This window comes from Herbaspirillum sp. NPDC087042, from assembly GCF_044745245.1.
Taxonomy (GTDB): Bacteria; Pseudomonadota; Gammaproteobacteria; order Burkholderiales; family Burkholderiaceae_D; genus Herbaspirillum.
The window spans coordinates 1-56913 of sequence record NZ_JBIUZW010000023.1 but is presented as its reverse complement, the minus strand read 5'-3'; the positions used below and the strand labels follow the sequence as shown (position 1 = coordinate 56913).

44 protein-coding genes and 2 pseudogenes are annotated in these 56913 nt (G+C 63.6%); 21 read left to right on the top strand and 25 right to left on the bottom strand.

The window, feature by feature from the left end; all coding sequences use genetic code 11:
• Positions 1-1583 (bottom strand): annotated as a pseudogene (gene aceE, locus ACIPHN_RS23895) (pyruvate dehydrogenase (acetyl-transferring), homodimeric type); the annotation flags it as partial.
• A gap of 522 nt (positions 1584-2105) precedes the next feature.
• The gene (gene gshA / locus ACIPHN_RS23890; protein WP_400441135.1) at positions 2106-3701 is read right to left on the bottom strand and encodes a glutamate--cysteine ligase; all 1596 of its coding nucleotides are present in this window, start codon (positions 3699-3701) and stop codon (positions 2106-2108) included.
• Between the two features lie 267 nt (positions 3702-3968).
• Here gshA and folD point away from each other — a divergent pair, with 267 nt between their 5' ends.
• The 8 genes from folD (at position 3969) to ACIPHN_RS23850 (ending at position 13757) form a co-directional block, all read left to right on the top strand.
• Positions 3969-4814 carry a bifunctional methylenetetrahydrofolate dehydrogenase/methenyltetrahydrofolate cyclohydrolase FolD gene (gene folD / locus ACIPHN_RS23885; protein ID WP_400441132.1) on the top strand — a complete coding sequence of 282 codons (846 nt, stop codon included), beginning with the start codon at positions 3969-3971 and terminating at the stop codon, positions 4812-4814.
• A 58-nt stretch (positions 4815-4872) separates the two neighbouring features.
• Positions 4873-6948 carry a M3 family metallopeptidase gene (locus ACIPHN_RS23880; protein WP_400441129.1) on the top strand — a complete coding sequence of 692 codons (2076 nt, stop codon included), beginning with the start codon at positions 4873-4875 and terminating at the stop codon, positions 6946-6948.
• A gap of 261 nt (positions 6949-7209) precedes the next feature.
• Positions 7210-7629 (top strand): DNA polymerase III subunit chi, encoded by a 420-nt coding sequence (locus ACIPHN_RS23875; RefSeq protein ID WP_400441126.1) that lies wholly within the window; start codon positions 7210-7212, stop codon positions 7627-7629.
• Positions 7630-7642: 13 nt separating this feature from the next.
• On the top strand, positions 7643-8056 hold the full coding sequence (locus ACIPHN_RS23870) for a hypothetical protein (RefSeq protein WP_400441123.1): 414 nt from the start codon (positions 7643-7645) through the stop codon (positions 8054-8056).
• Between the two features lie 193 nt (positions 8057-8249).
• Positions 8250-9560, top strand: coding sequence for a D-amino acid dehydrogenase (locus ACIPHN_RS23865; protein ID WP_400441120.1), 1311 nt, complete (start codon positions 8250-8252; stop codon positions 9558-9560).
• A 346-nt stretch (positions 9561-9906) separates the two neighbouring features.
• The gene (lpxO, locus tag ACIPHN_RS23860; protein ID WP_400441117.1) at positions 9907-10806 is read left to right on the top strand and encodes a lipid A hydroxylase LpxO; all 900 of its coding nucleotides are present in this window, start codon (positions 9907-9909) and stop codon (positions 10804-10806) included.
• A gap of 523 nt (positions 10807-11329) precedes the next feature.
• Positions 11330-12406 carry a GGDEF domain-containing protein gene (locus ACIPHN_RS23855; protein WP_400441114.1) on the top strand — a complete coding sequence of 359 codons (1077 nt, stop codon included), beginning with the start codon at positions 11330-11332 and terminating at the stop codon, positions 12404-12406.
• 280 nt (positions 12407-12686) lie between these two features.
• Positions 12687-13757 carry an asparaginase gene (locus ACIPHN_RS23850; protein WP_400441111.1) on the top strand — a complete coding sequence of 357 codons (1071 nt, stop codon included), beginning with the start codon at positions 12687-12689 and terminating at the stop codon, positions 13755-13757.
• Positions 13758-13923: 166 nt separating this feature from the next.
• On the opposite strand, the gene ACIPHN_RS23845 is transcribed toward ACIPHN_RS23850, so the two are convergent.
• From ACIPHN_RS23845 to ACIPHN_RS23830, 4 genes and pseudogenes are all read right to left on the bottom strand, one after another.
• Positions 13924-14118, bottom strand: coding sequence for a helix-turn-helix domain-containing protein (locus tag ACIPHN_RS23845; protein WP_400441141.1), 195 nt, complete (start codon positions 14116-14118; stop codon positions 13924-13926).
• A pseudogene (locus tag ACIPHN_RS23840) lies at positions 14105-14173 on the bottom strand (hypothetical protein); the annotation flags it as partial. The gene ACIPHN_RS23845 and the pseudogene ACIPHN_RS23840, both read right to left, overlap by 14 nt.
• A gap of 66 nt (positions 14174-14239) precedes the next feature.
• Positions 14240-14494 carry a type II toxin-antitoxin system RelE/ParE family toxin gene (locus ACIPHN_RS23835; protein WP_400441108.1) on the bottom strand — a complete coding sequence of 85 codons (255 nt, stop codon included), beginning with the start codon at positions 14492-14494 and terminating at the stop codon, positions 14240-14242.
• Between the two features lie 192 nt (positions 14495-14686).
• The gene (locus ACIPHN_RS23830) at positions 14687-16063 is read right to left on the bottom strand and encodes a YihY/virulence factor BrkB family protein (RefSeq protein WP_400441105.1); all 1377 of its coding nucleotides are present in this window, start codon (positions 16061-16063) and stop codon (positions 14687-14689) included.
• A gap of 264 nt (positions 16064-16327) precedes the next feature.
• Between ACIPHN_RS23830 and ACIPHN_RS23825 the strand changes: the two genes are divergently transcribed.
• Complete coding sequence (locus tag ACIPHN_RS23825) at positions 16328-17761, top strand: NAD-dependent succinate-semialdehyde dehydrogenase (RefSeq protein WP_400441102.1); 1434 nt, start codon at positions 16328-16330, stop codon at positions 17759-17761.
• A gap of 116 nt (positions 17762-17877) precedes the next feature.
• Here ACIPHN_RS23825 and ACIPHN_RS23820 read toward each other — a convergent pair whose 3' ends face one another.
• From ACIPHN_RS23820 to ACIPHN_RS23810, 3 genes are all read right to left on the bottom strand, one after another.
• A complete protein-coding gene (locus tag ACIPHN_RS23820) occupies positions 17878-20862 on the bottom strand; it encodes a DNA translocase FtsK (RefSeq protein WP_400441099.1) in 2985 nt (994 codons plus the stop codon).
• 121 nt (positions 20863-20983) lie between these two features.
• Positions 20984-21553, bottom strand: a complete 570-nt coding sequence (locus ACIPHN_RS23815) for a DNA-3-methyladenine glycosylase I (protein ID WP_400441096.1) — start codon at positions 21551-21553, stop codon at positions 20984-20986.
• Between the two features lie 35 nt (positions 21554-21588).
• Complete coding sequence (locus ACIPHN_RS23810; RefSeq protein ID WP_400441093.1) at positions 21589-22608, bottom strand: serine/threonine protein kinase; 1020 nt, start codon at positions 22606-22608, stop codon at positions 21589-21591.
• Positions 22609-22733: 125 nt separating this feature from the next.
• On the opposite strand from ACIPHN_RS23810, the gene ACIPHN_RS23805 reads away from it, so the two are divergent.
• Positions 22734-23429: a UPF0149 family protein gene (locus ACIPHN_RS23805; protein WP_400441090.1), complete on the top strand. Its 696-nt coding sequence runs from the start codon at positions 22734-22736 to the stop codon at positions 23427-23429.
• Positions 23430-23507: 78 nt separating this feature from the next.
• Here ACIPHN_RS23805 and orn read toward each other — a convergent pair whose 3' ends face one another.
• Positions 23508-24077: an oligoribonuclease gene (orn, locus tag ACIPHN_RS23800; RefSeq protein ID WP_400441087.1), complete on the bottom strand. Its 570-nt coding sequence runs from the start codon at positions 24075-24077 to the stop codon at positions 23508-23510.
• Positions 24078-24265: 188 nt separating this feature from the next.
• On the opposite strand from orn, the gene ACIPHN_RS23795 reads away from it, so the two are divergent.
• From ACIPHN_RS23795 to rsgA, 3 genes are read left to right on the top strand one after another with little or no spacing between them, the layout of a single operon-like run.
• Complete coding sequence (locus ACIPHN_RS23795) at positions 24266-25549, top strand: M48 family metallopeptidase (RefSeq protein WP_400441084.1); 1284 nt, start codon at positions 24266-24268, stop codon at positions 25547-25549.
• A 55-nt stretch (positions 25550-25604) separates the two neighbouring features.
• Entirely contained in the window at positions 25605-25961 is a 357-nt protein-coding gene (locus ACIPHN_RS23790; protein ID WP_400441081.1) for a 4a-hydroxytetrahydrobiopterin dehydratase, read from the top strand.
• Positions 25961-26905, top strand: a complete 945-nt coding sequence (gene rsgA, locus ACIPHN_RS23785; RefSeq protein ID WP_400441078.1) for a ribosome small subunit-dependent GTPase A — start codon at positions 25961-25963, stop codon at positions 26903-26905. The genes ACIPHN_RS23790 and rsgA overlap by 1 nt, the downstream gene beginning before the upstream one ends.
• A 14-nt stretch (positions 26906-26919) precedes the next feature.
• Here rsgA and ACIPHN_RS23780 read toward each other — a convergent pair whose 3' ends face one another.
• The gene (locus ACIPHN_RS23780; RefSeq protein ID WP_400441075.1) at positions 26920-27864 is read right to left on the bottom strand and encodes a TraB/GumN family protein; all 945 of its coding nucleotides are present in this window, start codon (positions 27862-27864) and stop codon (positions 26920-26922) included.
• A gap of 213 nt (positions 27865-28077) precedes the next feature.
• On the opposite strand from ACIPHN_RS23780, the gene argF reads away from it, so the two are divergent.
• The 3 genes from argF (at position 28078) to ACIPHN_RS23765 (ending at position 30745) form a co-directional block, all read left to right on the top strand.
• The gene (gene argF / locus ACIPHN_RS23775; RefSeq protein ID WP_400441072.1) at positions 28078-28995 is read left to right on the top strand and encodes an ornithine carbamoyltransferase; all 918 of its coding nucleotides are present in this window, start codon (positions 28078-28080) and stop codon (positions 28993-28995) included.
• A 61-nt stretch (positions 28996-29056) separates the two neighbouring features.
• On the top strand, positions 29057-30391 hold the full coding sequence (gene argG / locus ACIPHN_RS23770) for an argininosuccinate synthase (RefSeq protein WP_400441069.1): 1335 nt from the start codon (positions 29057-29059) through the stop codon (positions 30389-30391).
• 39 nt (positions 30392-30430) lie between these two features.
• Positions 30431-30745, top strand: coding sequence for a pyrimidine/purine nucleoside phosphorylase (locus ACIPHN_RS23765; protein ID WP_400441066.1), 315 nt, complete (start codon positions 30431-30433; stop codon positions 30743-30745).
• 98 nt (positions 30746-30843) lie between these two features.
• Here ACIPHN_RS23765 and murB read toward each other — a convergent pair whose 3' ends face one another.
• Positions 30844-31875, bottom strand: coding sequence for a UDP-N-acetylmuramate dehydrogenase (gene murB / locus ACIPHN_RS23760; protein WP_400441063.1), 1032 nt, complete (start codon positions 31873-31875; stop codon positions 30844-30846).
• 136 nt (positions 31876-32011) lie between these two features.
• Between murB and ACIPHN_RS23755 the strand changes: the two genes are divergently transcribed.
• Positions 32012-32497 carry a YajQ family cyclic di-GMP-binding protein gene (locus ACIPHN_RS23755; protein WP_400441061.1) on the top strand — a complete coding sequence of 162 codons (486 nt, stop codon included), beginning with the start codon at positions 32012-32014 and terminating at the stop codon, positions 32495-32497.
• Between the two features lie 90 nt (positions 32498-32587).
• Here the strand turns inward: ACIPHN_RS23755 and ACIPHN_RS23750 are convergent, their stop codons facing one another.
• From ACIPHN_RS23750 to manD, 4 genes are all read right to left on the bottom strand, one after another.
• Complete coding sequence (locus ACIPHN_RS23750) at positions 32588-33616, bottom strand: Zn-dependent oxidoreductase (RefSeq protein ID WP_400441058.1); 1029 nt, start codon at positions 33614-33616, stop codon at positions 32588-32590.
• 45 nt (positions 33617-33661) lie between these two features.
• Positions 33662-35524, bottom strand: coding sequence for a TRAP transporter large permease subunit (locus ACIPHN_RS23745; RefSeq protein WP_400441056.1), 1863 nt, complete (start codon positions 35522-35524; stop codon positions 33662-33664).
• 203 nt (positions 35525-35727) lie between these two features.
• Entirely contained in the window at positions 35728-36756 is a 1029-nt protein-coding gene (locus ACIPHN_RS23740; RefSeq protein ID WP_400441053.1) for a TRAP transporter substrate-binding protein, read from the bottom strand.
• 62 nt (positions 36757-36818) lie between these two features.
• Positions 36819-38048, bottom strand: coding sequence for a D-mannonate dehydratase ManD (manD, locus tag ACIPHN_RS23735; protein ID WP_400441050.1), 1230 nt, complete (start codon positions 38046-38048; stop codon positions 36819-36821).
• A 174-nt stretch (positions 38049-38222) separates the two neighbouring features.
• Here manD and ACIPHN_RS23730 point away from each other — a divergent pair, with 174 nt between their 5' ends.
• From ACIPHN_RS23730 to ACIPHN_RS23720, 3 genes are all read left to right on the top strand, one after another.
• Positions 38223-38999 carry a FadR/GntR family transcriptional regulator gene (locus ACIPHN_RS23730; RefSeq protein ID WP_400441047.1) on the top strand — a complete coding sequence of 259 codons (777 nt, stop codon included), beginning with the start codon at positions 38223-38225 and terminating at the stop codon, positions 38997-38999.
• Positions 39000-39079: 80 nt separating this feature from the next.
• A complete protein-coding gene (locus tag ACIPHN_RS23725) occupies positions 39080-40567 on the top strand; it encodes a mannitol dehydrogenase family protein (protein WP_400441044.1) in 1488 nt (495 codons plus the stop codon).
• Between the two features lie 24 nt (positions 40568-40591).
• Complete coding sequence (locus ACIPHN_RS23720) at positions 40592-41524, top strand: sugar kinase (protein ID WP_400441041.1); 933 nt, start codon at positions 40592-40594, stop codon at positions 41522-41524.
• 72 nt (positions 41525-41596) lie between these two features.
• Here ACIPHN_RS23720 and aroG read toward each other — a convergent pair whose 3' ends face one another.
• From aroG to ACIPHN_RS23700, 4 genes are all read right to left on the bottom strand, one after another.
• The gene (gene aroG, locus ACIPHN_RS23715) at positions 41597-42667 is read right to left on the bottom strand and encodes a 3-deoxy-7-phosphoheptulonate synthase AroG (RefSeq protein WP_400441038.1); all 1071 of its coding nucleotides are present in this window, start codon (positions 42665-42667) and stop codon (positions 41597-41599) included.
• Between the two features lie 544 nt (positions 42668-43211).
• Positions 43212-44672 carry a metalloprotease TldD gene (gene tldD / locus ACIPHN_RS23710; protein WP_198979908.1) on the bottom strand — a complete coding sequence of 487 codons (1461 nt, stop codon included), beginning with the start codon at positions 44670-44672 and terminating at the stop codon, positions 43212-43214.
• A 25-nt stretch (positions 44673-44697) separates the two neighbouring features.
• A complete protein-coding gene (locus tag ACIPHN_RS23705) occupies positions 44698-45504 on the bottom strand; it encodes a carbon-nitrogen hydrolase family protein (protein WP_400441035.1) in 807 nt (268 codons plus the stop codon).
• A gap of 79 nt (positions 45505-45583) precedes the next feature.
• A complete protein-coding gene (locus tag ACIPHN_RS23700) occupies positions 45584-49876 on the bottom strand; it encodes a YhdP family protein (RefSeq protein ID WP_400441032.1) in 4293 nt (1430 codons plus the stop codon).
• A gap of 268 nt (positions 49877-50144) precedes the next feature.
• Here ACIPHN_RS23700 and glnE point away from each other — a divergent pair, with 268 nt between their 5' ends.
• On the top strand, positions 50145-52871 hold the full coding sequence (gene glnE / locus ACIPHN_RS23695) for a bifunctional [glutamate--ammonia ligase]-adenylyl-L-tyrosine phosphorylase/[glutamate--ammonia-ligase] adenylyltransferase (protein ID WP_400441029.1): 2727 nt from the start codon (positions 50145-50147) through the stop codon (positions 52869-52871).
• 22 nt (positions 52872-52893) lie between these two features.
• Here glnE and ACIPHN_RS23690 read toward each other — a convergent pair whose 3' ends face one another.
• From ACIPHN_RS23690 to ACIPHN_RS23670, 5 genes are all read right to left on the bottom strand, one after another.
• Positions 52894-53622, bottom strand: a complete 729-nt coding sequence (locus tag ACIPHN_RS23690; protein ID WP_400441026.1) for a methyltransferase domain-containing protein — start codon at positions 53620-53622, stop codon at positions 52894-52896.
• Between the two features lie 161 nt (positions 53623-53783).
• Positions 53784-54311, bottom strand: a complete 528-nt coding sequence (locus tag ACIPHN_RS23685; RefSeq protein ID WP_400441023.1) for a hypothetical protein — start codon at positions 54309-54311, stop codon at positions 53784-53786.
• 226 nt (positions 54312-54537) lie between these two features.
• On the bottom strand, positions 54538-55551 hold the full coding sequence (gene gap, locus ACIPHN_RS23680) for a type I glyceraldehyde-3-phosphate dehydrogenase (protein ID WP_400441020.1): 1014 nt from the start codon (positions 55549-55551) through the stop codon (positions 54538-54540).
• Between the two features lie 205 nt (positions 55552-55756).
• On the bottom strand, positions 55757-56293 hold the full coding sequence (locus ACIPHN_RS23675; protein WP_400441138.1) for a GNAT family N-acetyltransferase: 537 nt from the start codon (positions 56291-56293) through the stop codon (positions 55757-55759).
• Between the two features lie 14 nt (positions 56294-56307).
• Positions 56308-56913: transketolase-like TK C-terminal-containing protein (locus tag ACIPHN_RS23670; RefSeq protein ID WP_400441018.1), on the bottom strand; the 606-nt coding region annotated here is incomplete at its 5' end.

Here is a 56913-nt window from a genome sequence, read left to right as displayed (position 1 = left end):
ATGATGGGCACCACGCGCTGGCCCAGGTTGGGGTCGCGCAGCAGCGCGGTCAGCACGCGCGAGTAGGCGGCGGTGGTGGAGATCTCGCGACCTTCGGCGGTCGGCTCCAGCATGGCCTGGAAGGCCGACAGCTCGGGCACCGGCAGCTTCTCGTCGGCTTGCGGACGACGTTGCGGCAGGTAACCGCCCAGGGCCTTGCGGCGCTCGTGCAGGTATTGCATTTCCGGCGCATCGGCAGACGGCTTGAAGAACGGGATGTTCGGCAGGTCGGCGTCCGAGATCGGCAGCTGGAAGCGGTCGCGCATGGCGCGGATGGCTTCGTCGTCCAGCTTCTTGGTGTTGTGCGCGGTGTTGCGTGCCTCGCCGGCCTTGCCGAAGCCATAGCCCTTGATGGACTTGGCCAGGATCACGGTCGGCTGGTCCTTGGATTCCTGCGCGACCTTGAAGGCGGCGTAGATCTTGTGCGGGTCGTGGCCGCCACGGGTCAGGCGCCAGATGTCGTCGTCCGACATCTTGGAAACCAGTTCCAGCAGCTTGGGATGCTTGCCGAAGAAGTGCTTGCGCACGTAGGCGCCGTCCTTGGCCTTGTAGTTCTGGTACTCGCCGTCGACGGTTTCCATCATGACCTTCTGCAGGATGCCGTCCTTGTCCTTAGCCAGCAGCTCGTCCCAGCCGCTGCCCCAGATGACCTTGACCACGTTCCAGCCGGCGCCGCGGAAGTCGGATTCCAGTTCCTGGATGATCTTGCCGTTGCCGCGCACCGGACCGTCCAGACGCTGCAGGTTGCAGTTGACCACGATGACCAGGTTGTTCAGTTTTTCACGGCCGGCCATGCCGATGGCGCCCATCGATTCCGGTTCGTCCATTTCACCGTCGCCGCAGAAGGCCCAGACCTTGCGGTTGTCGGTCTTGGCGATGCCACGGGCGTGCAGGTACTTCAGGAAGCGCGCCTGGTAGATCGCCATCAAGGGGCCCAGGCCCATCGAGACGGTCGGGAACTGCCAGAATTCCGGCATCAGCTTGGGGTGGGGGTAGGAAGACAGACCACGGCCGTCGGCTTCGCGACGGAAATGGATCAGCTGGTCTTCCGACAGGCGGCCTTCCAGGAAGGCGCGTGCATAGATACCGGGCGAGGAGTGACCCTGGATGTACAGCAGGTCGCCGCCGTGCTCTTCGGTCGGGGCGTGCCAGAAGTGGTTGAAGCCGATGCCCAGCATGTTGGCCAGCGAGGCGAAGGAAGACAGGTGACCACCCAGGTCGCCATCCACGCGGTTGGCCTTGACCACCATGGCCATGGCGTTCCAGCGCATCCAGGAGCGCAGGCGCTCTTCGTATTCCAGGTTGCCCGGGCAGTGCGCGCCCTGGTCAGCCGGGATGGTGTTGACGTAAGCGGTATTGCTGGAGAAGGGAATATGGGCACCGCGACGGCGGGCCAGGTCGACCATGCGCTCCATCAGGTAGTGTGCGCGATCCGGGCCTTCCTTTTCGATCACTGCTTCGAGGGCGTCGAGCCACTCCTGGGTTTCCATCACATCGGGATCGTTGGCGGCCTGCGCCAGAACTTGATCGATTTGGGCTGACATGTCATGTCTCCTGGTTGTTGAGAGAACCGTCCGGTCGGATGGACCAGGCGGGTCGGGTCATTCAGTACGCGATGCCGCCGGCAGGTGATGCAGGAAAACCTTAGCTATTGCCTGTTGCCAATCTGTCATCCGACCCCGTGGGGGCTGCGGATCGACGGCGCAACAGGCTCCAATGTACGGTCTTCCAGCCGTGTGGACGACGAATTTTATCAGGGAATTTTCAATTTTCAAATTACGATAATCGATTTCATAATACGAAAATATGCTGCAGAGCGGCATGAACAGGCGCTTTCCGGGCCGCGTATTTTTACTATATCACTCGTAAAACTGGGATTTCTTGCTCTGTTTGCAATGCCGCAAAGCATGCTGGAACGGCCCGGAAAGCCAGTTTCCAGGCGGCTGAACTGAAGAGAAAAGATTTCCATCCAGGCAAGAAAAACGCTTCCGCGCCGCGGTTGCGGACGGGGAAGCGCTGTGTTTGCCCTACCCTGCTCTATATAGAGAGGGATATAGAAGATAGCTTCAGATGGCGATATTGCCGAGTGTACTGGCGCGATAAGCCGCGACGAAGGTATCGAAATCGCCTTCCTGGGTCCGCTCGATCTCGCGCTGGGCGTCCAGCGAGGCCTGGGCAATGGCGACGAAGTCAGCCGTCCGGGTCGCCGAGAGCGGATGGGCGATCAGGGCATCGGCCTGCTTGCGGCTGTTGGCCAGGGTGAAGCCGGCAAAGGAATTGCCGGCCGCGCGGATCTCGCGCAGCACGCGAGCCGAGGGGGTGGCATCCGCATCGGCCAGCTTGGCACGCTGGGTAGCCATGCTGTCGCGGTGCTGGGTGCCGCCCAGTTGGCGGTCGAGCAACTCGGCCACCGGTTCCATACGGTCCAGCAATTGCCGGCCCCAGTCCTGCAGGAGCAGCGATTGGCCCTTGAACTGCAGTTGCAGGCCGGGACGACGACCTTCCTTGACGGTGGCCAGGAAGTTGGCGCGGTTCTCGGCGCCCTCTTCGTCGGAGGTCAGGCAGCTAGCCTCCAGCGCCAGGAAGTGCAGGAACACATCCAGGAAGCGCGCCGTCTCCAGGCCGATGCCCAGGGGATTGAAGGGGTCGATATCCATACAGCGCACTTCCACATACTGCACGCCGCGCGCCGACAGGGCTTGCACCGGGCGCTCGCCGCTGTTGATGACGCGCTTGGGGCGGATCGACGAATAGAACTCGTTTTCGATCTGCAGGATATTGGTATTGATCTGCACCCATTCACCGTCGCGCTTGGTGCCGATGGCTTCATAGGGCGGATAGGGTTCGCTGACCGCATGCGCGAGGCTGCGGATATAGGCCGGCAGGTTGTTATAGTGCGGCGTGATGTTGGCCTGGGCGTGGTTCTGGTAACCCAGGTCGCTCATGCGCAGGCTGGTGCCGTAGGGCAGGAAGAGCGTGTCCTCGGAAAGCGTCTCCAGCTGATGCGGACGGCCGCGCAGGAAATTGGTCGCCACTGCCGGCGAGGCGCCGAACAAGTACATCAGCAGCCAGCTGTAGCGGCGGAAGTTGCGGATCAGCGCGATATAGCGCTCGGACTGGTAATCGCGCCGCGACAGCGAGGTATCGACGCTATCGTCGCCATCGCGCAGGACTTCCCACAGGTCTTCGCTCAGCGAGAAGTTGTAATGGATGCCAGCGATGCACTGCATGGTGCGGCCATAGCGCAGCGCCAGACCACGGCGGTAGACATGCTTCAACATGCCGATATGGGAGCTGCCGTACCAGCCGATGGGAATCTCCTCTTCCGGCGGCAGCACACAGGGCATGGAGGCATTCCACAGCAGTTCGCCATCCAGCTTGGCATAGGCGAAGCGATGGATCTCGTCCAGGCGCTGCAGGGCATCGGCGATGTCGGGCATGGCCGGGGTGATGAACTCCAGCAGCGATTCCGAGTAGTCGGTGGTGATCAGGTCATTGGTCAGGGCCGAACCCAACGCCGGCGGATGCGGCTTGTGCGACAGCTGGCCCTGGCGATCGACCCGCAAGGTCTCTCGCTCGACACCACGCAAACCCCGGCCCAGCAGCGCCAGATGTTGCGGCTGGGAAAGCTGTTGCAGGCGTCGTGTGAGCAGATCGGTCATGCGGGAATCCTTCAATCAATCAGGGCGGGGTTGCTTGGTTGCCGGAGCATAACCGAAATTGACAATTCCCGTTGTGAGGCAGGCCAAATGCCGGTGTCGTCCGAAGTTGCCGGTTTTTATTTTCAAATTGACAACAACTCTACGGCTGCCGGCATGTCCTCGCCCCTGCCGGCAGGCTTTATAATGTCGGGCTCTGGCGCTTGCGCGCCCCAGTCGCCCCGGCCCGCCCGGGAGCTTTCCCCCTAGTCTTGCCTTTCTCTATCTGCCATGCCTGCTCAACTGATCGACGGAAACCTGCTCTCCCAACAACTGCGCGCCGATGTCGCCAAGCGTGCCGCCGCCCTCACCGCCCAAGGCAAGCAACCAGGCCTGGCCGTGATCCTGGTGGGCGACAGCCCGGCTTCCCAGGTCTATGTGCGCAACAAGGTCAAGGCCTGCCAGGACAACGGCCTGCACTCGGTGCTGGAAAAATACGAAGCCTCGCTGACCGAAGCCGATCTGCTGGCCCGCATCGACGCCCTCAACCAGGATCCCAAGATCAACGGCATCCTGGTGCAACTGCCGCTGCCGGCCCATATCGACGCCCACAAGGTGATCGAAGCCATCGCCCCCGAGAAGGACGTGGACGGTTTCCACGTCAGCAATGCCGGTCTGCTGATGACGGGCCAGCCGCTGTTCCGCCCCTGCACGCCCTATGGCGTCATGAAGATGCTGGAATCGATCGACTACCCCGTGCGCGGCGCCAATGCCGTGGTGGTGGGCGCCTCCAACATCGTGGGCAAGCCGCAGGCGATGTTGCTCTTGCAAGCCGGCGCTACCGTCACCATCTGCAATTCCAAGACCCGTGACCTCGGCCACCACACCCGCCAGGCCGACATCCTGGTGGTCGCCACCGGCAAGCGCAACATCGTCACCGCCGACATGGTCAAGCCCGGCGCCGTCGTCATCGACGTCGGCATGAACCGCGATGACAACGGCAAGCTGTGCGGCGACGTCGATTTCGCCAATGCCCGCGAAGTCGCCGGCTGGATCACCCCGGTGCCGGGTGGCGTGGGTCCGATGACCATCACCATGCTGCTGGTCAACACCATCGAAGCCGCAGAACGTACCTAAGACCGCATCACCTCCCGCTGGCGCCACGTCAGCGGGGGCATCAGAGAAACGAGAGCCCATGACCACCACCGACATCGCCGCCAATCCCCTGCTCGACTTCTCGGGCTACGCCCAGTTCGACGCCATCGCCGCCGAGCACGTCACGCCGGCCCTGGACAAGCTGCTGGCCGACGCCAGCCGCCTGGTCACCGAACTGGAAGCGCCGATGGCGGAGGTCACCTGGGACAACTTCGTCGAGCCGCTGGAGTCGGCCACCGAGAAGCTGGGCCGCGCCTGGAGCGTGGTCGGCCACCTGAACTCGGTCATGGACACCCCGGCCCTGCGTGCCACCTATAACGAGAACCAGCCGCGCCTGGTGGAATTCTGGACCGGGCTGGGTCAGAACCTGGCGCTGTTCGACAAATACAAGACCCTGCAGGCCAGCCCGGCCTTCGCCCAGCTGTCGGCGGCACGCCGCAAGGTGGTCGACAACGCCGTACGCGACTTCCGCCTGTCCGGCGCCGAGCTGCCCGAGGACAAGAAGGAACGCTTCGCCGAGATCCAGGAAAAGCAGGCCATGCTGACCACGCGTTTCTCGGAAAACGTGCTGGACGCCACCAATGACTTCGCCCTCTTCGTCGAGGACGAGGCCGAACTGGCTGGTCTGCCGGCCGATGTGAAGCAGGCCGCCCGTGCCGCCGCCGAGAAGGATGGCAAGCCCGGCTACAAGTTCACGCTGCACTTCCCGTCCTACTTCCCGGTGCTGCAGTACGCCGACAACCGCGCCCTGCGCGAAAAGATCTACCGCGCCAACGCCACCAAGGCCTCCGAGCTGGGCGTCAAGCCGGAGTGGGACAACGGCGGCAACATCGACCAGATCTTGCAGCTGCGCAAGGAAGAAGCGCAACTGCTGGGCTATGCCAACTTCGCCGAGGTCTCGCTGGTGCCCAAGATGGCACAGTCGCCCAGCGAAGTGATCGCCTTCCTGGAAGACCTGGGCCAGCGTGCCCGCCCCTTCGGCCAGAAGGACTATGAAGAACTGAAGCAATTCGCCCGCGAGACCCTGGGCCTGGACGAGCTCAACGCCTGGGACAGCACCTACGCCTCGGAAAAGCTGCGCGAGCAGCGCTACGCCTTCTCGGAACAGGAAGTGAAGCAATACTTCCCCGAGCCCAAGGTGGTCGGCGGCCTGTTCCAGGTGGCCCAGCAACTGTTCGGCGTGCAGATCAAGCCCGATACCGCACCGGTCTGGCACAAGGATGTGAAGTTCTTCCGCATCGAACGCGACGGCCAGCTGGTCGGCCAGTTCTACCTCGACCTGTATGCCCGCGCCGGCAAGCGTGGCGGCGCCTGGATGGACGACGCCCGCGCCCGCCGCCTGACCGCACAGGGCGTGCAAACGCCCATCGCCTACCTGGTCTGCAACTTCACCGAACCGGCCGTGGTCGACGGCGTGGCCAAGCCGGCCCTGTTCACCCATGACGAAGTGATCACGCTGTTCCACGAATTCGGCCACGGCCTGCATCACATGCTCACGCAAGTCGATGAAGTGGGCGTGTCGGGCATCTCCGGCGTGGAATGGGATGCCGTGGAACTGCCCTCGCAGTTCATGGAAAACTTCTGCTGGGAATGGGATGTGCTGCAGCACCTCACCGCCCATGCCGACTCGGGCGAGCCGCTGCCGCGTGCGCTCTACGACAAGATGATCGCCGCCAAGAACTTCCAGTCCGGCCTGCAGATGCTGCGCCAGGTGGAGTTCTCGCTGTTCGACATGCTGATCCACCATGAATATGAAGTGGGTGGCCAGCAGACCGTGCAGCAACTGCTCGACAGCGTGCGCGACCGTATCGCCGTGATCCGCCCGCCCGCCTTCAACCGCTTCCAGCACTCGTTCTCGCACATCTTCGCGGGCGGCTATGCAGCCGGCTACTACAGCTACAAGTGGGCCGAGGTGCTGTCGGCCGACGCCTACAGCGCCTTCGAGGAAGCCGCCGCCACCAGCGGCAACGTGATCTCGCTGGAAACCGGCCGTCGCTTCCAGCAGGAGATCCTCGCCGTCGGTGGTTCGCGTCCGGCCATCGAGTCCTTCAAGGCCTTCCGTGGCCGCGAACCCAGCATCGATGCACTGCTGCGCCATAGCGGCATGGCAGCCTGAGCGACGCATCGGCTCGCCACGCAATGCCGTTCAGCACCTTGCTGAACGGCATTTTTATTTCCCCACCCTACACCGTTCGGACTGAGTAGCGGCCATGCCGCGTATCGAAGGCGCTCCTGAGCGAATCGAAGGAGAGCGCTGCCTTCGATACGTCCCTACGGGCCTACTCAGGCCGAACGGTGCAGGAGATATGCACTGGCAGGTGAAGTTGTTTGCCGCCTCCGAATGGCATGCTGCAGCGCCAACCACTATACTTGCGCCATGACCCGAATCGATTTCCATAGCAACGTCCCGCAAAAGATCGCCTACGTCTGCCGCCTGGTGCGCAAGGCGCACGCCACTGGCGCCACCATGGTGCTGCGCGTGCCCGACCGCGCCCAGCTGCAGCAACTGGACCAGGCGCTCTGGGGCTTTTCCGAGCAGGATTTCCTGCCGCATGTCCACGCCCGCGACCCGCTGGCCGCGCAGACGCCCATCATCCTGGCCGATGACGACACGCTGGAACTGCCCCACCACCAGATCCTCATCAACCTCGGCGCGGATACGCCGGCCCATTTCGCCCGTTTCGAGCGCCTGCTGGAAATCATTTCCGCCGACGACGCCGACAAGGCCGCCGGCCGTGACCGCTATCGCTTCTACAAGGAACGCGGCTATCCGCTGACCCACCACGTGGCCGCCTGAGGCCGGCACGCTCATGAACCACGACGACAACAGCATCCCCCTGCTCACCGAGGTGATCCCGGCAGCCCCCGCACCGGCCTCGCCGGCGGCCGCCGACTACACCGCCGCCGCTTTCCCGGGCGCCTTCCATACCCCGCCATCGGCGACCAGCTACCAGCCTCCCGTGTCCGCAGTACCGGTCACGCCAGCGGCCGAGCAATACCGCCAGTGGGAACAGGAAATCCGCGAAAACGTCCTGCAGAGCCTGCTGGAACAAGCCGATACCGTGCTGCAACAACACCTGCAGGACCAGATGGCGCTGGCGCTGGACAATCTCGCCACGATCCTGACGCAGCGCATCAAGGAAAACCTGCATGAAGCCTTGGCAGAAACGGTCACGCGGGCAGTAGCGGAAGAGATGGCGCGATTCGCATCTTCAAAAAAATAAATACGAAGCCGCTTTTCTTTTGTTTTTGAAAGAAAAATTCACTATCGCCTTTTTATTTATAAAAATATAGCCCGGTATTGAGTACATCGGCAATCCCGCTTTTCTTACAATGCATGCATCGTTCGCATTCGTTCACGCGAAGCGAATCCATCAAGAATCCAGCAGCAAGTTCACGCAAAACCGGGAGAGTGAGATGAAAGTGATCGTATTGGGCGCAGGCATTATCGGGACCGCCTCGGCCTGGTTCCTGAAGAAGCAGGGCTACGACGTCACCGTCATCGAGCGCCAGCCCGGCGCCGCGCAGGAAACCAGCTTCGCCAATGGCTGCCAGATCTCGGTATCGCACGCCGAACCCTGGGCCAACCCGGCCGCGCCGATGAAGGTGCTCAAGTGGCTGGGCAAGGAAGATGCCCCCCTGCTCTATCGCTTCCGCCCCGAGTGGCTGCAATGGAAGTGGGCCGTGGCCTTCCTGCGCGAATGCACCGCCGCCCGCACCGACGAAAACATCCGCAACATCGTCGCGCTGTGCGAATACAGCCGCCAGACCCTGCAGTCCGTGCGCGCCGAGACCGGCATCCAGTACGACCACCTGACCCGCGGCATCCTGCACTTCTATACCGAAGAAAAGGAATTCCAGGACTCCCTGCCCGCCGCCAAGCTCATGCGCGACCTGGGTTGCCCGCGCGAATCGATCGGCGCCGACGAGGTGATCCGCATCGAGCCGGCACTGGAATCGATGCGCGGCAAGATCGTCGGCGGCGACTTCACCGCCACCGATGAATCGGGCGACGTCTTCAAGCTCACCACGGGCCTGGCCAAGAAGAGCGAGGAAGCCGGCGTCGAGTTCCGTTACTCCACCAGCATCACCCGCCTGATCACCGAAGGCGCCGGCGCCTCGGCCCGCGTGACCGGCGTGGAAGTCATCAATCCGGACGGCCGCCATGAAGTGCTCACCGCCGACACCTTCGTGGTCGCCATGGGCAGCTTCTCGCAGCAACTGGTCAAGCCGCTGGGCATCGACCTGCTGCTCTACCCAGGCAAGGGCTATTCGGCCACCTACAAGGTCACCAACCCGGATGCCGCGCCGTCCGTCTCGCTGACCGATGACGGCTACAAGCTGGTGGTCTCGCGCCTGGGCGACCGCCTGCGCGTGGCGGGTACCTGCGAACTGAACGGCTATACCCGCGAACTCAACACCACCCGCTGCGAAGCCATCACCCGCCGCACCCGCGAGCTGTTCCCGGACGGCTGCGATTACGAGAACCCGACCTACTGGACCGGCCTGCGTCCGCTGACCCCGTCCAACGTGCCGTACGTGGGCAAGACCAGGTTCGCCAACCTGTACCTCAACACCGGCCACGGCACCCTGGGCTGGACCATGGGTTGCGGCTCCGGTCGTGCCATCGCCGAGATCGTCGCCGGCCGCGTGCCGGAAATCGACTTCGCCTTCACCGGCCTGCCACGCTGGAACCGTGCCGCCAAGGTGGTCACCCAGGCAGCCTGATGACGGCCTGAGGGCCTCATGCTGAACGGACCGGACTTTCCGGTCCGTTTTTTCTTGTGCGCTTGACTTGCATCAGCGCCCGGGAAGATGAATGGCACTTCACTCCGGCGCCCGCCGACCTGCTTACAATTGCTGACAGGCCCTTGGTGTAGAATCCCCGCTTGCTCTGCGTAAACGACGCCCCCTGGCGTGCACGCAGCCCGGGGAAATCAGCTCATCACCATGCATCTCGCGCCTTACGGCTGCCTTTGCCGTTGATCTCCCCGACTTTGACCCCATATGGGCTTTATCCGCCCGCGCCTTTTCCTTCACCTGGAAAGGCCAGTACCATCAAGAGGACCATGCAATGAAGTGGGCTATCGTCTTTATCTACCTGTTTTCCATCCTGTTCATCCATTTCCGTGGACGCGTGCGGCTGCCCTTCCTGCGCCAGTTTTTCGACCATTCGTCGATCATGTCGCCGATCAACCTGTTCATGTACGCGTTCTCGCGCGTGCCGGCCACCCCCTATCCGGCCGTCAGAGAGTTCAAGGACCTGGACCTGATCGACCAGAACTGGGAAGTCATCCGCGACGAAGCCGTGGCGCTGCGCGAGATGGCCAAGATCAAGGCCGCCGAGAAGAATGACGATGCCGGTTTCAACTCCTTCTTCAAGGCCGGCTGGAAACGCTTCTACCTGAAGTGGTACAACGCCAGCCACCCCTCGGCCGAAAAGTTCTGCCCCAAGACCGTGGAAATCCTGCAGCGCATCCCCAGCGTGAAGGCCGCCATGTTTGCCGAGCTGGCCCCGGGCGGCACCCTGAACCCGCACCGCGACCCCTTCGCCGGTTCGCTGCGCTACCACCTGGGCCTGGTCACCCCCAACGATGACCGCTGCTTCATCGAAGTCGACGGCCAGCGCTACAGCTGGCGCGATGGCCAGAGCGTGGTATTCGACGAGACCTTCATCCACTGGGCCCAGAACGGCACCGAGACGAACCGTATCATCCTCTTCTGCGACGTCGAGCGTCCGCTGCGCTATCGCTGGGCGGAAGCCATCAATGGCTTCCTCGGCCGCACCATGATGACCGCCGCCGCCTCCCCCAATGAGACCGGCGACCAGACCGGACGGGTAAACAAGCTGTTCCGCTTCGTCTGGCTGGCCGGCCAGTACCGCCGCCGCTTCAAGAACTGGAACCGGACGGTCTACAAGATCACCAAGTTCGGCCTCATCATCGCCGTGGCGCTGCTGATCATCTACGCATGATCGTGGCCACCGGCAGCCACCGACAGCCTGCAACGACGGAAACGATATAAAACGATATGTTCCGATACACAACGTTACAGTGACTGCGGACCCGCCCTACCCCCTCCATCGCCGGCCGTTGCCGGCGATTTTTTTTGCAGCCTGGAACAGTGCGGACACACGCCGGGCACAAGGATAGAGACGATACGAGCCACGCCGGTCAATGTGCGTCAAATGCTCTGCAGGTGCGACATCCAGGGCATCTCTTATAACTCCGATGCATGAAAGAAGTTAAAAAACTCGCAAATGCGCACGTAATCAAAAATCAAATTCACATAAAATTTCCATGCGGAAATCAATCAACATAATCGCAGGGGATTTGCTAAAAACTGCTTCATGCTTGTGCATGCCAGCGTGTAGAATCCTTGTGCTTCCTTGCAAGATTCATGGCGTGATTCTTGCATTGGTTCTGACATTGCTTGAATGGCGAAGTACATGCCGTGAAGCACAAGCCGAGTACCGACCAAACTAAAACAATGGGCTCATGCAGGACATCGACGACGAGATGAAGAAACCGCTGCTCAAGCATCTGGTAGAGATCACGGCCCATCGGGAGCATTCCCGGCTGGCCATCTCCGTCATCTCCGCGTTGTACCAGCTGACCAATGTCCAGGTCATCCGCATGCTCGACATCTTCTCGATGCGCGACGAGCACTACGTCCAGGAAAAGATGGTCATCCGCGACGGCACCGTCCATACCATCGCCGAACATACCGAAGACGATCCCAAGGAACCGCTGTCGAGCTATCCGTCGATGATGGTCTGCATCCGCAACCATCTCAATGAATACCTCGAAACCACGCCCGATGGCATGCACGTGCTGTGGCTGCCGGTGTGGCTGCATGGCAAGATGAACTCCTGCCTGGAGATCCGCAGCGAACAGCCTTTCGATACGCAGATGATGGAGGTGATCAATGGCATCTTCCACGTCTACTGCAATTACCAGAGCCTGCTCGACTACAGCGAACGCGATGCGCTGACGGGCTTGTTCAACCGCAAGACCTTCGACGAGCAGTTCACCCGCTACGCCTTTGCCATCGCTCCGCACGAAGCGCATTCGATGGACCGCGACGAGCGCCGCCACGACATGGCGGAGGATTCCGACGACGCCAAGGGACACTGGCTGGCGGTGGTGGACATCGATCACTTCAAGCAGGTCAATGACCGCTATGGCCACCTGTATGGTGACGAGGTGCTGATCCTGGTGGCCAACATCCTGCGTGCCTCCTTCCGTGGCCATGACCGCATCTTCCGTTTCGGCGGCGAGGAATTCGTGATCCTGCTGCGCTCGACCTCGCTTGCCGATGCGCGCAAGATCTTCGACCGCTTCCGCCAGAACGTCCAGGAATATGACTTCCCGCAAGTGGGCAAGGTCACCGTCAGTCTGGGCTTCGTGGGCATCGCCCGCGAGACGCCGGTGGTGATCCTGGGTCACGCCGACCAGGCCCTGTATCACGCCAAGAAGAGCGGTCGCAACCGCATCTGTTACTACCAGGAACTGGTCAACTCGGGCGTGCTGCGCTCGGGCATCACGACCAACGATACGGTGGAATTCTTCTAGACGATCGTCCCGCCCCGCTCTTGTCACCAGGCCGCACATGCGGCTTTTTCTTTTTCGTGCGTCCGCCATGCACACCGCACCGGTGCTGGGCCGGGCTCATGCATGCGCTGCATCCGTCCATGTTTTAAAAGCATGAGACAGCGCCTCGTCGCTTTCGTATGATCGCCAACGTTCGATGCCATCAGCGAGAACCCCTCCGCAGGGTCCGCTCGACGCACCTATCAGGACAACGAGCGTGCCCCACCCTGCGGCCCACCTAGAAAACTGGAGACTAATAAAAATGCAGCAGGCACACTTCAAGAAAATCGGCGCCGTGATGATCCTTTCCCTGGCCTGCGCCTTTGTGGCGCAAGCACAGGAGACCAAACCCAACGTCGTCGTCATCGGCACCGGCGGCACCATCGCGGGCGCCGGCGCATCCAGCGTCAACACCGCCGCCTATCAATCGGCCGTGGTGCCGGTGGACAAGATCATCGCCGCCGTCCCCGAGATCTCCAAGATCGCCAACGTGCGCGGCGAGCAGATCTTCCAGATCGGCAGCGAGAGCTTCAACGACGAACGCCTGCTGAAACTGGGCAAGCGCGTCTCCGAACTGTTGAAGCAGAATGACGTGGATGGCGTGGTCATCACCCACGGCACCGACACCATCGAAGAGACTGCCTACTTCCTGAACCTGGTGCTCAAGAGCAGCAAGCCGGTCGTGGTGGTCGGCTCGATGCGTCCGGGTACGGCACTGGGCGCCGATGGCGCGCTGAACCTGTATGACGCGGTGCTGGTGGCCGGCAGCAAGGAAGCCGCCGGCAAGGGTACGCTGGTGGTGATGAACGACGAGATCCACTCGGGCCGCGACGTCACCAAGAGCAATTCCTTCAAGGTCGAGACCTTCCGTTCGCCCTACGGCCCGCTGGGCTACGTGGTGGAAAACAAGCTGATGTTCTATCGTCTGCCAGCCCGTCCGCACACCACCCAGACCGAGTTCGACATCGACCAGATCAACAGCCTGCCGCGCGTGGACATCGCCTACAACTATGGCAACGTCAGCCGCGCCGCCTATGACGCCTTCGTGGCAGCCGGCGCCAAGGCCATCATCCATGACGGCACCGGCAACGGCAGCGTAGCCGAGCAGATCGTGCCGGTGCTGCAGGAAGTGCGCAGCAAGGGCGTGCAAGTCATCCGCGCGACCCGCACCGGCAGCGGTGTGGTGATCCGCAATGGCGAGCAGCCTGACGACAAGTACGACTGGGTCGTCACCGACGACCAGAACGCCCAGAAGGCCCGCATCCTGGCCGAGCTGGCACTGACCAAGACCAATGATCCCAAGGAACTGCAGAAGATCATGTGGAAGTATTGATTCGCCGCCGGGCGCCATGCACATCGCGTGTGCGGCATGACGCCCGCTGCAACAGGTGTTTTGCGTTGTTGCACCGACTGAGGTTTCCTCAGTTCCCTCTTGGCCCCGCTTCGGCGGGGCTTTTTTCATGCATGCGAAACAGCATGATGGATCTGGCGAGGCAGGCTCAAAGATCCAACTGCTCCACCTCCAGCCCCAGGGCGGCGGCGATTCTTTCCAGCGTGCCTGGGCGCAGCCGGCGACTGCTCTCCTGCTGCGCATAGGCGGATTGCGAAATACCCAGTCGCTGCGCCACCTCTTGCTGGGTCAGATTCAGATACTCGCGCCAGCAGCGCACGGCAGTCCACTCATGATCCACCATCAGCGCCACGACTTCGTGCGGAACATATCGCGCATCGTCCTGAGGATGCTCCTTGAGGTAATCGTCGTAGGGGATCACGACAAAGGCCGGCTTCCCGTCCGGTCCGTGGATGATCTGGATGTTAGTAGGTGCGTTCATCGCGCTTGCTCACTTCCTCGATGGAGACGATGCGGATACTCCCGTCAAAGTTGAAGAACACCCGATAGTGACCAACCCGCAGACGGTATTGGCAAGGATGATTGAGCAGCGACTTCACATGCTGGCAGTGCGGCATCTGCGCCAGTTTGGCCGCTGCATCCTTGATCCTGACCTGATCGAGGCGGTTGATCTTGAGAAGCTGCTTGACCGCCCTTGGATGCCACCTGATCGAATTCATGCGCTTAGATTATAAGTCCATCTATAAAATTATGCCTAATTATTAGACTTGGACTTATTTTATCCGCGTCACGTCAGAAGCCTGCCTGCAGCCGCCACACAGCGCAAGCAAGCCACCCGATCGCGCAGCACTCTCTCGACAATTCTTGCAACGCACTTCACGACAGTATTGCATCGCTCCCGAGAGCCCATCTCAACGGACGTTCTCGCTGGCACGCACAACCTGTTGCGCCTGTTCGATACTCACGTGATGATCTTCCATCGTATTGACCAGCTTTTGCCGCTGCGCACGCGAACCGAAATTGTTGGCATAGATCCAGGTGAATTCCGCCCCCAGCAGGAAGATCTGGGCCGAGTAGTAGATCCACAGCAGCAGCAGCGCAAACGAACCCGCCGCGCCGAAGCCGGACGTCATGCCGGTACTGCCGAGATACAAGCCGACCAGGTATTTGCCGATGATGAAGAGCACCGTGGTGGCGACCGCGCCGATCCAGACGTCGCGCCAGGAAAGCGTCACGCGCGGCATGAACTTGTAGATCATCGAGAAGAGCGTGGAGAACACCACGAAGGACAACACGAAGTTCAGCACCTGCAACACCAGCCGCCAGCCCTCGAACCAGCCACCCCACCAGCGTCCCAACGCCGCCAGCGCGGCACTGACCACCAGCGAGATGATCAGCAGGAATCCCAGGCCGATGATCAGGCCGAAGGACAGCAAGCGGGTGCGCGCCAGTTGCCACACGCCGCTCTTGCGCGTGACCGCGGGAATGCGCCAGATGCGGTCCAGCGCGCTCTGCAATTCGGAAAACACGGCCGTGGCGCCGATGACCAGCGTCACCACCGAAATACCCGCCGCAATCATGCCCTCGCGCGGCTGGCTGACGGACTTCAGCAAGCCCTGGATGGCGAAGGCACCTTCGGTACCAACGATGTCGCGGATCTGGTTGACGATCTCTCCCTGCGCGGCATCGTGGCCGAACAGCATGCCGGCCACGGCGATGGCAATCACCAGCATCGGGGCAATCGAAAAGATCGTGTAGTAGGCAATGGCCGCGCCCATGCTGGGGGCGAAGTCGTTGAGCCAGGCATTGATGGCCGCCACCGTCAGCTGCCAGGCCTGCTGCGCGCGCGAGCCACCCTGGATCATCTTGACCTCGGCGGCGGGGTCGAGATAGTCGGACGGCGCCGGCTCCAGCCTGGCCTTGACGATATCGATGCGCGCCGGTGCATCCGCTGCCGGTGGCGGCGCGCTCCGGGCAGCGACCTTGGCGCGCGCCGAACCCCGCCGCCACGCCGCCACCAGCGGCAGGACCAGCGTTACCAGGCGCAGGGCGCGCTCCAGACCCGAGGTGGCCGAATTGACAGCAGAGGTAGGCACCACGGCCTTTTCACCCGGTATCGCAGCAGGTGTTGCCGTCACCCCGGCCAGCCGTCGCTGGCGCCGCTTGCGGCCCAGCCAGATGCCCAGGCCGGCACTGACCAGGGCGCCGGCGACGATGCCACCGGCGGGCAGCGCATCGCTGGTTGAGGGGGTGTCGAGGTCGTCGGATGGGCGCAATGGATTGCTCATGGGGGCCTTCTCCTGGTGCATTGTTATGGCGGTGTGACCCGCTGCCGACAATGATTGTTCCTGCTTGCGGGCTGGCCGTCCAGCCCCGCGGATGGGGCAGCGCCAACGCGAAAATCGTCCGCATGGTATAAAGGAAATCTTGGCCAGCCACAGGCTGGCGCCTGAACCAGGCCTGTTCTTTCCGGTCTGTCTGCCTATTCCCCTTGCCGCCGCGCTCCGTGCGCCTGGCGGCGTCTCCCCCAACCTGATCAACGAGGTTCGCACATGTATAAGGACGTACAGCTTTTCATCAACGGCGAATGGACCGCCAGCGCCTCCGGCCGCACCATCGATGTGATCAACCCGGCCACCGAAGAAGTCATCGGCAAGATCGCCCATGCCGGTCGTGAAGACCTGGATCGCGCACTGGACGCGGCCAAGAAAGGCTTCGAGACCTGGCGCAAGATGTCGGCCTTCGAGCGCTCCAAGATCATGCGCCGCGCCGCCGACCTGCTGCGTCAGCGCGCCGACGAGATCGCTCCCCTGATGACCCAGGAGCAGGGCAAGCCGGTGGCCGAAGCGAAGATGGAAACCCTGGCCTCGGCCGATATCATCGACTGGTTTGCCGAAGAGGCCCGCCGTACCTATGGCCGTCTGGTGCCGGCCCGCACCCCGGGCGCCTACCAGATGGTGATCAAGGAGCCGGTCGGCCCGGTGGCGGCTTTCACGCCCTGGAACTTCCCCATCAACCAGGTGGTGCGCAAGCTCTCGGCGGCGCTGGCAGCGGGCTGTTCCATCATCGTCAAGGCCCCGGAAGAAACCCCGGCCTCGCCGGCTGAACTGATCCGCGCCTACGCCGATGCCGGCGTGCCGGCCGGTGTCATCAACCTGGTCTATGGCGTACCGGCCGAGGTCTCCGAATACCTGATCCCGCATCCGGTGATCAAGAAGATCTCCTTCACCGGCTCCACGCCGGTGGGCAAGCAGCTGGCCGCACTGGCCGGCCTGCACATGAAGCGCGCCACCATGGAACTGGGCGGCCACGCGCCGGCCATGGTGTTCGACGATGCCGATATCGATGTGGCGGCCAAGACCCTGGCCACCTCGAAATTCCGCAATGCCGGCCAGGTGTGTGTCTCGCCGACCCGCTTCCTGGTGCAGAAGGGTGTCTTCAATGCCTTCGTCGACAAGTTCGTCACCTATGCCGAACAGCTGAAGGTGGGCAATGGCCTAGAGGCTGGCGTGAGCATGGGCCCGGTGGCCAACAAGCGTCGCATCCCGGCACTGGAAGCGCTGATCGATGATGCCGTCGCCAACGGCGCGCAACTGCGCACTGGTGGCAAGCGCATCGGCGACAAGGGTTACTTCTTCCAGCCCACCGTGCTGACCAATGTGCCGCTGAACGCTCGCGTGATGAACGAAGAGCCCTTCGGTCCGCTGGCGCTGATCAATTCCTTCGAGACCCTCGATGAAGTGATCGCCGAAGCCAACCGCCTGCCCTTCGGCCTGGCCGCATATGCCTTCGCCAAGTCGGCGCAGACCAAGCATGCGCTGGCCGACCGCGTGGAGAGCGGCATGCTGACCATCAACCACCTGGGCCTGGCACTGCCGGAACTGCCCTTCGGCGGCATCAAGGACAGCGGCTACGGTTCCGAAGGCGGCACCGAGGCCATCGAGGCCTACATCAACACCAAGCTGGTGACCCAGCTGGATGTCTGATGGCATGCATGAGTGCATGAATGCATGAGCTGCACTGATCGCCCTCTGGGGCGGTCAAAGCAAAACGGCGAACCCTTGCAGGTTCGCCGTTTTGCTTTGGAGATGCGCTGTACGCCCTATTCCTCGCCACCCGAAGGCGGCACCAGGATATCGCGGCTGCCATTGCGCGACATGGCCGAGAGCACGCCGGCCGTCTCCATCTGTTCCACCAGGCGCGCGGCCCGGTTGTAGCCGATGCGCAGTTGCCGCTGCACCGACGAGATCGACGCCCGCCGCGTCTTGAGCACGAAGGCCACGGCTTCGTCGTAGAGCGGATCGGCTTCCGGATCGCCGCCCTCGCCGTTGGTAAACATGTCAGCCTGGGCCGTGTCCTCGGAAATCGGCGGGGCCAGGATTTCCTCGATGTAGCGCGGTTCGCCAAAGGACTTCAGGTATTCCACCACGCGATGCACTTCCTCGTCGGAGACGAAGGCGCCATGCACGCGCTGCGGATAGCCCGAACCCGGCGGCAGGAACAGCATGTCGCCATGGCCCAGCAGCGATTCGGCGCCCATCTGGTCCAGCACCGTTCGCGAATCGATCTTGGAGGACACCTGGAAGGCCACCCGGGTCGGGATATTGGCCTTGATCAGGCCGGTAATCACATCCACCGAGGGGCGCTGCGTGGCCAGGATCAGGTGGATGCCGGCAGCCCGCGCCTTCTGCGCCAGGCGCGCGATCAGCTCCTCGACCTTCTTGCCGACCACCATCATCAGATCGGCCAGCTCGTCGATGACGATGACGATGGTCGGCAGCTTTTCCAGCGGCTCGGGGGCGTCCGGCGTGAGACTGAAGGGGTTGGGAATCTTCTCGCCACGGGCGGCGGCTTCATCGAGCTTCTGGTTGTAGCCCGCCAGGTTGCGCACGCCCAGCTTGGACATCTTCTTGTAGCGCCGCTCCATCTCGTCCACCGCCCAGTTCAGGGCGTGCGCGGCTTCGCGCATGTCGGTCACCACAGGCGCCAGCAGGTGCGGGATGCCCTCGTAGATGGACAGCTCCAGCATCTTGGGATCGATCATGATCAGGCGCACTTCGTCGGGCGTGGCCTTGTACAGCAGCGACAGGATCATGGCATTGATGGCCACCGACTTGCCCGAGCCAGTGGTACCGGCCACCAGCATGTGCGGCGCGCGGGCCAGGTCGGTCACCACGGGCGTGCCGGTGATGTCCTTGCCCATGGCGATCGTGAGATGGGACGCCGACTTGCGATAGGCCTGCGAATGGATGATCTCGGAGAGCTTGATCATCTGGCGGCGCGCATTGGGCAGTTCCAGGCCCATGCAGGTCTTGCCGGGGATAGTCTCGACCACGCGGATGGAGGTCAGGCCCAGCGCCCGCGAGAGGTCCTTCATCAGGTTGACCACCTGGGCGCCGCGCACGCCCTGCGCCGGCTCCACTTCGAAACGGGTGATCACCGGTCCCGCTTCGGCGCCCAGCACGGTGACGGGCACCTTGAATTCCTTGAGGCGCTGTTCGATCAGGCGACCGGTTTCCTGCAACTGCTCGGGATCGATCTCGATGCGCGACTCGGGTACTTCATCGAGCAGCTCCAGCGACGGCAAGGGGATGTCCACGTAGGGGGGGTCGACGTAGTCCGCGTAGTCCGGATAGGCCATCGATATCGGGGCCGGTTCGGGCTGGTAGACCGTGAAGGTCGAGGTGGCGGGGGCCTCCTGCACGGCTTGCGGTTCGGGATCGGGCAGCATGTCGAACCAGGGGGCCTGGAACTGCGGCAGCTCCGCCGCTTCGGGTGTCGGTGGCGTCAGCGGGGCAAACGGTGTGAGCGGCTCCTGCTGCTCTTGCTGCTCTTGCAGCTCCTGTTGAGCCAGCAGGTCCGGCAACTTGGCGGCTGCCAGGGGATCGGCTGCAGGCACGGGCGGCGGCGTCATCGATACCACGGGCGCCACGGGTGCCACAGATGCTACAGGTGCCACGGGCGCATGCTGCGCTGGCGTGGTGCCGCCAGCCTGCTCACCGGACTCCTGCAGGGAGCGCATCAGACGGGTCGGGATGGCATCGGCATGTTCGCCGGGCGCACCCGCAGGCTGCCCCTGGGGCGCGGCACGGCCGACGCTGCTGATGCGGATGCTGCGGGTCGCCATCGGTGGCGACGCGGCAGCGGATGTCGGGGAGGGAACGGGAGCGATCGCCGGACGAGCGATCGATGGCGGGATCGGCCGGATCGGCGGCATCGGATTGGCCGCCCGCGACAGGCTGGCATTGGCGGCCGCACTGGCGGCCGAGATGGCCGTGCTGGCTGCCGCGCGCGCCCGCATCGCCTCGGTGGGACGCAAGGTTTCGAAGGCCGCCCATTCGGATTCCGGCCTGGCCTTGGGCGCCGGTGCCGGCTGCTTGAGCAGGGGCCACTTGCCGACGGGGGCCGGCTGTCCGGCGGCACCGCCCTGGGCTGCCTGGGCCGCACGCTGGCCACTGCCGCCGGTGATCGCGGACAGCGGCACCTGCCAGTCTTCCCGGGGGGCACTCTCGGCGGCTGGACGCGGCGGTGGCGTCAGGCGACTGGGTCGCGGACGCGGTGCGAAGGGCGACGAGGCCTGGCGCGGCCCCGATGCGGCTGGTGTGCGTGCCACCGGCATGCGGCGCTCAGGGCTGCTCGGGAAGCTGCTGCGCTGGCTACTCATGCGCACGCGCTCGCTCTCGATGCTGCCGCGCCGGGGTGGTCCCAGGTCGAGTTCGGGATGGTCGTCGCGCTCGACGTCCTTGCCGGGGTTCAATATGGCGCCCAGCAACCATTTCAGGCCCAGCGCCAGCAAACCCAGCATCAGCACCGCCGCCAGGCCACGGCTGAGCTTGCCGCCCAGGGCTTCCATCAACGCCGTGCCGACCAGATCGCCGTGCTGGCTGTCTTCCCCCGTGCTCAATTGCACCCGCACCAGGGCCTCGATGGCACTGCTGGCGCACAGCAGCAGCAAGCTGCCGCACCACAGACGGATGGCACCACGGCCGCCCATGAGCGACTTGCGGCCGAGCGCGCGCACTACCGTGCGCAGCAGCAGCGGCAGCAGCCAGAGGACCGACCAGCCAAACCATTTGACGAAAATCATGCTACTCCCCAACTTCACCGGCCTGGCATGCCGCCAGCCGGCCTCGTGAATCTGTCAGGCTGCGAGTGTAAACCAAACCGCGCAACTGCCACCGGTCGCCACCCTGCCCGTTATTACTAGCTCAACGGCCATGACAGTGACAATCCTGCACATGGTCATTGATCATCCCGATGCCCTGCAGGTAGGCATAGATGATGGTGGAACCGACGAACTTGAAGCCGCGCCGCGCCAGATCCTTGGAAATGGCATCCGACAACGGCGTCTTGGCCGGGCAATCGGCCAGCGACTGCCAGCGGTTGCGCACCGGCTGGCCATCGACATGGCCCCACAGATAGGCGTCCAGCCCGCCCAGCTCTTCGCGCAGCTTCAGGTAGGCGCGGGCGTTGCCGATGGTGGCGGCCACCTTCAGGCGATTGCGGATGATGCCGGGATCGGCCATCAGTTGCGCTACCTTGCGCTCGTCATAGAGGGCGATCTTCTCGGCATCCCACTGGTCGAAGGCGGCGCGATAGCTTTCCCGCTTGTTGAGTACGGTCTCCCAGGACAAGCCGGCCTGGGCACCTTCCAGGTTGAGCATTTCGAAAAGCCGCGTCTCGTCGTGGCAAGGCACGCCCCATTCGTGGTCGTGATACTGCACGTAGAGCGGATTGTTCAGGTTGACCCAGCCACAGCGGATGAGGGATTGATTCATGGAATGTCTTTGCTTTGTCTTGGTTCTCTGGTGGTTCACACCGGCCACAGCGGCGCTTCATCCATCAGCGCGATCTGCTCGCGCAATTCCAGGATGCGGTCCTGCCAGTAGCGTTGGGTATTGAACCAGGGGAAGGCCACCGGAAACGCCGGGTCGTCCCAGCGTCGCGCCAGCCAGGCGGAATAATGGATCAGTCGCAGGGTGCGTAGCGCTTCGATCAGGTACAGCTCGCGTGGCTCGAATTCGCAGAAGCTTTCATAGCCGGCCAGCAGATCGGCCAGCTGGCGCACCATGTCGCTGCGCTCGCCGGAGAGCAGCATCCACAGGTCCTGCACGGCAGGACCGCTGCGGCTGTCGTCGAAATCGACGAAGTGCGGGCCTGCATCGGTCCACAACACGTTGCCGACATGGCAATCGCCATGCAGGCGCAAGCGGGCGATGTCACCGGCGCGGTCATAGCAGCGTCGTACACCCTCCAGCGCCTGTTCCACGGTCGTGCGCCAGGCGCTGGCGACATCCATGGGAATGAAATCATGCGCCAGCAGCCAGTCGCGCGGCTCCTCGCCGAAGCTGGCGATATCCAGCGCCGGCCGCGCCACGAAGGCGCTGCGCGCACCCACGGCATGGATGCGGCCGATGAAGCGGCCCATGCGTTCCAGGGTGTCGGCATCGTCCAGTTCGGGCGCCCGGCCACCGTGGCGCTGGAAGACGGCAAAGCGGAAACCCGCATGGCGATGCAGGGTCGCGCCATTGGCCAAGCGCATGGCGGGCACGACTGGAACTTCATCGTCAGCCAACTCCTGCGAAAAAGCATGTTCTTCGAGGATCTGCTCATCACTCCAGCGCAGGGGCCGGTAGAACTTGACCACCACCGGCGGCCCCTCTTCCATGCCGACCTGATAGACCCGGTTTTCGTAGCTGTTCAGGGCCAGCAGGCGGCCATCGCCATAGAGGCCGAGCCCATCCAGGGCGTCCAGCACGGTATCGGGCGAGAGCGTGGCGAAGGAGGTGGCGTCGGACGGTGGCAGGGCTGAGGAAGAGGCATCTTGATTCATCCATCTATTGTACTGTTGCCGGCGCCAACACCGCAGGACAATCCACCCTGTCCGGCCAACAATACTCGCGCCCCTGGCTGAATGCCTTTAAACTCCTGCCTTTAGCATCTGCAATTGGACCCATCATGCATCTCGACCAGCCCCTTTCCGACGCCGAGTTCGACGAACTCGACGATTTCCTCCTCTCCGACCGCTGCGCCGACGACGTGATGACCATGGATACCCTGCATGGCTACCTGACGGCGCTGGCCATCGGTCCGCAGGAAATCCTGATGGCCGAATGGCTGCCGCGCGTCTGGGGCAGCCGCCCGGAAGACACGCCCAAGTTCAAGAACGGCAAGGAAGCCGAACGCATCACCAGCCTGATCGCGCGCAGCATGAACGAGATCGCCATCACCTTCGAAGTGGCGCCCAAGGAATATGAACCGCTGTTCTGCGAGCGCGAGCACGAAGGCAAGCCGCTGCTGGACGCCGAAGCCTGGGCCTGGGGCTTCTGGGAAGGCATCCAGCTGCGCGCGGCGCAGTGGGACGAGATCTTCCATTCCAACATCGGCCCGCTGCTGCGTCCGATCTACCTGCTCGGCGCCGAAGAGCTGGAAGAGGAAGAAACCAAGCTCATCGACGATCCCATCAAGACCCACAAGCTGGCCATCGAGATCGAATCGGCGATCCCGCATATCCATCGCTACTGGGCGCCCAAGCGCAAGTCGGCGGTGGAACAGGTGCAGCGCGAGGCGCCCAAGACCGGCCGCAACGATCCCTGTCCCTGCGGCAGTGGCAAGAAGTACAAGAAATGCTGCGGAGCGGACTCGGACGAGTGATTTCGCCACCATTTCCTCGAGGAAATAAAAAAGGCGCACCGGACAACGGTGCGCCTTTTCTTTTCGGCAAGGAGATGATTACTCCTTGATGAAGTGCTCGCGGTAGTACTTCAGTTCCTCGATGGACTCCAGGATGTCGGCCAGGGCGGTGTGCATCTGGCGCTTCTTGAAACCGGTGGCGATCTCCGGCTTCCAGCGCTTGCACACCTCCTTCAGGGTCGATACATCCAGGTTACGATAGTGGAAGAATTCTTCCAGCTTGGGCATGCCGCGCACCATGAAGCGGCGGTCCTGGCAGATGGAATTGCCGCACATGGGCGACTTGCCGGCCGGCACGTACTGCTTCAGGAAGGCAATGATCTGCTGTTCGGCATCGGCCTCGGTGACGGTGGAGGCCTTGACGCGGTCGATCAGGCCGGAACGGCCGTGGGTGCCCTTGTTCCAGGCATCCATGCCGTCCAGCAGTTCGTCGGACTGGTGGATGGCCAGCACCGGGCCTTCGCCCAGCACGTTGAGCTCGGCGTCGGTGACCACCACGGCGACTTCGATGATGCGGTCCGAATCCGGATCCAGGCCGGTCATCTCCATGTCGACCCAGACCAGGTTCATTTCATTGGGACGCGCGGGCGCGGCGGGGGCTTGTGACATAATTCTTCCTTATTGACGTAATGGGTCTCGCACCCATCTACTGCATGGTTCGCTCGCCCAGCGTGCGCTGGCGGCATGGTTCTTGTCCTGCTGCTGGCCTGGCCGCCGGGGGCGGCTTGCGGCGGCGCTCCCCCGGGAGGTCGCGGCGGGCCGGCATCGAACTTTCGCCATTTTCGCACAGGGACAGCATGTCTTCACTTTCGTTTTCGGTTTTGTTCGTCGTCTTCCTCGCCATCAGCCTGGTGGTCCGCTACTGGCTGGCCTCGCGCCACATCCGCCATGTGATCGCGCATCGCGCCGCGGTCCCGGCCGAGTTTGCCGAGAAAATCTCCTTGTACGCCCACCAGAAAGCCGCCGACTACACAGTCGCCCGCACCAAGTTCGGCCTGGTGACGCTGCTGGTCAATACCGCCGTACTGATCGGCTTCACCCTGCTGGGTGGATTGCAATGGCTCTCCGGCCTGCTGCTGGGCTGGACCGGCGGACCCGGCATGGTCTACCAGATTTCCCTGGTGGCCGGTTTTGGCATCATCTCAGGGCTGGTGGATCTGCCTTTTGACTACTATCGCCAGTTCAGGCTGGAAGCGGGTTTTGGCTTCAACAAGATGACGCACGGCCTGTTCCTCGTCGACCTGCTCAAGAACACCCTGGTGGGCATCGTGCTGGGATTGCCGCTGCTATGGGTGGTGCTGGCGCTCATGGAACAGGCCGGTCGCTTCTGGTGGCTCTATACTTGGCTGTTCCTGTGTGCATACCAGTTGCTGATGCTGGTCATCTACCCCATCTTCATCGCCCCCCTCTACAACAAGTTCACGCCGTTGGAAGATGACAGCCTGCGCAGCCGTATCGAGGGTCTGCTCAAGCGAGTCGATTTCGCCTCAAAGGGCTTGTTCGTGATGGATGGCTCCAAACGCAGCGCGCATGGCAACGCCTATTTCTCCGGCTTCGGCCCGAACAAGCGCATCGTCTTCTTCGATACCCTGCTAGCCCGTCTGGCGCCGCATGAGATGGAGGCCGTGCTGGCCCACGAACTGGGTCACTTCAAGCTCAAGCACATCGTCAAGCGCGTGGTGGTGATGTTCGCCCTGTCGCTGGCCTTCCTGGCGCTGCTGGGCTACCTGAAGGGCCAAGTGTGGTTCTATACCGGCCTGGGCGTCAATCCCCTGCTCCTGGGCAGCAATGATGCGATGGCGCTGATCCTGTTCATGCTGGTGCTGCCGATCTTCACCTTCCTGCTCTCGCCGCTGTCCTCGCTCTCCTCGCGCAAGCACGAGTTCGAAGCCGATGCCTTCGCCGCCCAGCACACCAATGCCCAGGACCTGGTGTCGGCGCTGGTCAAGCTGTACGAAGACAACGCCTCCACGCTCACCCCCGATCCGCTGCACTCGGCCTTCTACGATTCGCACCCGCCGGCCTCGCTGCGCATCCAGCACCTGCACGCCGCGCACGGCACACCTGCCACCGGCCACTGACATCCACCCATTCGCGCCGGCGGCATGTGACGCCGCCGGCCTTCAGGAGAATTCCATGAGCATCACCGCACACACCCTCGCCGCCTCGCGCAGCATCCAGCCCATCGGCGCACTGGACGACGCCGGCATCCAGGCCCACCTGGCCGCCCTGCCCGACTGGAAGATCGACGGCGGCAAGCTGGCCCGCACCTTCGCCTTCGGCAACTATTACGAGACCATCGCCTTCGTCAACGCCATCGCCTGGGTGATCCACGCCGAAGACCACCATCCCGACCTGGGCGTGAGCTACAACCGCTGCAGCGTGCGCTTCGATACCCACAGCGTCAACGATGGTCGGGGCGGTCTCTCGGCCAACGACTTCATCTGCGCCGCCAAGGTCGACGCCCTCTTCGCCCAGCGCGCCGCTGCCTGATGGCTGGCCGCAAGCATGCCGCCGCGCGCGGCGCAGGAGCACCGGCCAACACGGCCGCGCTGGAACCGGGTCTGGTCATCGCCGCCCACGGGCGGCATTATCTGGTCCAGGCAGGCGACGAGAAACTGCATTGCGTCACCCGTGGCAAGAAGAGCGACGTGTCCGTGGGCGACCACATCCGCCTGGCCCGTACCTCGGCCAACCAGGGCGTGATCGAAGCCATCGACGAGCGCAAGACCCTGCTCTACCGCTCCGACCAGTACAAGTCCAAGCTGCTGGCGGCCAATGTGGATCAACTGTTCATCGTGGTGGCAACCGAACCCAGCTTTACCGATGACCTGGTTTCGCGCTCGCTGGTGGCGGCCGAATCGGCCGGTGTCGCGGCCCACCTGATCCTGAACAAGACCGACATCACCGAGGCCCTGCCCAGGACACGCGAGCGGCTGCAGGTCTATGCCAAGCTGGGCTATCCGGTGCATGAAGTCTCGGCCAAGGCACAGCCCGACGAGACGCGTGCGGCCTTCATGCCGCTATTGGCCGGCAAGAGCACGATCCTGATCGGCCAGTCGGGCATGGGCAAGTCGTCCATCATCAACCTGATCGTGCCGGATGCCGACATCGCCACCCGCGAGATCTCGGCCGCGCTCGATACCGGCAAGCACACCACGACCTTCACCCGGCTCTACCAGATGGAGCAGGACGCCAGCATCATCGACTCGCCCGGCTTCCAGGAGTTCGGTCTCTACCAGCTCTCCGAAGGCATGCTGGAGCGCGCTTTCCGCGACTTCACACCCTACCTGGGCAAGTGCCGTTTCTACAACTGCCATCACCTCAATGAACCGGGTTGTGCCGTGCTGGAAGCGGTGCAGGCCGGCGAGATCGCGGCCATGCGGCACCAGCTGTATGGGCAGCTGGTGCATGAGTCTTCACAGACCTTGTACTGAAGAGCCGCGCCGGGTCAACGGCGAGACAGTGCGGTCAATTGCCGTACCTTGAATCCTTTGGCGCGCAGTTGCTGCAGGACGTTACCCGGTCCGACCAGGTGCAGGAAGCCGATGGCGGCAAAGACGCCGTCATCGGACTGCATCCGTTCAGCGATGCGCTGCGCCAGCCACGTGTTGCGTTCGAGGGCAGCCGACGCGTCGCCAAAGCAATCCTTCGCGGCACAGAAACGCTCCATCTCGGCGACGCTGCCCGCTGACCAGAGGGCGGTAAATCGTTCGAGATTCTTCTTGGCCTCCCCGCTTTCCAGCTCCTTCATGTTCTGTTCCAGCTCATTCAAGGTGGAGCGGGAAATCAAGACCCGTTGCTCCTCCACGGTCTCCAGCGCCACAACGGGTTTCTTGAAATGCTTCACGAACCCGGTGATGGCGAGATCGATGCCCAGGTCCGGATACAAACCCGCATCCCGCGCCGAGAGCAGGATCAGCGAATTCAGCTTGCTCGACAGACTGGCCTCACCGAACCCGGCCTCGTTCAGGCAGGCTTTGTGGAACTGCTTGCTGACACGCCAGGCCAATGCCCGATAGTGTGCGGAATCCGTTTCGACGGCTTGATCCGGCATGGGGGCGATCATCTGCTGCCCGATCTCGGGCTGGGTCACGTCAAGTTCGACCAGCAGTACGCGCGAGGCAATCAGTGCCCGGCGCACCACCGGCCCGGGAATATCCCATTCCAGCTTGGCCACGTGCACGGTCCCATAGAGATAGGAGCGTCGGCCATCCTTGCTCAATTCCCACAAGGGACCGCGGTCAGGCTGTTGACTCCGGGCGAGTTGCTCGACCTGCTCGCTGCTCACCTGCAGCGGTGGCGGACAATCCTTGTTCGACTCCTGGGCGGAAACTGGCAGCACTGACAGGGTCAGCACGAGCATCATGCAACGCAAGACAAGATCAAAGCGCATGGTTCAGACTCTGGTAGAGGGAGGAGGAACCGGCCCGAGATGGCCGGCGGCGAGGCAGTATAGCCTGCCTGCATCTTTGCCCCGAATGCGCCGATATCGAAGGGGGTTTCCCAGGAGCAACTACCCCGGGTATCTTTTTAAGCCGAATCCCTTATAATCTAAGGAGTTAATGACTATCGGCGGCAGGCGCCACACTGGCCGCCGTTTTTATTTATGGCAATCAAACACTACCTTCAGTTTTCCGACTTTACGCTTGATGAATACGAGTACGTGATCGAACGTTCCCGTGTGATCAAACGTAAGTTCAAGAATTACGAGCCCCACCACACGCTGGCAGATCGTACGCTGGTCATGGTGTTCGAAAAGAATTCCACCCGCACCCGCCTGTCCTTCGAGGCCGGCATGCACCAGATGGGCGGTGCTGCGATCTACCTCAATACCCGCGACAGCCAGCTCGGCCGCGGCGAACCGGTGGAGGATGCGGCCCAGGTGATGTCGCGCATGTGCGACGTCATCATGATCCGTACCTACGGCCAGGAAATCATCGAACGCTTCGCCAGGTATTCGCGCGTGCCGGTCATCAATGGCCTGACCAACGAGCAGCATCCCTGCCAGGTACTGGCCGACGTGTTCACCTTCATCGAGCATCGCGGCAGCATCAAGGGCAAGATCGTGGCCTGGGTGGGTGACGCCAACAACATGCTCTATTCGTGGCTGCAGGCGGCCGAGGTGTTTGGCTTCCATGTCAATGTCTCCACCCCCAAGGGCTACGATATCGACCCGGCGCAGGTCACGCCGGGCAACCAGCACTACACCTTCTTCGCCGACCCGGCCGATGCCTGCCAGGACGCCGATCTGGTCACCACCGACGTGTGGACCAGCATGGGCTTCGAGGCCGAGAACAATGCCCGCGTGCAAGCCTTCGATGGCTGGATCGTGGACCAGGCCAAGATGTCGCGCGCCAAGAAGGATGCCCTCTTCATGCACTGCCTGCCGGCCCACCGCGGCGAGGAAGTGGCCGCCGAAGTGATCGACGGCCCGCAGTCGGTCGTCTGGGATGAGGCGGAAAACCGCCTGCATGTCCAGAAGGCCCTGCTCGAATACCTGGTGCACGGCAAGTTCGACCACTGAAGACGTCGAACCTGCCACCCAGCCCTGCTACTCAATTCAACATCATCGCAACGTCAAGATCATGTCCAACATCCTGCAATCCGTCCCGGTCAACCAAAAAGTCGGTATCGCCTTTTCCGGCGGCCTCGATACCAGCGCCGCGCTGACCTGGATGCGCCAGAAAGGCGCCGTCCCCTACGCCTATACCGCCAACCTGGGCCAGCCGGATGAGCCGGACTACGACGCCATCCCCAAGAAGGCCATGCAATACGGTGCCGAACTGGCACGCCTGGTGGACTGCCGCGAACAGCTGGCCAACGAAGGTATCGCCGCCCTGCAAAGCGGTGCCTTCCACATCTCCACCGCCGGCATCACCTACTTCAACACCACCCCGCTGGGCCGCGCCGTGACCGGCACCATGCTGGTGGCCGCCATGCGCGACGACAACGTCGACATCTGGGGCGACGGCAGCACCTTCAAGGGCAACGACATCGAGCGCTTCTACCGCTACGGTCTGCTGGTGAACCCCAACCTGAAGATCTACAAGCCCTGGCTGGACAGCACCTTCATCAACGAACTGGGCGGCCGCAAGGAAATGTCCGAGTTCATGATCAAGTCCGGCTTCGACTACAAGATGTCGGTGGAAAAGGCCTACTCGACCGACTCCAACATGCTGGGCGCGACCCACGAAGCCAAGGACCTTGAGTTCTTGAACAGCGGCATCAAGATCGTGCAACCCATCATGGGCGTGGCGTTCTGGCGCGATGACGTCGAAGTCAAGGCAGAGACCGTCACCGTGCGCTTCGAAGAAGGCCGTCCGGTGGCCCTGAATGGCCAGACCTTCGAGAACATGACCGACCTGATCCTGGAAGCCAACCGCATCGGCGGCCGTCATGGCCTGGGCATGAGCGACCAGATCGAGAACCGCATCATCGAAGCCAAGAGCCGCGGCATCTACGAAGCCCCGGGCCTGGCCCTGCTGTTCATCGCCTACGAGCGCCTGGTCACCGGCATCCACAACGAAGACACCATCGAACAGTACCGCGACAACGGCCGCAAGCTGGGTCGCCTGCTGTATCAAGGCCGCTGGTTCGACTCGCAAGCCATCATGCTGCGCGAAACCGCACAGCGCTGGGTGGCGCGTGCCATCACCGGCGAAGTTACGGTGGAACTGCGTCGCGGCAATGACTACTCGATCCTCAACACCGAGTCGCCCAACCTGACCTACCACCCGGAACGCCTGACCATGGAAAAGGGCGAAGGCAGCTTCTCCGCCATCGACCGTATCGGCCAGCTGACCATGCGCAACCTGGACATCGCCGACACCCGTCAGAAGCTGGCGATCTACCAGGGCACCGGCCTGCTGGACTCCAGCACTGCCGTGTCGCTGCCGCTCCTGGGCCGTGATGAGAAGTAATCCCGATTCAACCAACGCAGTTCCTGTGAAAGCGATTCGATGAGCAACCAATTCGACAACGTCACCGTCCTGAAGAAGGGCAATGTCTATTTCGACGGCAAGTGCGTCTCGCACACCGTGCTGTTCGCCGATGGCACCAAGAAGACCCTGGGCGTGATCCTGCCGGCCTCGCTGACCTTCAGCACCGGCGCCCCGGAAATCATGGAAATCAACGGCGGCAGCTGCCGCGTGCGCCTGAAGGGCGAAGAAGCCTGGAACACCTACGGCGCTGGCACCCAGTTCAACGTGCCGGGCAACTCCAGCTTCGACATCGAAGTCACCGAGACCCTGGACTACGTCTGCCACTTCGGCTGATCGCACGTCCTGCAGCAATCAAAAAAAACCGCCCGGTAGCAATACCGGGCGGTTTTTTTATGTGCCTTGCGCCATCAGTGCCATGGCGCATCAGATCCTCAGATGAAGACCGGCTCCGGCTCCAGCTGCACGCCAAATCTTGCCAGCACATCATCCTGGATGGCCCGGGCCAGGCGGGCCACCTCGGCGCCGGTCGCCCCGCCCCGATTGACCAGCACCAGCGCCTGCTGTTCGTAGACACCGGCTTGTCCCATGGTCTTGCCCTTCCAGCCGCAACGATCGATCAGCCAGCCGGCGGCCAGCTTGTAGTGATCGTCATCGACACGGTAGCTGACCAGGTCGGCATGCTGGGCCAGCAGGATATCGCGCTGGCGCGCCGGCACGATGGGGTTCTTGAAGAAACTGCCGGCATTGCCGATCCTGGCCGGGTCGGGCAGCTTGCGGGTGCGGATGGCGATGACGGCCTCGGCGATGTCGCGCGGGCCGGGTTCGGTGATGCCCTTGTCCTGCAGCGCCTTGGCCACATCGGCATAGTTGGCATTGGCTTCCCAGCGCCGGGGCAAGGCGAAGGTGACATCCAGCACCACCGCGCGATCCTTCAGCGCATGCTTGAAGACGCTGTCGCGATAGCCGAAGCGGCAATCCTGCGCATCCAGCGTGATCACCTCGCCACTGACGAGGTCGAAGGCGCGCAGGCTGTGGAAGCGGTCCTTGACCTCGATGCCATAGGCGCCGATGTTCTGGATGGGGGCGGCACCGACGCTGCCGGGGATGAGCGAGAGGTTTTCCAGCCCGCCCAGGCCCTGCGCCAGCGTCCACTGCACGAAGCCGTGCCAGTTCTCGCCGGCAGCGGCACGCACATAGGTGAATTCCTCATCCTCGCCGGTGATGGCGATGCCGCGCTCCTGCATGTGCAACACCAGGCCATCGAAGTCCTGCGTCAGCAGGAGATTGCTGCCACCGCCCAGCACCAGGCGCGGCAAGGCCATCAGGGCGGCATCCTGGCGCAGGGCGCGCAGGGTCTCAGGGCCATCGACAGACAGGTAGGCGTGCGCCCTGGCCTCGATGCCGAAGGTATTGAGGGTACGCAGGGAAACGTCACATTGGACGGAAAGCAAAGGCGTGGTCATAGGGCTGGGATTATATCGCTGCCGGGCCGGAAATCCGCCGACAGCGGGCCGAGGATGGCGGCAACGGGCCTAGTCCGTTAAAATCACGGGTCAGAACGCCGGCCTTCGCCGGCTGCAAGAACATAAGGATAAAGCCATGCCCTCATTCGATACCGTCTGCGAAGCCAATCTGGTCGAAGTCAAGAACGCCGTAGAACAAGCCAACAAGGAAATCTCCACCCGCTTCGACTTCAAGGGCACCGACGCCCGCGTCGAGCAAAAGGAACGTGAACTGACCGCCTTCGCCGACTCCGACTTCCAGCTGAGCCAGGTGCGCGACGTGCTCACCAACAAGATGACCAAGCGCAACGTGGACGTGCGCTTCCTGGACGAAGGCAAGATCGAGAAGATCGGCGGCGACAAGGTCAAGCAGGTGATCAAGGTCAAGAACGGCATCGAGAGCGACGACGCCAAGAAGATCGTGCGCGTCATCAAGGACAGCAAGATGAAGGTGCAAGCCAGCATCCAGGGCGATGCCGTACGCATCACCGGGGCCAAGCGCGATGATCTGCAGGCCGCCATGGCGCTGCTGCGCAAGGAAGTCAAGGATATCCCGCTGGAGTTCAACAACTTCCGCGACTGATGTCCGAGGTGCTGATGCCCGCTGTGGCATTGCTCCCATGAAAAACGCCGGCGACTGCCGGCGTTTTCGTTTCCGCTAGAGGGGGCGCACTCAATTGCCCGGCGCAAAATCCAGCAGCACCTTGCAACTGTTGCGCGGATCCTTCTGCACGATCTCGAAGGCCTGCGCCACGTCGCGGAAGTCGATGCGATGGGTGATGATCTTCTCCGGCCGCACCAGGCCCTTGGTCACCCATTCGATCACGCGCGGGAACATCGCGCAATTCAGCCGCGAGGCATGCAGCGACAGTTCCTTCTTGGTCAGCTCCTGCTGCGGGATGGCCGAGGGTTCGGACGAGAAGCCCAACAGGCCGATCCGGCCGGCCGGCGCTGCCAGGCGCACGGCCTCTTCCAGAATGGCCGGATGGCAGACGGCATCGATGATCAGCGTCGGGCCGCGCTCCACGCCCAGGTGCTGGAGTGCCTCGGTGATCGGCTCGCGCGCGGTATTGACGACCTCATCCGCACCGCAGGCGGTGGCCAGCGCCAGCCGCTCATCCAGGCGATCGGTGACGATGGTGCGCACGCCGTAGACGCCCTTGAGCACTTCCACCACGGTCAGGCCGATGGGGCCGGCACCGTAGACCAGGGCCACATCGTTCTGGAAGACGCCAGTGCGGTTCAGCACATTGGCCGCGACCGCATAGGGTTCGATAATGGCCGCGCAGGTCTCGGCGATGCTCTCGGGGATGACATAGGCATTGCCGGCCGGCACGCACACGGCCTCCGAGAAACCGCCGTCGCGGTGCACGCCATAGACTTCCAGGTGATTACAGACATTGGGACGCCCCACCGAGCAGGGATAGCAATGTCCGCAGCTGACCACCGGATCCACCGCCACCAACTCACCGATGCGCGATGCCTCCACGCCGCTGCCCACCGCATCGATGCGGCCGACGAACTCGTGGCCGATCACACGCGGATAGACGGCGAACGGATTCTGTCCGTGATAGATGTGCAGGTCCGAGCCGCAGATGCCGGCGTAGCGCACGCGCACCCGGACCTGGCCCGCCGCCGGTTCGAGCAAGGGACGCTCGATGACGGCGATCTGGTGAGGTTGTTCAACGACGATACTCTTCATGAAAAGACTCCAGTGACGATGGCGATGACGATGACGCGATGACGATTAGAGGAAGCCGATCGAAATCCACGGGAACAGGATCAGCAGGATCAGGGCAAAGAAGAGCGCGGCAATATGCGGCCAGACGTGGCCGATGGCCTTGTCCGGTTGCACGCGGCCGACGGCGCAGGCGGCATAGAAGCCCACACCGAAGGGCGGCGCGAACAGCCCCAGGCCCATCGAGAAGATGGCAATCATGGCGTAGTGGATCTCGTTGATACCCATCACGCGCGCGATCGGGAACATCAGCGGCCCGAACAGCACGATGGCGGGAATGCCTTCCAGCACGCTGCCCAGCACCACGAAGGCCAGCGCCGAGATCGCCAGGAAGCCCAGCTTGCCGCCCGGCACATGGGTCATGGCATCGACCAGCTGATGCGAGAAGCCCGACTGCGTCAGCGCCCACGACATCGCCGTGGCACAGCCGATGATGAGCAGGATGGCGCCCGACAGCGAGGCCGTCTCCACCAGGACGGGATAGATCCGTTTCACATCGAACTGGCGATAGACCAGCGGCCCCACGATCAGGGTATAGACGATACCGATGGTGGACACCTCGGTAGCCGTGGCCACGCCCTCCACCACGGCGGTGCGGATCACGAAGGGCAATGCGATGGCCGGCAGCGCCACGAAGAAGCACTTCCACACCACCCGGCTGCTGGCGCGCTCCACGCCTTCCATGTTTTCGTTGCGGGTCTGCCAGAACACCACCACGCACATGCACAGCATGCCCACGATGGCCGGGAACAGGCCGCCGGTGAAGAGCGAGGCGATCGACACGCCGGTCACCGAACCGATGGCAATCAGTACCAGGCTGGGCGGGATGGTTTCGGACATGGCGCCCGAGGCCGAGAGCAGGCCGATCAGGTCGCCTTCGCTGTTGCCGCGTTTCTTCATCTCGGGGAACAGCGCCGGGGCCACCGCCGCCATGTCGGCCACCTTGGCGCCGGAGATGCCGGAGACCAGGTACATCGCCGCCAGCAGCACGTATTGCAGGCCGCCGCGCACGTGGCCGATCAGCGCCACCAGGAAGGCAATCATGGCACGCGCCAGCCCGGCGATCTCGATGAGCGAGCCGAGGAAGACGAACAGCGGCACCGCCAGCAGGATCAGCGGCGACATGCCCTCGGTCATGCGATTGGGCAGGATGGACAGCGGTGTGGAGGTCGCGAAGGCCAGGTAGGACAGCGTGGCCAGGCCGAAGGCAAAGGCGATGGGCACGCCCAGCACCACGCAGCCCATGACGATGGTCACGAAGAAGATCAGCAGGTTCAGGTTGCCCAGGTCGGCGAAGTAAGGCGAACCCAGCCACAGGCCGCCACCGATCACCGCCACCAGGCCGACGGTGCCGACCAGCTGCTTGAGGCTGGCGTGCACGAAGAGGCGCTCCAGCGCCGTCAGCAGCATGAGCACGACGCCGACCACGATGGCACCGACACGGAAGCCTTCGTTGATTTCCAGCGTCGGAGTGGTGACGATCAGGCTTTCCTCGAACTGCTCGTAGGCCGGCCACAGCACGAAGATCAGGAAGGTCGCCGCCAGCACCATGCCGAATACCTCGACCCAGCCGCGCAGGGCCGGTGGCATCTTGTTGGTGAAGGTGGTCAGGCGCATGTGCGCGCCGTGGCGCAGCGCGATCACCGAGCCGAACATGGCCAGCCAGAGGAACAGCAGCGAGGCCAGTTCATCGGTCCAGGTCAGGGGGCTGTTGAAGAAGTAGCGCGCGCTGGTGCCGGCGATGAGCACGCCCACCTCCACCAGGACCAGGAGGGCCGCGCAGAATTCGGTCGATTTCTGCAGCAGCTTGCCGAACACGGCCAGGGGCGATGTCGCCGCCTGCGGCATCGGGCTTGTCTCAGATATGTGCATGTTGTTCTCCACGCCGCGCCAGGGGGTCTGTGCCTGTTCTTGTGCTGCCGCGCGTTGTTAAGTGGTATTGCCTGGGTGATCCTGCCTGCGGGATCATCCGACCTGCCGTCTTGGCGAGGATGGCAGGGCGACGATCGGTCTTCCGGTGCGTTCCACCTCACGCAGCGCGCTACCGGAAAAGCGCGCCGCGCGGATCGGACCGCTTACAGCGGACCCGAGTACTTCTCCAGGATGCTCCAGGCCTCGGCGCCGTACTTGGCCTTGGTATTGGTGTAGAAGCCGGCCTTCTTCAGGGCATCGATGAAGGGCTGCTTGTCGGGATAGTTGAAGACCATGCCCTGCTTCTTCAGCTCGGTTTCCAGATGGGTATTGAGCTCGGCGATGTCGGCGCGCTCCTTGATGGCGGCGGCGTTGAAGTTGCGCGAGATGATCTCGCGCACGTCCGGCGGCAGGCCTTGCCAGAACTTGGCGCTGGTGAAGATGAAGTGACCGTCCCAGGTGTGGCCGGTCATGGAGACATACTTCTGGGTCTCATAGAGCTTGGCGCTCTGGATCAGCGGCAGCGGGTTTTCCTGGCCATCGACGATCTTGGTCTGCAGCGCCGAATACAGCTCGCCGAAGTTGATCGAGGTCGGGGCCGCGCCCAGGTCCTTGAACATGGCGATCCACAGCGGAATGCCCGGCACGCGGATCTTGAAGTTCTTCAGGTCGGCCGGGCTGTTGATGGGCTTGGTCGAGGTGGTGATGTTGCGATAGCCGTTGTCCAGCACCTTGTCGAAGGTGTAGATGTTGATCTTCTCCAGCTGCTTGTGGACGTAGGCACCCAGCTCGCCATCCATGGCGGCCCACACCTGCTTGTAATCCTTGAAGGCGAAGGCCACGCCATTGATGCCAGCCACCGGCACCATCGATTGCAGGTTGGTGCCGGCGGTGGACATGAACTGGATCGCCCCCGAGCGCACCTGGAAGATCATGTCCGGCTCGCTGCCCAGCGTGCTCTGCGCGAACACCTGGATATCGATGCGGCCGTTGGATTCCTTGCGGATGGCATCGGCCGCTTCCTTGATGCGCAGCGCACCCGGATGGTCGGCCGGGAAGGCGGTGCCGTACTTGAACTTGTATTGCGCGTCGGCGGCCAGGGCGTTGCCACCCAGCGCCAGCAGAGTGGCGGCGGCGGCGCCCAGGGCCAGGCGCGAGAACTGTCGGCGTGCGGTATTGGGTGTGGTGCTCATCTCGATGTGTCTCCTCGGTAGTCTCTAGTGAATGCGGTGCCGGGCGTGCAATGCCGCCCGGCTTACCAGTTGGTCAGCGTGCCATCGTGTGCCAGGCGGTTGACCGGCAGGTAGGCGCGCTTGTACGGATACTTCTCGGCCAGCTTCTCGTCGATCTCGACACCGTGGCCGGGCTTCTCGCCCGCATACAGGAAGCCGTCGCGGAACTGGTAGTCATGCGGGAAGACGGCGTCGGTCTCCTCGCTGTGATGCATGTATTCCTGGATGCCGAAATTGGGGACCCAGGTATCGAAGTGCAGCGCCGCCCCCATGCAGACCGGCGACAGATCGGTGGCGCCGTGGCTGCCGGTGCGCACCTGGTAGAGCGCGGCCAGGTCAGCGATGCGGCGCAGGTGGGTGATGCCGCCGGCATGGACCACGGTGGTGCGGATGTAATCGATGTACTGCTTTTCGATCAGGTCCTTGCAATCCCAGATGGTGTTGAAGACCTCGCCCACGGCGATGGGGGTGACGGTGTGTTCGCGGATCAGGCGGAAGGCGTCCTGGTTCTCGGCCGGGGTCGGATCTTCCATCCAGAACAGGCGGTACGGCTCCAGCGACTTGCCCAGGCGCGCAGCCTCGATGGGGGTCAGGCGATGGTGGACGTCGTGCAGCAGGTGGTGATCCCAGCCCAGCTTGTCGCGCAGGCGCTCGAACAGCAGCGGGGCGTGATCGAGGTAGCGCTCGGTGGACCAGTCGTGTTCCGAGGGCAGGCTGGAGTCGGCCGGCTCGTAGAACTTGGCGCCGCTGCTCATGGTGGCGCCCGAGGACACGCCATAGACCTTCTTCAGCCCCGGCACACCGGCCTGCGCGCGAATGGCCTTGAAGCCCATCTCGGCATAGCGCAGCACTTCATCGGTGGCTTCGTCGATGTCGCGGCCATTGGCGTGGCCGTAGACCATCACGCCGCTGCGACTGCGTCCGCCCAGCAACTGGTATAGCGGCAGGTTGGCCGCCTTGGCCTTGATATCCCACAGGGCCGTGTCGACGCCGGCAATGGCGCTCATGGTCACCGGGCCACGACGCCAGTAGGCGCCGCGATAGAGGTATTGCCAGATGTCCTCGATCTGATGCGGATCGCGGCCGATCAGGCAGGGAATGACGTGCTCGTTCAGGTAGGCCGCCACGGCCAGTTCGCGGCCGTTCAGGGTGGCGTCACCGATGCCGGTCAAGCCTTCGTCGGTGGTGATCTTGAGGGTGACGAAGTTGCGTCCAGGGGAGCAGACAATGACTTTTGCGTCGATGATCTTCACGGGTGCCTCGTAATTTTTAGATGAATTGCAGAAGAACTGAGCCAACTGGTCTAACCAGTATCGCATTGAAAAATCAAATTGGCTAGACCTGAAGACGAATATTGGTTGACCAATTTAAATTGGTCAACCAGTTTTGAGGTGTGCTATGATCGCCCCACCAGTCCGAGGACCTCCATGAACCAGCCCCTTCAAGTCGCCAAGCCCGCCCTCGCCGAAGACGAATCCCATGCCCAGGACGCCCGCGCCTACCGGGTCGTCGCCAAACGCATCGAGGAAATCATCCGCGAGCAACAGATTCCCGCTGGCGGGCGCCTGCCCTCCGAGCGCGAACTGGCCGCCCGCCTGGATGTGGGCCGCGCCCTGGTACGCGAAGCCATGATTGCGCTGGAACTGAGCGGCATCGTCGAGGTACGCCTGGGTTCGGGCGTGTACGTAAATGAAAAGCTGCACATCACCCCCAACGTGAACGAGGCCGGCTCCGGCCCCTTCGAGATCCTGTCGGCACGCAAGCTGATAGAGAGCGAGATCGCCGCCGTCGCCGCCCGCATGGCCACTGACAGTGCCATCGATGCCATCCTCAACGCCGTCAACGACATGGAGCGCTTCTACAGCGACCGCAAGCGCAACGAGGAAGCCGACCGCACCTTCCACCTGGCGGTGGCGCGCGCCACCGGCAACATGGCCTACGTGCAGGTGATCGAGGGCCTGTGGAACCAGCGCGGCCGCCTGTGGAGCAAGATGGACGAGCACTTCCACACCGATGAACTGCGCCACGCCACGCTGGCCGACCACCGTCGCATCCTCGAAGCGATTGCCACCCATGACGCCGCCGGAGCCCGCCGCGCCATGCGCGCGCACCTCGAACGCGTGACCCGAGAATTCTCGCGCGGCTGGAGCCTGAAGGACTCCACCGTGCCGCGTGACCCCGATTTCCCCGGCGCCGGCAACTGACAAGCGCAAGCGGCCGGACGCTTCGTCCGGTTGCGCCGGGTCCGGCTCCGGCTGGAGCCTTTCCATCGACCTGTCTATCCATGCGACTGAACCAAGCACAACTGGCCGCGCTGGCCCACCGCAGCGCCGCGCCAACGCACGAGCACGCGCTCACCCTGCCCTCCTATGACCGCAGCCGGCTGCAGCCAGGCATCGTCCATCTGGGCCTGGGCGCCTTTCATCGCGCGCACCAGGCGCTCTACACTGAAACCGCCATCGCCGCCGGCGACCTGCGCTGGGGCATCATCGGCGTTTCCCTGCGCTCCACCGATACCCGCGACGCCCTGGCCCCGCAGGACCACCTCTACACCGTGGCCATCCGTGATGCCCAGGGCGAACGCCTGCAAGTGGCCGGCGCCCTGCTGGCTTCTCTGGTCGCCCCCGAGTCGCCGCAAGCGGTGCTCGATGCCATGGCCGACGCGCGCTGCCACATCGTCAGCCTGACCGTCACCGAAAAGGGCTACTGCTACGACCCGGCCAGCCGCGCCCTGCTGCTGGACCATCCCGATATCGTGCATGACCTGCGCTCGGCCGAGCCGCGCAGCGCCATCGGCTTCATCGTGCATGCGCTGGCGCGCCGCCGCCACGCGGGTTTGCCGCCCTTCACCGTGGTGTCTTGCGATAACCTGCCGGCCAACGGCGATACCACGCGCGGCATGGTGCTGGCGTTCGCGACCGCACTGGATCCGGCCCTGGCACAGTGGATTGCTGCCGAAGTGGCCTTCCCCAATTCCATGGTTGACCGCATCGTGCCCAAGACCAGTGCCGATGACCTGGCCCATGTGACCGGGTGCCTGGGCATGGAAGACGCCTGGCCGGTGATGACCGAAGGCTTTAGCCAGTGGGTGCTGGAAGACCGTTTTTGCGGCCCGCGTCCACGCTGGGAAGAGGCCGGCGTGACCGTGGTCGGGCAGGCCGCGCCCTATGAGCACGCCAAGCTGCGCATGCTCAACGGCAGCCACTCGACACTGGCCTACCTGGGTGCGCTGATCGGCTACGAGACCGTGGACCGCGCCATGGAAGACCCGCAGCTGGAACATTTCGTCACCACCATGCTGGCCGAGGAAGTGGAGCCGACCCTGGAGCGGCCGGGCCTGCCAACCTACCGGGCGGAGCTGATGCAGCGCTTCCGCAATCCGGCGCTCAAGCACCGCCTGCAGCAGATCGCCATGGATGGCTCGCAGAAGATCCCGCAACGCCTGCTGGGCACGCTGCGCCAGCGTCGCGCTGCCGGGCTGTCGCATACGCGCCTGTGCTTTGCGCTGGCGGGCTGGTTCCGCTACCTGGCCGGGCAGGATGAGGCTGGTCGCGACTACAGCCTCTCCGACCCGCTGGCCCAGCCGCTGCAGGCGGCGGCCACCGTGGCTGGCGGCAGCGCCGCACGGGTGGCAGCACTGCTGCGCATGACCGCCGTCTTCGGCGACGACCTGTCTGGCGACGCCGCGCTGCAAGCCACGCTGACACAGCATCTGGAGCTGATCCGCACCCAGGGCGTCAAGAACGCCATGCATACCCTGGACCTGGCCTGAGCCCAATTTTCGAACATGGACACCATGCAAGCACACCCGCGTCTCGACATCCTCGCCATCGGCGAGCCCATGATCGAATTCAATGAAACCAGTCCCGCCCAGTATCGCCAGGGCTTCGGTGGTGACACCTCCAACTTCGCCGTCGCGGCGGCCCGCCAGGGCGCGCGGGTGGCGTACTGGACGCGCCTGGGCGAGGACCGCTTCGGTCGCATGCTGCAAAGCCTGTGGCAAGAAGAAGGCGTGGCGACGGACGCGGTGGCAATCGACCCGACCGCCCATACCGGCCTGTACTTCGTCGCCCATGATGCCAACGGTCACCACTTCAGCTACATGCGCGCCGGCTCGGCGGCCAGCCGCATGCGCCCTGCCGACCTGCCGCACGCCCTGCTGCAGGACTGCCGCTTCCTGCACGTCTCCGGCATCAGCCAGGCCATCAGCGCCAGTGCCTGCGACACGGTCTTCGCCGCCATCGACCTGGCCCGCCAGGCCGGCGCGCAAATCTGCTACGACCCCAACCTGCGCCTGAACCTGTGGCCGCTGCCACGTGCGCGCGCCATCATCGAGCAGACCATCGGCTACACCGATGTCTTCCTGCCGGGTCTGGACGAAGCGCAGCGCATCGCTGGCCTGGTCAGCCGCGATGAAGTCTGGAACTGGTGCGCCCATCACGGTGCGCGCCAGGTGGTCTTGAAGTGTGGTGCCGAGGGCGCCTGGATCTGGCGCAAGGAAGATGGCGCCGTCACGCACTTGCCTCCCCTGAAGGTGGAGCCGGTGGACGCCACCGGTGCCGGTGACTGCTTCGATGGCGCGCTGGTGGCCCGCCTGGCCGCCGGCGACACTCTGGAGCAGGCAGCACGCTATGCCAATGTGGCCGCAGCCCTGTCCACCACCGGCTACGGCGCGATTGCGCCCATCCCGGTGCGTGAACAGGTCCTCTCACGCCTGGCTGCTGCCTGAACCCGCCGGCCTGAAAACAAAACGGCCCGGTCGATTGCCGACCGGGCCGTTTTGCATGGGAGACGACGACAATCAGGCCGCGTCGCGCTCGCCCACCAGGCGGCGTTGCTTGACCGAGTCGGCCAGGCCTTGCAGCACTTGCACGCTTTCTTCCCAGTTGATGCAGCCGTCGGTGACGGACTGGCCATAGGTCAGTTCCTTGCCCGGCACCAGGTCCTGGCGGCCGGCCACCAGGTGCGACTCCACCATCACGCCGACGATGCGGGTGTCGCCTGCGGCGATCTGGCCGCCGATGTCGGCGCAGACGGGGATCTGGTTTTCCGGCTTCTTGGAGCTGTTGGCGTGCGAGGCATCGATCATCAGGCGTGCCGCCAGGCCGCTCTTGGCGATATCCTGGCAAGCCGCTTCCACGCTGGGCGCATCATAGTTGGGCTGCTTGCCGCCGCGCAGGATGATGTGGCAATCCTCGTTGCCGGCGGTGGAGACGATGGCCGAGTGGCCGCCCTTGGTCACCGACAGGAAGTGGTGCGGCTGCGACGCGGCCTTGATCGCATCGACCGCGATCTTGACGTTGCCATCGGTGCCGTTCTTGAAGCCCACTGGGCAGGACAGGCCGGAGGCCAGTTCGCGGTGCACCTGCGATTCGGTGGTGCGTGCGCCGATGGCGCCCCAGCTGATCAGGTCGGCGATGTATTGCGGGCTGATCACGTCCAGGAATTCGGTACCGGCCGGCAGACCCAGTTCATTGATGTTCAACAGCAGTTCGCGGGCGGCGCGCAGGCCGTCGTTGATGCGGAAGCTGTTGTCCATGTACGGGTCGTTGATCAAACCCTTCCAGCCCACGGTGGTGCGGGGCTTCTCGAAGTAGACGCGCATGACGATTTCCAGCTCGCCCTTGTGGCGCTCGCGCTCCACGACCAGGCGGCGCGCATATTCCATGGCGGCCTTGGTATCGTGGATGGAGCAGGGGCCGATGACGACCATGAGGCGATCATCCTGGCCGTGCAGGATACGATGCAGCGCGGTGCGAGCTTCAGCCGTGGTGCGCTCGACCTCTTCGGTGCAGGCGAATTCGCGGATGAGATGCGAGGGGGGGACCAGTTCTTTCATTTCTCGGATGCGAAGATCGTCAGTGCGCGGCATTTTTTTCTCCTGGTGTGCTGTTTGTCCAGCTGGGGAATCGATCAAGTCTCGACCAAAAAAAAACCGCCATCACTGGCGGTTTTTTAGGAAATTCGGTTTGGTCTTTTTACGAACGCTTACCGCTTTTCACCGCCTTGGGGCTGGAATAGCTAAAGTAAAAATAAAAGTAAGCGTGGAAGAAAGACATTTCGGGCTTCATCGGTTAAGTGAGGCAGGTGCCCATAGTGCTATAAATCCGAACCTTTGGCAAGCGAAGGCGGAAAAATGAGATGAAGGCTCATGCACGCACAATTTGGCCAATAATCAATAACAACACGAACAATTCATATAATATTCAACGAATATAAACAAAATAACACAATAAAAAACCATCACCCATGCAAGCCCTGTCCGCCGGATGCGGCCCCGCCCGCCGTGGCAAAATTGCAAAAAAATCGGAAAACTTGATCTGGCGACGTCCTTTTCTCCCTCACCTCGCGTCGGCCGGACGAAAAAAAACGCCGGAGAAGCTCCGGCGTTTTCATGGCTGTCCAGGCAGTCGCGATCAGGCCGTACCACCCACGGTCACGCCATCCAGGCGCAGGGTCGGTTGACCCACGCCCACCGGCACGCTCTGGCCTTCCTTGCCGCACACGCCCACGCCCGAATCCAGGCGCATGTCGTTGCCGATCATGGAGACCCGGTTCAACACATCGGGGCCGTTGCCGATCAGGGTCGCGCCCTTGACCGGGTAGGTGATCTTGCCGTCCTCGATCATGTAGGCTTCGCTGGCCGAGAAGACGAACTTGCCATTGGTGATATCGACCTGGCCGCCGCCGAAATTGACGGCGTACAGGCCATTCTTGACCGAGGCCAGGATTTCCTCGGGATCCTTGTCGCCTGCCAGCATGTAGGTGTTGGTCATGCGCGGCATGGGCAGGTGGGCGAAGGATTCGCGGCGGGCATTGCCGGTGACGTCCATCTTCATCAGGCGGGCGTTCATGGTGTCCTGCATGTAGCCCTTGAGGATGCCATCCTCGATCAGCGTGGTGCACTGGGTCGGATTGCCCTCGTCATCGATGTTGAGCGAACCGCGACGGTCGGCAATGGTGCCGTCATCGACTACGGTCACGCCCTTGGCCGCGACGCGCTCGCCGATACGACCGGAGAAGGTGGACGAGCCCTTGCGGTTGAAGTCGCCTTCCAGGCCGTGGCCGATGGCTTCGTGCAGCAGGATGCCAGGCCAGCCGGGTCCGAGCACGACCGTCATCGGACCGGCCGGGGCCGGGCGCGAATCCAGGTTGACCAGGGCGGTGGCGACCGCTTCGGAGGCATATTTTTCCAGCAGCACATCGGAGAAGTAGGCGTAGTCGTAGCGACCACCACCACCGCTGCTGCCCATCTCGCGACGACCATTCTGTTCGGCGATGACCGTGACCGACACCCGCACCAGCGGACGGATGTCGGCAGCCAGCACGCCATCGGCGCGTGCCACCAGCACCACATCGTATTCGCCCGAGAGGCTGGCCATGACCTGCTTGACGCGCGGATCCTTGGCGCGGGCGATGCGCTCGACGCGCTCCAGCAACTGCACCTTGGCAGTGGCATCGAGCGAATTGAGCGGATCATGCGGCAGGTACAGGGCGCGGCCGCCGGCCGGGCTCATCGCGCCGGCCACCTTGATCTTGCCACTGCCCTGGCGGGCGATGGTGCGGGTGGCGGCGGCGGCATCCATCAGGGCGCCTTCGGAAATCTCGTCGGAATAGGAAAACGCCGTCTTGTCGCCCGACACCGCACGCACACCGACACCCTGGTCGATGGAGAAGCTGCCGGTCTTGACGATGCCCTCTTCCAGGCTCCAGCCCTCGCTCTTGGTGAACTGGAAATACAGGTCGGCATAGTCGACCTTGTGGGTGAACATGCTGCCCAGGGCCTTGAGCAGCTTGGATTCGTCCAGGCCGAAGGGAGTCAGCAGCACGTCACGCGCCACTTGCAGGGCGCCCATGTTGGGTTCAAATAATTTCATAGCGTCTTGTCGGAAGGCAAAAAGGTCAAAGCTTGCGGTGGCGTAGCGCCGGCAAGCTTTCTCGCACGTATTGTAGACGATGGGGATCAATGTCGCCGATCACAAGGCCTTCGCCTTCCGGCAACACCGCGACCACCTCGCCCCAGGGATCGACCAGCATGCTGTGGCCCCAGGTACGACGGCCATTGACGTGCTGGCCGCCTTGCGCCGAAGCCAGTACATAGCACTGGTTCTCGACGGCGCGGGCACGCAGCAGCAGCTCCCAGTGGGCGCGGCCGGTGGTATAGGTGAAGGCGGCCGGCATGACGATCAGCGCGCACTCGCCCATGGCACGGTACAGCTCCGGGAAGCGCAGGTCGTAGCACACCGACAGCCCGACCCGCCCGAACGGCGCCTCGAAGCTGCGCACCTCGCTGCCATATTCGATGGTGCGGGCCTCGTCGTAGTTTTCCTCTCCACGGACGAAGTTGAACAGGTGGATCTTGTCGTAACGCGCCACGCGCTGGCCTTGCGGACCGTAGACCAGCGAGGTGTTGAGCACCTTGTCCGGATGCGGGGCCTGCAGCGGCAGCGTGCCGCCGATGAGCCAGATCTGGTGTTCCCGCGCCAGCGTACTCATGAAGTCCTGGATGGGACCACTGCCATCGGCCTCGGCATGGGCCAGCTTGTCGCGCTCGTGGCGACCCAGCAGCGGCCAGTATTCCGGCAACAGCACCAGCTGCGCGCCCTGCTGCGCGGCTAGCGCCACCTGGCGCGCCGCGCTGGCGAAGTTCTCTTCGACCTCGGGGGTGGAGACCATCTGGATCGCCGCCACCTTGAACGCCTGCGTCATGTCGTACCTCTCGTATGCGGTAGGGGATGAAGGATGCCGCCAGTATCGCGCAGAAATGGCAAGCGCACCGGCGACCGGCTCAGGCGCCCGAATTGATGGCCGGGCCGACCTCGCGGGCCGGACGGCGCGGCGTCGGGGCTGCAGGTGCGGGGGCGGCGGGAGCGGCCTGGTTGCCGCCATTGCCCCCATTGCCGCCCTTGTCCAGCATTTCCCGGGCGCGCTGGCCATCCACCGGCGTCACCTGGCCCTGCTTGACCACGATGGGATCGCTCCAGGGGCCGGTGACCTTGTACTCGAAACTGAGCGACTTCATCACCGGATTGCGCAGGAACAGCTGTGCCAGCAAGGTACTCACGCCGACCACCGGATTGACCGCCATGGCCACCACGGAGGCGGTACCCAGGTTGAATTCCGGGATCACCACCACGTGCAGGTCCTGGCTTTCGCTGGCGATGTCGGCCGATCCGCTCATCAGCACGGACGCCGTCACGCCGGTCATCTTGAGGTTGTCGGTGGTGGCAATGCCCTTGTTGATGCTGGCCGTACCGGCCACGGTATCGAAGGCGAAGCCTTCCGAGAACACATCGCGGAAGTCCAGCGTCAGGCGGCGCGGCAACGCCTGCAGGTTGAGCACGCCCAGCAGCTTGGCCGCCCCCGGATCGACCTTCAGGAACTGCCCGGAATGCACATCCATGTGCACCTGCCCGGCCAGGCTGGCCATATCCATCGCATAGGGAGGCGCCTTCCAGCTCAGGTCGCCGTCCAGCTTGCCGTGACCGCCACGGATCGTGCCCGGATAGCCGAACCGCTCCAACAGCTTGCCGGCATCATTGATATCGAGCGCGTAGGTGAAGTTGGACGTATGGCTGTTGCCAAAGCTCATCCAGTTGCCTGCGGCACGGAACTGGGCGTCGTCGTTGGCCAGCAGCAGGCGGCTGATGCGCCACTCACGCCCGACCGAGGTGACGATGTTGCTGGCATCGAGTTCCATGCGCCCCAGCTTCTTGCCAGCCAGTTCGAACTGTTCGGCGCGGATATCCAGCGCCGGCATCTGCATGTCGCTATCGGCCTGGGCGGTGGCGGCCGGCTGCGACGATGTTGCAGGCGTCGTGGTGGACTTGGGGATGACCAGCGAGGACAGTCGTGCCGTCACCTTGCCAGGGCCGCGATTGCCACCCGGCTCTTCCCAGGTGATGCTGCCGGCCGCTTGCTGGGATTCGATGTTCATTTGCCAGGCGTTCTTGCGATGGCTCGCTTCCAGGATCAGCTTGTTGAGCTTCTTGCCGCTCAGGGATAGCTCACCGATGCGGGCCGAGACATTGTCCGGCTCCAGATACTGGGTCACGTCATTGCTGCCCAGCCGGCTGGGCCCACCGGCACTGGCGGCGTCCTTGCCGACCAGCTCGTTCTTCAGCGCCAGCCAGGCATCCACATCCAGGGCATCGGCGGCCACGGCCAGCTTCAGGCCCGAGGCCGGCACCGGCGCCGGCTGGTTCCAGCCGATGCCACCGCTGGTGACGCGCCAGTCGGCGCCGCGCGCGGCGACACGCTCGCGCACATAGCGCGAGGCAATGTTCTGGCCCAGGGCCACGCGCAGCTCCTCGCGCTCGATCAGGGGATCGGTCGAGGCCAGCGGCAGCACGTCCATGCGCATCGCCAGGCTCTCCTGCGCGCCCTTGCGCAGCGGCGCCGGCAAGTCCACACCCAGGCCAAGCAGGCTGGACTCGATCGTGACCTCGGGCTGGTGCTGGCGCACCAGCACGGTGGCGTTGTAGCGGGTGCCGCCGGACATGCGCGCCAGCAGGCGCTGCAGCGAAGGCTCGGTGTACTGCTTGCGGAGCGCCTCGATATTGATGGCCCCGTCCAGCCTGACCTGGGTAGTGCCGTCGTGCTGGGTGCCGCCGGTGATGGCCAGGGCATCGCCCAGGAACTGCCCGCGCACGCCGTTGAGGGTGAAGCCGTGCTCGTTGAACTCCACCTTGCCGGTGGTGCGGAACAGCAGCGGCAGCTCCGGCAGCAGGTCCACATCGTTGTTGGCGAACACGAATGCGCCCTGGGCGCGGGTGTCGATGGCGTGGTGCAGCGGCATCTGGAACCTCAGGTCCAGCCTGGCGTCACCGGTGGCGCTGCTGTGTTCCATGACGTTGCCGGTCCAGCGTGCCACCGGGCTCTGGTTCACATATTGCAGGAACACCGGCATGGATGCATTGGCCACGCCGTCGATCTCCAGCTCGGCCTCATGCGAATCCACATCGGCCACCCGCGCGGTCACCGGACCCAGGCGGGCACCCAGGGTGCGGGCGCTGTCGGCCTTGATCTCCAGCCGGGTACGGTCCACTGTGATGTGGCCACGGCCCTCTTCCAGCAGGGGCCATTCGGGTTCCTTGCCATCACGGCCGAGGTGGCCCGGGGTGTAGTTGAGCTTGAGTCCGTCGAAATCGCCGCTGACCAGGAACTGGCCGCGGGGCTTGTCCCCCGGCTTGGCGGTATGGAAGGGGAAGTCGGCCAGCGCGCCCTTGAGCGAGAACTGCACGTCATGCAGCCGGCCCTCCATCAGGCCGTCGGTCAACCAGTGCCGCAAAGGCTCGCTCATGTGCTGGGGCAGGTAGCGATGCACCACCTTCAGGTCGAAGGTGCTCAGCTCGCCACTGATATCGACGCTGCCCGCCGACTTGCCCTGCAGCGGCAGCACATGGCGCCCGCTCAGGCTGCCGGCCACGCCGGGCTGGGAAAACTGCATCTGGTCGATATCCACCTGCAGGTTCTGGTCCTTCAGGTATTGCCAGCGCGCCTGCATCTTGAGGGTATCCAGCGGCAGGCTGGGTTCGCTGAACATCTGCGCCGGCAGGTCGATGGCCAGCTTCTGCGCATCCAGCCGTACGGTCCCGCCCTTCTCGTTGGCGTCGATGTCGCCGCTGATGTTCTGGAATCCCGGGAAGGCCGCCCATTGCGCCCGCGCCGGCTGGGTGCCGCTCTTGCGCTGCTCTACGTGGGCCGCCATGCCCTTCATGCCGAGGCCGGCGAAGCGGCCCTGGACCCGGTAGGAACTCAGTTCCGGATAGCTGCCCTGCCACTGCACGGTGAAGTCGCGCAGCTCGCCGCGCGGGGCCATGTCGTCCAGCAGCTTGCGCTGGGAGGGCGCCAGCGGCAGGCGGGTCGCCAGTTGCGAGAGCGTCTCCAGGTTCAGGTAGGTGGCCTTGACGCTGGTGCGTTCGGCCTTCAGCGGCGAGGCCGGTTCATAGCTTTCCGACACCGTGGTGGGCGGCAGCACGAAGCCATCCGGGGTTTCGATGGAGAAATCGGTCAGGGTCACCTGATGGCCGTTGGCACCGAAGGTGGGCACGCCATCCTCGGGCGTGGCCCCCAGGCTTTCGCTGGCCGAGACGCGTCCATTGACCCGCTTCAAGGCCAGCGGCTCCAGTTGCCGCGACAATTGGGCGTTGAAATCGGTGAGACCGAGGTCGGCAGTGAAATTGGCCACCTTGGCATGGTCCAGCGACAGCCAGGCACGCACCGAGCCGGTACCGCTGTTGATGGGGATGGGATAGTCGAAATAGGCGCGCCAGACCGACAGGTCGGTACGGCGCAGGTCGACATAGAGCATGCCCTTCCAGCGCATGATGTCGGAGCTGCGGGCAAATGCCGGATGGCTGAAATCGGCCCGCACGTCCAGCGGCGCCGCATAGGCCTGCGGCGGGATGGCGCGCAGCGACAGGCGGTGGCGCAGCCAGCGGTTGTGCAGGATCAGGTTGACGTCTTCCAGTACCAGTTCGGGGGCGTTCCTCAGTTCGTCGTCCCAGCGCAGCTTGCTGTGGCGGATCACGATCTCGCGCTGCGACAGCAGCCAGTCCAGTGAACTGCCGTTGCCGCCCGTGGGCACCGGGATGCCGGCCACGAAGAACTTGCCGGCGGCATCGCGCCGGATGGCCAGGTCGGCGCCTTCGATGCTGAGGTTTTCCAGTTGCAGGCCGGCCACCAGCACACTGCTCCAGGACAGCGTGGTGGACACCCGCGGCAACGTCAGCGCGGCCTCGCCGGACTGGTCGTGGACGGTGATATGGGTGAGCGACAACTGCGGACGCAAGCCGCTCCAGGAGGCATCGATGGCGTCGATAGTGACGGCGCGCCCGATCTTCTGCGATACCAGGCGTTCGATCTGCGGCTTGTAGTGGCCGATTTCGGGCAGCACCGCATAGCGCAGTACCAGGAACAGTGCGCAAAAGACGAAATAGGCCAGCAGCAGCAGCTTCAGGGTGAAGCCCAGCACATGGTAGCTGGCCCGGTTCAGGCGAAAGTAGCTGCCCCGCGCAATACGCCAGCACAGCGCCCAACGGCCATGCCTGGGTGCGGCGTTATGTTGTTCTTGGGACATCAGGATGCAATGGCAGCTCGGTAGGAATTAAGTCGGGCGGGTGACATGATCGCATGGAAAACCTGGCCATGCCATCCGCTCCATCGCACTAAGAGCAGCAAAATGACCGATAAGTTTAAAAAGGGGCGATAGAATCCCCCATGTCCGGTGAAATCGTCAGCCCGATGTCAGGCCGTCCGTCATTTTCGGTCCATTGACAGGCTTGCCGTAGCGGTTTTACCAGCTGTTTCCTTCTTTTACATCTTGCTGCGGAGCTTTCCGATCCTCTATGTCAGTCACGCCCGTTCATCACTGCTCGCTGGTCGACGCCACGGCCTCGCGCTACTACACCCGCTGGACCCAGGCCGATCCGGCCCGCCCTGCCCTGGTGGCCGACGCGGCCGCCCAGCCGCTGGAACATGCATTCATGCAGCGCAGCCTGGAGCGCGACCTGGCCGCCGGCCTGTCGCTCAATGCCGCCATGCGCCGCCTGCGCAACCTGGTGGTCTGTACCCTGATCACGCGCGACCTCGACGGCCGTGGTGACCTGGCCGAGGTGGTCGCCACCATGACCCGGTTTGCCGACTTCGCCGTGCAAACCCATCTGGCCGCGCTGATGCAGGAACAGACGGCCCTCTACGGCCAGCCCATCGGCGAGGAATCCGGCCGGGTGCAGGAGATGATCGTGCTGGGCATGGGCAAGCTGGGCGGCGGCGAGCTGAATGTCTCCTCCGATATCGACCTGATCTTCGTCTATCCCGAGGATGGCGATACCCGCGCCGAGAGCGGCCAGAAATCGCTGTCCAACCATGAATTCTTCGTCCGCCTGGGCAAGAAGCTGATCGGTGCGCTGGCCGAGATCACCGAGGATGGCTTCACCTTCCGGGTGGACATGGCGCTGCGCCCCAACGGCAATTCCGGCCCGCTGGTGGCCAGCTTCAATATGGTGGAGGAATACCTGGTGCGCCAGGGCCGCGAATGGGAACGCTACGCCTGGACCAAGGCGCGCGCCCTGACTGGCACGACCGAGGATATCGCCACGCTGGAGGCGATCAGCCGGCCCTTCATCTTCCGCCGCTACCTGGACTACGGCTCCATCGACGCGCTGCGCTCCATGCACGGCCAGATCCGCGCCGAGGTCAAGCGCCAGGAGGCGCTGCATCCGGACCGCAGCAACAACGTCAAGCTGGGCCGGGGTGGTATCCGCGAGATCGAGTTCACCAGCCAGGTCTTCCAGCTGATCCGCGGCGGACGTGATGCGGAACTGCGCGACCGGTCCACCCGCGTCACCCTGCGCACGCTGGCGGCCAAGGATCTGCTGGCGCCCGAGGTGGTGGAGCAGTTGCTGGATGCCTACACCTTCCTGCGCGACCTGGAGCACCGGCTGCAATACCTGGAAGACGCCCAGACCCACACCCTGCCGGTGAACCCGGATGATTTGCTGCTGGTAGCGCAGATGATGGGCTACGCCCAGGTCGATGCCCTGCTGCATGAGCTGGAGCGCCAGCGTGCCATCGTGGCGGCACAATTCGACGCCATCTTCGCCGACAAGCAGTCCGGCGAGGCCGATGCCGACAACCCCGGGGTGAGCGTGAGCGACAGTGATGGCCTGGAAGGCCTGGCCGACGCCCTGCGCCTGGTCGGCTTCCCCGAGGCCGATATCGAGGATGGCGCCCGGCGCCTGCACCTGACCTGGCAATCGCCGCGCATGCAAAGCCTGCCCGAGGCCAGCCGCAATCGCTTCAATACCGTCATCAACACCTGCCTGCCGCTGCTGGCGGCACTGCACTACGACCAGTTGCCGGCGCTGGGCCGCCTGCTCGACTTCCTTGAAGCCATTGCCCGCCGCGCCGCCTACCTGGCGCTGCTGACCGAATATCCCCATGCATTGCAGCGACTGGTGCGCATGATCGGCGCCAGCGGCTGGGCCGCCACCTACCTGACCCGCCACCCGCTGCTGCTGGACGAACTGCTGGACGACCGCAACCTCAAGGCCGGCTCAGACTGGGCCGCCTTCGCCGACAACTGCCGGCGCCAGCTGGCCACGGCCGAGGGCGATACCGAGCGCCAGCTCGACATCCTGCGCGAGCTGCATCACGCGGAACAATTCCGCCTGATGGCGCAAGACCTGGAGGGTGACCTGTCGGTGGAAAAGCTGGCCGACGAGCTCTCGGCGCTGGCCGATGTGCTGGTGCAGGTGACCATCGAGGCGGTCTGGCAGACCATCGCCCAGCGCCACCGCGAGGTGCCGCAATTCGCGGTGATCGCCTATGGCAAGCTGGGCGGCAAGGAGCTGGGCTATGCCTCCGACCTGGACGTGGTCTTCCTCTACGACGACGACGACCAGGACGCGCCCGGCCTCTACGCCAAGCTGGCGCAGCGCTTCATCACCTGGATGACCAGCCACACGCCGGCCGGCACGCTGTTCGACATCGATATCGCCTTGCGCCCGGACGGCGCCAGCGGACTGCTGGTCTCGCCGGTCTCCTCCTTCGAGAAATACCAGCTCAACTCGGCCTGGATCTGGGAACACCAGGCGCTGACCCGGGCCCGCTTCTGCGCTGGCGACGCCGCCATCGGCGAGCGTTTCGAGGCGCTGCGCGAGCGCGTGCTGCGCCAGCCGCGCGATGTCGCCAAGCTGGAAGAGGAAGTGATGTCCATGCGCCGCCGCATGCGCGAGGCCCATCCCAACCGCAGCATGATGTTCGATCTCAAGCACGACGAGGGCGGCATGATCGACATCGAGTTCATGGTGCAATACCTGGTGCTGCGCCATGCCTGCGACCATCCGCAACTGACCGGCGACATCGGCAACATCGCCCTGCTGAAGCTGGCGGCCCAACTGGGCTTGATCGATACCCTGCTGGCCGGCGAGGCGGCCAACGCCTACCGCATCTTCCGCAAGCTGCAGCACCAGATCCGCCTGCAGGGCTCGGAGCGCGCCCATATCGATGCGATACGGGTGGAGCACGAGCGGGCTTGCGTGATCCGGCTGTGGCAGCAGGTATTCGGCTAGGACCGCCTGGCCGCTGGATGAATCACGCCAGCGGCTTGCGCGCGACCAGGTTGATCAGCGTTTCCTCGCGTTCGGCCTTGGGCTTGATCCCGAAGACCCGCTCCATGAGGCCCAGGTCTTCGCGGCTCCACCACAGATAGGGGTAGGAAATCGACTCCGGCGCCACCTCGAAGCCGGCGCTGCGCACCAGCGCGAGATATTGCCCGGCAGTCTTCTGCACCTCCATCGGATGGCGGAACAGCAAGCGGATGATCCACGAGTGGATATAGCGCTTGGTCGACTCGGCAAAGAGCAGGATGCCACCCGGCTTGAGCACGCGGTAGAACTCGCGGATCGCCTCTTCCTGCTCGATCAGGTGGTGGAAGGTCTGGTGGCAGAACAACAGGTCCACGCTATTGTCTTCCAGCGTCATGCTCGCGCTGGAGCACTGGATGAACTCCGCCGCAATCCCCTCGGCCTCGGCTTCGCCGCGCGCGGCCTCGATCATGGCCGCATCGATGTCCATGCCGATCAGGCGTTGCGGCGCGAAACGCGTGTGCAGCTTCTTGAGCGAGCGTCCCCATCCGCATCCCACGTCTGCCACCACGGGATAGCTGGCGCGACGTTCCGGAATGAGGCGTTCCAGGTCCTTCATCGCACGTTCCAGCACGTGCAGGGTCCAGGTCGGGGTGCGCAAGAACCAGATGCCAAAGGCGGTCTCGGGCACATGCTCCGGCAGGGCCGGAGGCAGTTGCGTCAACGGTGTATTCATATCGTTATTCGTTGTAACCGGCTGGCCATCGACCCTGCGGGCCAGGCCATGCTGCCGGGGGCGGTCGACGGTTCCCCCTGTCGACCGATGAAAAATGCCCCGCATGCGGGGCATTGGAGAATGTTACCGGCTGACAACCCCGGCGGCAAGTGCCAGGCCGGTCAATACTTGGGCGGTTGCTTGTCGTCCCGGCTGGCGCGGCGGTCGCTGGCACTGCTGCTGTCACGGGAGGAGGACGAGCTTTCGCGGTCGCGCGAGCGGCCGCTGTCGCGCGAGCTGTCACGTTCGCGGGCACGACTGCTGCGGTCGCCGTCCTTGGCATCCTTGCCATCCTTGGCGTCCTTCCCATCTTTTCCCTTGCTGTCGTCCTTGGCAGCATCGACCGGCGGCGGTGGTGGCGTGACGGTCTGGATGCCCTTGGCGGCCATGTACTCGTGCATGTCCTTCCAGCCGGCGAAGATACCCGCCTTCAGCGCATCCGGATTGCGCTGGTAGCAGTCTTCCAGGGTCTGGCCGGCCTGGCGGCAACCTGCGCCCAGGGCGATGCCTTCGGCCTTGGCCTCTTCCGGGGTCTGCTTGGGTTTGGTGAAGCTGCTGACATAGTCGCAGGCGGTCAGCGACAGGCTGACGGCGGAAATCAGGGCCAGGTTGGCCAACAGGCGACGAGCCTGGGATGAGCTTGCTGACATGCGGTCCCTCGTATGGGTCGGTTGCTCTTGTTGTCGACGGGCAATAGCACAGAAGGAGAAAAGGCCATCGCAAGCTTGCGCCTGCAACAGCCTTCCTCTTTTACAGGCTGATAAGCTATTTTCACCGCGGCAAGCACGCTTGCATACGAGGAAAAGAACCCGAATCAGCCCTGAAATTGTCGAAACCGGCCACGCAGGACGCGCCGCCGGTCTCGTACCCACCGTCTTACTTGGCCGTGGCCAGGGCGACGGTGGTGTCCAGCATACGGTTGGAGAAGCCCCACTCGTTGTCGTACCAGGACGACACCTTCACCAGACGGCCGGAGACCTTGGTCAGGGTGGCGTCGAAGTTGGACGATGCCGGGTTGTGGTTGAAGTCGACCGAGACCAGCGGATCGACGTTGTAGTTCAGGATGCCCTTGAGCGGACCGGACTCGGACGCGGCCTTCAGGACGGCATTGACTTCATCCACGGTGGTGTCGCGCGAGGCCACGAAGGACAGGTCGACCAGCGACACGTTGATGGTCGGCACGCGGATGGCGAAACCGTCCAGCTTGCCGTTCAGTTCCGGCAGCACCAGGCCGACCGCGGCAGCAGCGCCGGTCTTGGTCGGGATCATGGACTGGGTGGCCGAACGGGCGCGACGCAGGTCTTCGTGGTACACGTCGGTGAGCACCTGGTCATTGGTGTAGGCGTGGACGGTGGTCATCAGGCCGGTTTCCAGGCCGATCTTTTCGTGCAGCGGCTGCACCAGCGGTGCCAGGCAGTTGGTGGTGCACGATGCGTTGGAGATGACGGTATCCGTTGCCTTCAACACCTGGTGGTTCACGCCGAAGACGACGGTGGCGTCCACATCCTTGCCGCCCGGCGCGGAGATGATCACCTTCTTGGCGCCGCCCTTGATGTGGGCGCTGGCCTTTTCCTTGGTGGTGAAGAAGCCGGTGCATTCCAGCACCACGTCCACACCCAGCTCGCCCCAGGGCAGCTCGGCCGGATTGCGCTGGGCCAGCACCTTGATGCGGTCGCCGTTGACGACGATGGAGTCGCCATCGACGGTCACGGTGCCGGGGAACTTGCCGTGGGCGGTGTCATACTGGGTCAGGTGGGCATTGGTCTTCGGGTCGCCCAGGTCGTTGATGGCGACGATCTCGATGTCGTGCTTCTTGCCGCCTTCGTAGTGGGCGCGCAGGATGTTGCGGCCGATACGACCATAACCGTTGATTGCAACGCGAATTGCCATGCTCTTCTCCTCAAGTAGTAAAAATCAATGCAAATCGGTAGTCGGAAAAGCGACCTGCCCGCCAGCTTACGCCATTGCTCCACGTCGGCCCGGCCATTGATCCGTCTTTTCCAGACGTCCTGTTCGTTTCTTGTACGTTTCTTGTACGCTTCTTGTGTTTCTTTTGCCGTCCTGCCTGCCGTGCCTGCCCACCCGGGTGTCAGCGTCAGCTTCTCAGCTTGCGCCAGACGAAACCGGTTTCATCCAGTTCGCTGCCATCGTCCCAGGTGAAGGTCTGTTCATACAGCCGTTCGGCTCCCAGCGCCTCGAAAAATTCCCCGGCGCCTTCGTTCTTGCTCAGCACCCAGGCCATCAGGCCGGTGGCGCCGGCACTGATCAGCGTGGCCGCGACATTGGCCAGCAGGCGCTTGCCCAGGCCACGGCGCTGTTCGTCCGGCAGCACGCAGATCGCGGTCAGTTCGGCATCGCAGCCGAAGCGGGCGTCGGCCAGCGTCATGCCGGAGGCAAAACCGATGATCTCGCCACCGGTTTCAGCCACGAAGGTACAGGCCGCATCCGAGGACGCGCCCAGCACCTGCTCCCACAGCTTCACGCTCTGCTCGGGCTGCAGGTGATCCAGGTAGCTGTCCGGCACCAGGCCGCGATAGCTGGCGCGCCAGGCATCGATGCGCACGCCGGCGATCGATGCCGCATCGCCCGGACGGGCAAGACGGATCAGCACTTCATCGCCGCCTGGCGGCATGTCTTGCACTGCGCTCAAGCCAGTACTGCCTTGGCCTTGGCCACGACGTTCTCGACGGTGAAGCCGAAATGCTTGAACAGCACGCCAGCCGGCGCCGATTCACCGAAGGTGTCGATGCCGACCACGGCGCCTTCCAGGCCCACGTACTTGTGCCACAGGGCGGTCACGCCAGCCTCGATGGCCACGCGCGGGATGCCGCGCGGCAGCACCGATGCCTTGTAGGCCGAATCCTGGCGATCGAACACGTCGGTGCAGGGCATGGAGACCACGCGCACGGCGATGCCTTCGGCGGTCAGCGCATCGGCGGCCTTGGTGGCCAGCTCGATTTCGGAGCCGGTGGCCATCAGCACGACCTTGGCATTGGGGGCGTCACGCAGCACATAGCCGCCGCGCGCGATGTCCTTGACCTGGGCGTCGGTACGCTCCTGGAAGGGCAGGTTCTGGCGCGAGAAGATCAGGGTGCTCGGACCGTCGTTGCGCTGGATGGACTCGGCCCAGGCCACGGCGGTTTCGGTGGTGTCGCAAGGACGCCAGTTGTCCAGGTTGGGGATCAGGCGCAGGCTGGAGACGTGTTCCACCGACTGGTGGGTGGGGCCGTCTTCGCCCAGGCCGATGGAGTC

What these genes read in the sequence shown, in the direction of transcription:
- ACIPHN_RS23705 (WP_400441035.1), bottom strand. Translation starts at nt 45,504, where the DNA reads ATGACGCAGGCGTTCAAGGTGGCGGCGATCCAGATGGTCTCCACCCCC.
- lpxO (WP_400441117.1), top strand. Translation starts at nt 9,907, where the DNA reads ATGAAGTGGGCTATCGTCTTTATCTACCTGTTTTCCATCCTGTTCATC.
- orn (WP_400441087.1), bottom strand. Translation starts at nt 24,077, where the DNA reads ATGTCACAAGCCCCCGCCGCGCCCGCGCGTCCCAATGAAATGAACCTG.
- ACIPHN_RS23855 (WP_400441114.1), top strand. Translation starts at nt 11,330, where the DNA reads ATGCAGGACATCGACGACGAGATGAAGAAACCGCTGCTCAAGCATCTG.
- ACIPHN_RS23740 (WP_400441053.1), bottom strand. Translation starts at nt 36,756, where the DNA reads ATGAGCACCACACCCAATACCGCACGCCGACAGTTCTCGCGCCTGGCC.
- ACIPHN_RS23720 (WP_400441041.1), top strand. Translation starts at nt 40,592, where the DNA reads ATGCAAGCACACCCGCGTCTCGACATCCTCGCCATCGGCGAGCCCATG.
- ACIPHN_RS23795 (WP_400441084.1), top strand. Translation starts at nt 24,266, where the DNA reads ATGTCTTCACTTTCGTTTTCGGTTTTGTTCGTCGTCTTCCTCGCCATC.
- gshA (WP_400441135.1), bottom strand. Translation starts at nt 3,701, where the DNA reads ATGACCGATCTGCTCACACGACGCCTGCAACAGCTTTCCCAGCCGCAA.
- tldD (WP_198979908.1), bottom strand. Translation starts at nt 44,672, where the DNA reads ATGAAATTATTTGAACCCAACATGGGCGCCCTGCAAGTGGCGCGTGAC.
- ACIPHN_RS23870 (WP_400441123.1), top strand. Translation starts at nt 7,643, where the DNA reads ATGAACCACGACGACAACAGCATCCCCCTGCTCACCGAGGTGATCCCG.
- ACIPHN_RS23850 (WP_400441111.1), top strand. Translation starts at nt 12,687, where the DNA reads ATGCAGCAGGCACACTTCAAGAAAATCGGCGCCGTGATGATCCTTTCC.
- ACIPHN_RS23865 (WP_400441120.1), top strand. Translation starts at nt 8,250, where the DNA reads ATGAAAGTGATCGTATTGGGCGCAGGCATTATCGGGACCGCCTCGGCC.
- aroG (WP_400441038.1), bottom strand. Translation starts at nt 42,667, where the DNA reads ATGCCGCGCACTGACGATCTTCGCATCCGAGAAATGAAAGAACTGGTC.
- folD (WP_400441132.1), top strand. Translation starts at nt 3,969, where the DNA reads ATGCCTGCTCAACTGATCGACGGAAACCTGCTCTCCCAACAACTGCGC.
- ACIPHN_RS23690 (WP_400441026.1), bottom strand. Translation starts at nt 53,622, where the DNA reads ATGAATACACCGTTGACGCAACTGCCTCCGGCCCTGCCGGAGCATGTG.
- ACIPHN_RS23725 (WP_400441044.1), top strand. Translation starts at nt 39,080, where the DNA reads ATGCGACTGAACCAAGCACAACTGGCCGCGCTGGCCCACCGCAGCGCC.
- ACIPHN_RS23815 (WP_400441096.1), bottom strand. Translation starts at nt 21,553, where the DNA reads ATGAATCAATCCCTCATCCGCTGTGGCTGGGTCAACCTGAACAATCCG.
- murB (WP_400441063.1), bottom strand. Translation starts at nt 31,875, where the DNA reads ATGACCACGCCTTTGCTTTCCGTCCAATGTGACGTTTCCCTGCGTACC.
- ACIPHN_RS23830 (WP_400441105.1), bottom strand. Translation starts at nt 16,063, where the DNA reads ATGAGCAATCCATTGCGCCCATCCGACGACCTCGACACCCCCTCAACC.
- ACIPHN_RS23685 (WP_400441023.1), bottom strand. Translation starts at nt 54,311, where the DNA reads ATGTCAGCAAGCTCATCCCAGGCTCGTCGCCTGTTGGCCAACCTGGCC.
- argF (WP_400441072.1), top strand. Translation starts at nt 28,078, where the DNA reads ATGGCAATCAAACACTACCTTCAGTTTTCCGACTTTACGCTTGATGAA.
- ACIPHN_RS23780 (WP_400441075.1), bottom strand. Translation starts at nt 27,864, where the DNA reads ATGCGCTTTGATCTTGTCTTGCGTTGCATGATGCTCGTGCTGACCCTG.
- ACIPHN_RS23880 (WP_400441129.1), top strand. Translation starts at nt 4,873, where the DNA reads ATGACCACCACCGACATCGCCGCCAATCCCCTGCTCGACTTCTCGGGC.
- ACIPHN_RS23875 (WP_400441126.1), top strand. Translation starts at nt 7,210, where the DNA reads ATGACCCGAATCGATTTCCATAGCAACGTCCCGCAAAAGATCGCCTAC.
- argG (WP_400441069.1), top strand. Translation starts at nt 29,057, where the DNA reads ATGTCCAACATCCTGCAATCCGTCCCGGTCAACCAAAAAGTCGGTATC.
- rsgA (WP_400441078.1), top strand. Translation starts at nt 25,961, where the DNA reads ATGGCTGGCCGCAAGCATGCCGCCGCGCGCGGCGCAGGAGCACCGGCC.
- ACIPHN_RS23810 (WP_400441093.1), bottom strand. Translation starts at nt 22,608, where the DNA reads ATGAATCAAGATGCCTCTTCCTCAGCCCTGCCACCGTCCGACGCCACC.
- ACIPHN_RS23675 (WP_400441138.1), bottom strand. Translation starts at nt 56,293, where the DNA reads ATGCCGCCAGGCGGCGATGAAGTGCTGATCCGTCTTGCCCGTCCGGGC.
- ACIPHN_RS23730 (WP_400441047.1), top strand. Translation starts at nt 38,223, where the DNA reads ATGAACCAGCCCCTTCAAGTCGCCAAGCCCGCCCTCGCCGAAGACGAA.
- ACIPHN_RS23755 (WP_400441061.1), top strand. Translation starts at nt 32,012, where the DNA reads ATGCCCTCATTCGATACCGTCTGCGAAGCCAATCTGGTCGAAGTCAAG.
- ACIPHN_RS23790 (WP_400441081.1), top strand. Translation starts at nt 25,605, where the DNA reads ATGAGCATCACCGCACACACCCTCGCCGCCTCGCGCAGCATCCAGCCC.
- ACIPHN_RS23845 (WP_400441141.1), bottom strand. Translation starts at nt 14,118, where the DNA reads ATGGTGGATCATGAGTGGACTGCCGTGCGCTGCTGGCGCGAGTATCTG.
- ACIPHN_RS23745 (WP_400441056.1), bottom strand. Translation starts at nt 35,524, where the DNA reads ATGCACATATCTGAGACAAGCCCGATGCCGCAGGCGGCGACATCGCCC.
- glnE (WP_400441029.1), top strand. Translation starts at nt 50,145, where the DNA reads ATGTCAGTCACGCCCGTTCATCACTGCTCGCTGGTCGACGCCACGGCC.
- ACIPHN_RS23765 (WP_400441066.1), top strand. Translation starts at nt 30,431, where the DNA reads ATGAGCAACCAATTCGACAACGTCACCGTCCTGAAGAAGGGCAATGTC.
- ACIPHN_RS23825 (WP_400441102.1), top strand. Translation starts at nt 16,328, where the DNA reads ATGTATAAGGACGTACAGCTTTTCATCAACGGCGAATGGACCGCCAGC.
- gap (WP_400441020.1), bottom strand. Translation starts at nt 55,551, where the DNA reads ATGGCAATTCGCGTTGCAATCAACGGTTATGGTCGTATCGGCCGCAAC.
- ACIPHN_RS23700 (WP_400441032.1), bottom strand. Translation starts at nt 49,876, where the DNA reads ATGTCCCAAGAACAACATAACGCCGCACCCAGGCATGGCCGTTGGGCG.
- ACIPHN_RS23820 (WP_400441099.1), bottom strand. Translation starts at nt 20,862, where the DNA reads ATGATTTTCGTCAAATGGTTTGGCTGGTCGGTCCTCTGGCTGCTGCCG.
- ACIPHN_RS23835 (WP_400441108.1), bottom strand. Translation starts at nt 14,494, where the DNA reads ATGAATTCGATCAGGTGGCATCCAAGGGCGGTCAAGCAGCTTCTCAAG.
- ACIPHN_RS23805 (WP_400441090.1), top strand. Translation starts at nt 22,734, where the DNA reads ATGCATCTCGACCAGCCCCTTTCCGACGCCGAGTTCGACGAACTCGAC.
- ACIPHN_RS23750 (WP_400441058.1), bottom strand. Translation starts at nt 33,616, where the DNA reads ATGAAGAGTATCGTCGTTGAACAACCTCACCAGATCGCCGTCATCGAG.